Origin of the sequence: Stakelama sediminis, assembly GCF_014199335.1 — a bacterium.
In the GTDB taxonomy this organism is placed as follows: Bacteria; Pseudomonadota; Alphaproteobacteria; order Sphingomonadales; family Sphingomonadaceae; genus Sphingomonas; species Sphingomonas sediminis.
On the sequence record NZ_JACIJI010000008.1, the window covers coordinates 54,965 to 99,158 of the forward strand.

Annotated in this window: 36 protein-coding genes, 1 tRNA gene, 2 pseudogenes and 1 other annotated feature (1 of these 40 only partly in view); of the genes and pseudogenes, 15 read left to right on the forward strand and 24 right to left on the reverse strand. The window is 62.7% G+C overall.

Going from position 1 to position 44,194, the window contains the following annotated elements; translation table 11 throughout:
* Positions 1 to 250, forward strand: partial view of a serine hydrolase gene (locus tag FHR23_RS14930; RefSeq protein ID WP_184005585.1) — the final stretch only. It extends 1,070 nt beyond the left edge of the window; the window shows 250 of its 1,320 coding nt (coding positions 1,071-1,320); the start codon falls outside the window, past its left edge; it ends in the stop codon at positions 248 to 250.
* Between the two features lie 6 nt (positions 251 to 256).
* Here the strand turns inward: FHR23_RS14930 and FHR23_RS14935 are convergent, their stop codons facing one another.
* Positions 257 to 1,663: a hypothetical protein gene (locus tag FHR23_RS14935; RefSeq protein ID WP_184005587.1), complete on the reverse strand. Its 1,407-nt coding sequence runs from the start codon at positions 1,661 to 1,663 to the stop codon at positions 257 to 259.
* Between the two features lie 108 nt (positions 1,664 to 1,771).
* Positions 1,772 to 3,016 carry a hypothetical protein gene (locus tag FHR23_RS14940; protein ID WP_184005589.1) on the reverse strand — a complete coding sequence of 415 codons (1,245 nt, stop codon included), beginning with the start codon at positions 3,014 to 3,016 and terminating at the stop codon, positions 1,772 to 1,774.
* Between the two features lie 440 nt (positions 3,017 to 3,456).
* Between FHR23_RS14940 and rpoB the strand changes: the two genes are divergently transcribed.
* Complete coding sequence (gene rpoB, locus FHR23_RS14945; RefSeq protein ID WP_184005591.1) at positions 3,457 to 7,608, forward strand: DNA-directed RNA polymerase subunit beta; 4,152 nt, start codon at positions 3,457 to 3,459, stop codon at positions 7,606 to 7,608.
* 78 nt (positions 7,609 to 7,686) lie between these two features.
* Positions 7,687 to 11,964, forward strand: coding sequence for a DNA-directed RNA polymerase subunit beta' (gene rpoC, locus FHR23_RS14950; RefSeq protein ID WP_184005593.1), 4,278 nt, complete (start codon positions 7,687 to 7,689; stop codon positions 11,962 to 11,964).
* A gap of 133 nt (positions 11,965 to 12,097) precedes the next feature.
* Here the strand turns inward: rpoC and FHR23_RS14955 are convergent, their stop codons facing one another.
* From FHR23_RS14955 to lepA, 8 genes are all read right to left on the reverse strand, one after another.
* The gene (locus FHR23_RS14955) at positions 12,098 to 12,382 is read right to left on the reverse strand and encodes a hypothetical protein (RefSeq protein ID WP_184005595.1); all 285 of its coding nucleotides are present in this window, start codon (positions 12,380 to 12,382) and stop codon (positions 12,098 to 12,100) included.
* Positions 12,383 to 12,491: 109 nt separating this feature from the next.
* Positions 12,492 to 14,744 carry a beta-glucosidase BglX gene (gene bglX / locus FHR23_RS14960; protein WP_184005597.1) on the reverse strand — a complete coding sequence of 751 codons (2,253 nt, stop codon included), beginning with the start codon at positions 14,742 to 14,744 and terminating at the stop codon, positions 12,492 to 12,494.
* 43 nt (positions 14,745 to 14,787) lie between these two features.
* Complete coding sequence (locus FHR23_RS14965) at positions 14,788 to 15,396, reverse strand: ATP-binding cassette domain-containing protein (protein ID WP_184005599.1); 609 nt, start codon at positions 15,394 to 15,396, stop codon at positions 14,788 to 14,790.
* Positions 15,386 to 16,075, reverse strand: a complete 690-nt coding sequence (gene modB / locus FHR23_RS14970) for a molybdate ABC transporter permease subunit (RefSeq protein WP_184005601.1) — start codon at positions 16,073 to 16,075, stop codon at positions 15,386 to 15,388. The genes FHR23_RS14965 and modB overlap by 11 nt, the downstream gene beginning before the upstream one ends.
* 6 nt (positions 16,076 to 16,081) lie before the next feature.
* A complete protein-coding gene (gene modA / locus FHR23_RS14975; RefSeq protein WP_184005603.1) occupies positions 16,082 to 16,855 on the reverse strand; it encodes a molybdate ABC transporter substrate-binding protein in 774 nt (257 codons plus the stop codon).
* Between the two features lie 108 nt (positions 16,856 to 16,963).
* Positions 16,964 to 17,833, reverse strand: coding sequence for an alpha/beta hydrolase (locus FHR23_RS14980; protein WP_221227563.1), 870 nt, complete (start codon positions 17,831 to 17,833; stop codon positions 16,964 to 16,966).
* A gap of 97 nt (positions 17,834 to 17,930) precedes the next feature.
* Positions 17,931 to 18,254: a phasin family protein gene (locus tag FHR23_RS14985; RefSeq protein WP_246359930.1), complete on the reverse strand. Its 324-nt coding sequence runs from the start codon at positions 18,252 to 18,254 to the stop codon at positions 17,931 to 17,933.
* Positions 18,255 to 18,364: 110 nt separating this feature from the next.
* Positions 18,365 to 20,161 carry a translation elongation factor 4 gene (gene lepA / locus FHR23_RS14990; RefSeq protein WP_184005606.1) on the reverse strand — a complete coding sequence of 599 codons (1,797 nt, stop codon included), beginning with the start codon at positions 20,159 to 20,161 and terminating at the stop codon, positions 18,365 to 18,367.
* 164 nt (positions 20,162 to 20,325) lie between these two features.
* Between lepA and FHR23_RS14995 the strand changes: the two genes are divergently transcribed.
* The 6 genes from FHR23_RS14995 to FHR23_RS15020 all read left to right on the forward strand — a co-directional run bounded on the left by FHR23_RS14995 (position 20,326) and on the right by FHR23_RS15020 (position 24,537).
* Entirely contained in the window at positions 20,326 to 21,627 is a 1,302-nt protein-coding gene (locus FHR23_RS14995; protein WP_184005608.1) for an FAD-dependent oxidoreductase, read from the forward strand.
* Between the two features lie 106 nt (positions 21,628 to 21,733).
* Positions 21,734 to 21,810: transfer RNA gene (locus FHR23_RS15000), tRNA-Pro, on the forward strand.
* 720 nt (positions 21,811 to 22,530) lie between these two features.
* Complete coding sequence (gene infA, locus FHR23_RS15005; RefSeq protein ID WP_184005611.1) at positions 22,531 to 22,791, forward strand: translation initiation factor IF-1; 261 nt, start codon at positions 22,531 to 22,533, stop codon at positions 22,789 to 22,791.
* On the forward strand, positions 22,788 to 23,030 hold the full coding sequence (locus FHR23_RS15010) for a hypothetical protein (protein WP_184005613.1): 243 nt from the start codon (positions 22,788 to 22,790) through the stop codon (positions 23,028 to 23,030). Before infA ends, FHR23_RS15010 begins: the two co-directional genes overlap by 4 nt.
* 9 nt (positions 23,031 to 23,039) lie before the next feature.
* Entirely contained in the window at positions 23,040 to 23,948 is a 909-nt protein-coding gene (locus tag FHR23_RS15015) for a transglutaminase family protein (RefSeq protein ID WP_184005615.1), read from the forward strand.
* On the forward strand, positions 23,923 to 24,537 hold the full coding sequence (locus FHR23_RS15020) for a DUF421 domain-containing protein (protein ID WP_246359931.1): 615 nt from the start codon (positions 23,923 to 23,925) through the stop codon (positions 24,535 to 24,537). The genes FHR23_RS15015 and FHR23_RS15020 overlap by 26 nt, the downstream gene beginning before the upstream one ends.
* Here FHR23_RS15020 and FHR23_RS15025 read toward each other — a convergent pair.
* From FHR23_RS15025 to FHR23_RS15055, 7 genes are all read right to left on the reverse strand, one after another.
* A complete protein-coding gene (locus FHR23_RS15025; protein ID WP_184005617.1) occupies positions 24,436 to 24,816 on the reverse strand; it encodes a hypothetical protein in 381 nt (126 codons plus the stop codon). The genes FHR23_RS15020 and FHR23_RS15025 overlap by 102 nt on opposite strands.
* Positions 24,817 to 24,839: 23 nt before the next feature.
* A complete protein-coding gene (locus tag FHR23_RS15030; protein WP_221227564.1) occupies positions 24,840 to 25,400 on the reverse strand; it encodes a hypothetical protein in 561 nt (186 codons plus the stop codon).
* The gene (locus FHR23_RS15035; protein WP_343043181.1) at positions 25,393 to 25,680 is read right to left on the reverse strand and encodes a cold-shock protein; all 288 of its coding nucleotides are present in this window, start codon (positions 25,678 to 25,680) and stop codon (positions 25,393 to 25,395) included. The genes FHR23_RS15030 and FHR23_RS15035 overlap by 8 nt, the downstream gene beginning before the upstream one ends.
* Before the next feature lie 180 nt (positions 25,681 to 25,860).
* Positions 25,861 to 26,148, reverse strand: a complete 288-nt coding sequence (locus tag FHR23_RS15040) for a hypothetical protein (protein ID WP_184005621.1) — start codon at positions 26,146 to 26,148, stop codon at positions 25,861 to 25,863.
* A 103-nt stretch (positions 26,149 to 26,251) separates the two neighbouring features.
* Positions 26,252 to 27,886, reverse strand: coding sequence for a Na+/H+ antiporter (locus FHR23_RS15045; RefSeq protein WP_184005672.1), 1,635 nt, complete (start codon positions 27,884 to 27,886; stop codon positions 26,252 to 26,254).
* A 114-nt stretch (positions 27,887 to 28,000) separates the two neighbouring features.
* On the reverse strand, positions 28,001 to 28,387 hold the full coding sequence (locus tag FHR23_RS15050) for a hypothetical protein (protein ID WP_184005624.1): 387 nt from the start codon (positions 28,385 to 28,387) through the stop codon (positions 28,001 to 28,003).
* Between the two features lie 139 nt (positions 28,388 to 28,526).
* Complete coding sequence (locus FHR23_RS15055; protein WP_221227565.1) at positions 28,527 to 28,814, reverse strand: hypothetical protein; 288 nt, start codon at positions 28,812 to 28,814, stop codon at positions 28,527 to 28,529.
* A gap of 536 nt (positions 28,815 to 29,350) precedes the next feature.
* Here FHR23_RS15055 and FHR23_RS16475 point away from each other — a divergent pair.
* Positions 29,351 to 29,440, forward strand: a pseudogene (locus FHR23_RS16475) (transposase); the annotation flags it as partial.
* Positions 29,441 to 29,680: 240 nt separating this feature from the next.
* Here FHR23_RS16475 and FHR23_RS15060 read toward each other — a convergent pair.
* Complete coding sequence (locus FHR23_RS15060) at positions 29,681 to 30,025, reverse strand: response regulator (RefSeq protein ID WP_246359932.1); 345 nt, start codon at positions 30,023 to 30,025, stop codon at positions 29,681 to 29,683.
* Between the two features lie 239 nt (positions 30,026 to 30,264).
* Positions 30,265 to 32,688 (reverse strand): PAS domain S-box protein, encoded by a 2,424-nt coding sequence (locus tag FHR23_RS15065; RefSeq protein ID WP_184005628.1) that lies wholly within the window; start codon positions 32,686 to 32,688, stop codon positions 30,265 to 30,267.
* Between the two features lie 250 nt (positions 32,689 to 32,938).
* Between FHR23_RS15065 and FHR23_RS15070 the strand changes: the two genes are divergently transcribed.
* The 5 genes from FHR23_RS15070 (at position 32,939) to FHR23_RS15090 (ending at position 41,225) form a co-directional block, all read left to right on the forward strand.
* Entirely contained in the window at positions 32,939 to 33,130 is a 192-nt protein-coding gene (locus tag FHR23_RS15070; RefSeq protein ID WP_184005630.1) for a hypothetical protein, read from the forward strand.
* Positions 33,131 to 33,475: 345 nt separating this feature from the next.
* A complete protein-coding gene (locus FHR23_RS15075) occupies positions 33,476 to 35,263 on the forward strand; it encodes a non-ribosomal peptide synthetase (protein ID WP_246359938.1) in 1,788 nt (595 codons plus the stop codon).
* A 16-nt stretch (positions 35,264 to 35,279) separates the two neighbouring features.
* Positions 35,280 to 36,533 (forward strand): cytochrome P450, encoded by a 1,254-nt coding sequence (locus FHR23_RS15080; protein ID WP_184005634.1) that lies wholly within the window; start codon positions 35,280 to 35,282, stop codon positions 36,531 to 36,533.
* Positions 36,464 to 40,519: a non-ribosomal peptide synthetase gene (locus FHR23_RS15085; RefSeq protein ID WP_184005635.1), complete on the forward strand. Its 4,056-nt coding sequence runs from the start codon at positions 36,464 to 36,466 to the stop codon at positions 40,517 to 40,519. The genes FHR23_RS15080 and FHR23_RS15085 overlap by 70 nt, the downstream gene beginning before the upstream one ends.
* Before the next feature lie 244 nt (positions 40,520 to 40,763).
* Positions 40,764 to 41,225 (forward strand): 4'-phosphopantetheinyl transferase family protein, encoded by a 462-nt coding sequence (locus tag FHR23_RS15090; protein WP_246359939.1) that lies wholly within the window; start codon positions 40,764 to 40,766, stop codon positions 41,223 to 41,225.
* Here FHR23_RS15090 and FHR23_RS16640 read toward each other — a convergent pair.
* The 5 genes and pseudogenes from FHR23_RS16640 to FHR23_RS15110 form a co-directional block, all read right to left on the reverse strand.
* Positions 41,179 to 41,379, reverse strand: a pseudogene (locus FHR23_RS16640) (integrase); the annotation flags it as partial. The gene FHR23_RS15090 and the pseudogene FHR23_RS16640 sit on opposite strands and share 47 nt — an antisense overlap.
* 10 nt (positions 41,380 to 41,389) lie before the next feature.
* A protein-coding gene (locus tag FHR23_RS15095) for an IS3 family transposase (RefSeq protein ID WP_425506377.1) occupies positions 41,390 to 42,618 on the reverse strand; the annotation gives its coding sequence in 2 pieces (ribosomal slippage) (positions 41,390 to 42,318 and positions 42,318 to 42,618; 1,230 coding nt in all).
* Positions 42,221 to 42,337, reverse strand: a sequence feature (AL1L pseudoknot). (Overlaps the previous gene by 117 nt.)
* Positions 42,619 to 42,640: 22 nt before the next feature.
* Positions 42,641 to 43,186 (reverse strand): ATP-binding protein, encoded by a 546-nt coding sequence (locus tag FHR23_RS15100; protein WP_184005640.1) that lies wholly within the window; start codon positions 43,184 to 43,186, stop codon positions 42,641 to 42,643.
* 28 nt (positions 43,187 to 43,214) lie between these two features.
* Positions 43,215 to 43,706 carry an AAA family ATPase gene (locus tag FHR23_RS15105; protein WP_184005642.1) on the reverse strand — a complete coding sequence of 164 codons (492 nt, stop codon included), beginning with the start codon at positions 43,704 to 43,706 and terminating at the stop codon, positions 43,215 to 43,217.
* A gap of 5 nt (positions 43,707 to 43,711) precedes the next feature.
* Positions 43,712 to 43,960 (reverse strand): hypothetical protein, encoded by a 249-nt coding sequence (locus tag FHR23_RS15110; RefSeq protein ID WP_184005643.1) that lies wholly within the window; start codon positions 43,958 to 43,960, stop codon positions 43,712 to 43,714.
* Positions 43,961 to 44,194: the final 234 nt, after the last annotated feature.

Sequence of the window (44,194 nt, forward strand, 5' to 3'; positions counted from 1 at the left end):
AGACACGGCGCTCACACTGATGGCGGTCAATCCCGGCACCAATGCCGATATCGCCGGGAAATTCGCCTATATCGGCTATAAGGGCGGATCGGAGCCGGGGGTGATCGCGATGAACTATCTTGTCCGGCGCAAGGACGGGCGCTGGTTCGCGGTCACCGGCAACTGGCATCGCGACGATGCGGGCGTGAAGACGGAAAGCTTCGCCAGCCTGATGAACCGGGCGCTCGCGCTGACCGCAAAGATCGACTGACTTTTCTCAATCCTGCACCAGCCGGTGACGGCGCGCCTCAATGGCCGTTAGCTGACGGGCACCGCGGTCGAGGAACAGCGGGGCCAGCTTGGCGCTGCCGTCGCCGCGCGGTTCGCCCAGCATGAATGCCGCGGCGGCACGGCGCGCACCCGCCATCCGGTATCGCACATCGACAATCACCATCGGTACGCAATAGGGCCTGCCCTGCGTGCGGATGATCTGGGTGCGCTGCAATGCCAGAGTGAGTTGCGCATTCACCCGGCGCTGTTCTCCCGGCGCGAGCATGGTGCGCGCGGCAAAGGCGTTGGGCGGTCCGGCGATCAGTTGCGCGAACTCGGCATCCTGCCCCGCATGGGCGCTGCGCAACCAGGTGGATACCGCCACCTCCTCCGCCGCCATTCCGCCCGGATTGGCCAGCACGACATCGAAGCGGGCGCTCAGGCCCTTTTCGTCAACGCTCAGCAATTGCGGTGCCAGCGTGATGTCGAGCGGCAGCCCCTCGCCGCCCGGACGCGGTACCGGGTTCGGCGCAGGTCCGGCGCCCAGCCGCGTCGTCACCAGACCGGACGGCACCGTTCGAGCGGCGGCCGGAACTGGCACAGGTGCAGGCGCTGGCTGCGGATCGGCAGCGGGTTGCGGCGTGGCGACCGGTTGCGACTGGGCTGACTCCGCCGCTTCCGGTTCAGCTTGCCTAGGAGCCGCTGCCTGCTTTTGCTCGCGATAACGGGTCATCGCCTCGGCATAATGCGCTTCCCGCCTTCGCCGCCTCGCCCACCACAGCGCGAACAGGCTCAATACCGCGATGCCGCCTGCCCCCAGCGCCAGCCATGCCCATAGCGGCCAGCCGCTCGATTGGGGAACGGCCTGCGGCTGATGCTGCTGACCGGTAATATCGGGGACCGGCAGCGGCGATGGTTCGGGGGTCGGCGTTGCGGTCGGGGTCGGCGTTGCGGTCGGGGTCGGCGTGGGCGTGGGCGTGGGCGTTGCACGAGGTGACGGGCGCGCGACCGCCGATGGTGCGCGCTCCGTCTCCCGACTGCGCGACGGTGCGGGCGTCGGGCTGGGGCGCGGAACCGGGGCTGTGCGCGGTGCGGTGGCTCGGGGGGTGGGTGCGGGAACCGGCGTGGGCGACGGGGTCGCAGTCGACGCGCCGTTTTGCGACGGCAGCGAATAGGATTGGAGCGACGGCGTAATATAGGTTCGTTCCGGCGTCACACGCGGCACGGACGTTGGCGACGGGCTGGGTGTCGGCAAAGGGGACGGTACGGGAATGACCGGTCCCTGCACATTTTGCGCGGGAGCGGCTGTCGCCAGTGCGAGCGCGGATGAAAACAGGATTGCGCCGCCGAGAGAACTCGACGGACGCAATCGTGTCAGGGACAATGTTGGAAAGGGTAAGCGGACACGAACCATGATGCGCTTGCCATAAACGGCTTGTCCGCAAGATCAATGCGGCCCGTGATGTCCCGGGTCGCATGGCCGGGGCGGTTCAACGCATCGTGTCGACCGCCCCGGCGCACCTCACCCCTTGCTGAAGGCGGGCTTCATGCCCGTATTCGGCCAGCGGAATGCGGGGCGTGCTGGTGCCGGAGCAACAGCACGCTGGCGACGGGCCACCGCAGGGCGTGCTGCGGGCGCTTGCTCGCGTGCAGCGATGTGCTCGCGATCGGAAGTCGTTGCCGCTTCGGCAGCCAGTCGTTCCTGACGGTCGTAAAACCGCGCGCGACGCAAACGATTTTTCCGCGTCAGGAAGGGGTTGTCCGCGGTCGGACCAGCTTCCGCCGCACGCTCATGGCGTCCCGACACATAGCTTGCCGGTTCGAAGGCAGGCATCGCAGCGGCGCGTACCGGTGCCGGTTGGGCAACGGGCGTCGGCGTCGGCGCCACCGGCTCCCGCGCCATAAAGGCGGGCTCGGGCTGAGGCGCAACCGGGCGGGTTACTACCGGCTCTGCGGCGACAGCAGCGCCGGTTTCGACGCGTTCCTTACGGCTGCGGCGCATAAGTGCCGCGGCACCGGCTGCCAGCACCGCCAGTCCGGCAAGGGCGATCCACAGTGCGGTACGGCTGTCGAAGTCGCCGGTCGTCGCCTGCGGTGCGGCACTTGCCTGTTGCTGCGGCGCCACCGGCTGCGAGGCGGGCATCACGATCGGTGCAGGGTCAGCCTGCTGCGTATCGGTCGCCGTTACGCTGTCCGACGCGGAAGTCTTGGCAGTTTCCGCCGTCACCGGCGCAGGTTTCGCGACCACGGGGGCGCTGTGCGTTTTGGCCGGAGCCGAAGCGGTGCTTTCAGTCCTGGTCGCTTCAGTCTTGCGACTGGAAACCGGCGCTGTCTGTTCCTGGGGCGCAGGCTCGACCGTCATGGCGGGAACGGCCGGCGCTGTCGTATCGGGCATCGACGTCGGCTGGCTGGCCATCGGAGACGCCGTCTCCGGTACTGCCGTGCTGGTGGCAGGCGCAGTCTGCGTCATCGGATCGGTGCCGGGGATAACCGGCATTACCGGACTTGTAGCGGTAGGAACTGCCGGGGATGCGGTCGTCGTGCCGCTGTCCGGAACGCTTTGCGTCTGTGTCGGCGCAGGCGTCACGATCGGCTGCGGAGTCTGCACCAGCGGAGGCGGGACGTCGGATTGAGTCCGGGACTGGGTGACAGTCCCCTGACCGGACGGGTCCGTCTGGTTCTGGGCAGCCGCGGGGGCGGCAGAGCCGGCGAGAGCGGCAATAACTGCCGCCCCGGCCAGTAGCGAGCTTTTGATCGGTTTCGTCATAGCCCCAATAAAATGGAAAGAACGACAGTGCAGTTCCGGATAATGCTTCACATCCGGATGAACCGCCTCATTTTGTCGACAGAATTACTTCATTTATATTAGGTTCAGCGTCCGTTTATCGCACGTTCAGAAAACTATGTTCAATTGTTACAATGAGCACTTTCGCGCGAGAGTCATTACTTGACGACAATGGAAACGCTTCGGCGCGCCCTTTACAGATCGGCCCCCTGCCCCTATATCCTGCGCATCCCCGCTGATCGGGAAAGGATGCGTCGTCGCGCAACGCATCACAGGGATAGATCGACGGAGATTTCACGACGCTTTGAAGCTGCGGGCCATTCGACAGAATGCCGGCGGCTTTTTTGGCGTCTGTTCGCGTGCCTGCCCGGCGGTGCCGGGCCGAAATACTGATGACGCAAGCGAAGGGCTGACACTCCCCCATGGCAACCAAGGCAATCGACGGCGGCACGAAAAAGCGCCGCATCCGCAAAATTTTCGGCGACATCCACGAAGTCGTGCAAATGCCGAACCTGATCGAGGTTCAGCGCGAATCCTATGAACAGTTCCTGCGTTCCGATCCGTCGATCGGCTACGTATCGGGTCTGGAAAAGACGCTGCGCTCGGTATTCCCGATCCGCGACTTTGCCGGCACCGCCGAGCTGGACTTCGTGCATTACGAACTGGAACCGCCGAAGTTCGACGTTGAGGAATGCCGCCAGCGGGGCATCACCTATGCCGCGCCGATGCGCGTCACGCTGCGCCTGATCGTGTTCGAGGTCGATCCCGATACCGATGCTCGCAGCGTTCTCGATATCAAGGAGCAGGACGTGTACATGGGCGACATGCCGCTCATGACCGGGAACGGCACCTTCTTCATCAACGGCACCGAACGCGTCATCGTCAGCCAGATGCACCGGTCGCCGGGCGTATTGTTCGACCATGACCGCGGCAAGACCCATGCCAGCGGCAAATATCTCTTCGCCGCACGCGTCATCCCCTATCGCGGCTCCTGGCTCGATTTCGAGTTCGACGCGAAGGACATCGTTAATGTCCGTATCGACCGCAAGCGCAAGCTGCCGGTCACCTCGCTGCTCTATGCGCTGGGCCTGAACTCCGAAGAGATTCTCAACCACTTTTATTCGACCGTGAAGTTCGAACGCGGCGAAGACGGCTGGAAGATCCCGTTCGCGCCGGAAAACTGGCGCGGTCAGAAGCCGGCGTTCGACATTGTCGATGCCGCGTCGGGCGAAGTGATGTTCCCGGCGGGCCAGAAGATTTCGCCACGCGCCGCCAACAAGGCGAAAAAGGACGGGCTGGAAACGCTGCTCATCCCGACGGAAGAAATCTATGGCCGCTATTCGGCCTATGACCTGATCAACGAAAAGACCGGCGAGATCTATATCGAGGCGGGTGACGAGGTTTCGGCCGAAAATCTGGAAAAGCTCGACAAGGCCGGGCTCGATCATATCGACCTGCTCGACATCGACCATGTTTCCACCGGCCCGTGGATTCGCAACACGCTGAAGGCCGACAAGGCCGAAGAGCGTCAGCAGGCGCTCTCCGACATTTATCGCGTCATGCGCCCCGGCGAACCGCCGACGCTGGAAACCGCCGAAGCGCTGTTTGCCGGTCTGTTCTTCGATCCCGAACGCTATGACCTGTCGGCCGTCGGCCGCGTGAAGCTGAACATGCGCCTTGACCTCGATGCCGAGGACACGGTGACGACGCTGCGCACCGAGGACATTCTGGCAGTCGTCAAGACGCTGGTCGACCTGAAGGACGGCAAGGGCGAAGTCGACGATATCGACAATCTCGGTAACCGCCGCGTGCGTTCGGTGGGCGAGCTGCTGGAAAACCAGTATCGCGTCGGGCTGCTGCGCATGGAGCGCGCGGTCAAGGAGCGCATGAGCTCGGTCGACGTTTCGACCGTCATGCCGAACGATCTGATCAATGCGAAGCCCGCGGTCGCCGCGGTGCGCGAGTTCTTTGGCTCGTCGCAGCTTTCGCAGTTCATGGATCAGACCAACCCGCTGTCCGAAGTCACGCACAAGCGCCGCGTTTCGGCACTTGGGCCGGGCGGTCTGACGCGTGAGCGCGCGGGCTTCGAAGTCCGCGACGTTCACCCGACGCACTATGGCCGTATCTGCCCGATTGAGACGCCGGAAGGCCCGAACATCGGTCTGATCAACAGCCTTGCGACGTTCAGCCGCGTCAACAAATACGGCTTTATCGAAACCCCCTATCGCAAGATCATCGATGGCAAGGTGACCAATGATGTCGTCTATCTGTCGGCGATGGAGGAGCAGAAGCACACCATCGCGCAGGCGAACGCCGAGCTGAACGACGACGGCAGCTTCGTCGAGGAAATCGTGTCGGCGCGTCAGGGCGGTGAGTTCCTGATGGCGATGCGCGATACGCTGACGCTGATGGACGTGTCGCCGAAGCAGCTCGTGTCGGTTGCGGCCTCGCTGATTCCGTTTCTGGAAAACGATGACGCCAACCGCGCGCTGATGGGATCGAACATGCAGCGTCAGGCCGTGCCGCTGGTGAAGGCGGAAGCGCCTTTCGTCGGCACCGGCATGGAAGAAACGGTGGCCCGCGACTCCGGCGCCGCCATCGCCGCCAAGCGCGCGGGTATCGTCGATCAGGTCGATGCGACCCGTATCGTCATCCGCGCCACCGGCGATGTCGATCCGACCGAATCGGGCGTCGACATCTACACGCTGATGAAGTTCCAGCGTTCGAACCAGAACACCTGTATCAACCAGCGTCCGCTGGTGAAGGTGGGTGACGTCGTGAACGCCGGCGACATGATCGCCGACGGTCCTTCGACCGAGTTCGGTGAGCTGGCGCTGGGCCGTAACGCGCTGGTCGCGTTCATGCCCTGGAACGGCTACAATTATGAGGACTCGATCCTCATTTCCGAACGCATCGTGAAGGATGACGTCTTCACCTCGATCCATATCGAGGAGTTCGAGGTCATGGCCCGCGACACCAAGCTGGGGCCGGAAGACATTACCCGCGACATTCCCAATGTCGGTGAAGAAGCGCTGCGCAACCTCGACGAGGCGGGCATCGTCTATATCGGTGCAGAGGTGGAGCCGGGCGATATTCTGTGCGGCAAGATCACGCCGAAGGGCGAAAGCCCGATGACGCCGGAGGAAAAGCTGCTGCGCGCGATCTTCGGCGAGAAGGCAAGCGACGTGCGCGACACCTCGCTGCGTCTGCCGCCGGGCGTTGCAGGTACCGTCGTCGAAGTCCGCGTGTTCAACCGCCACGGCATCGACAAGGACGAACGCGCGATGGCGATCGAGCGCGAGGAGATCGAGCGCCTGAAGAAGGACTCGGACGACGAACGCACGATCCTCAACCGCGCCACCTGGTCGCGGCTGAAGGAAATGCTGCTCGGCCAGACCGCGACCGCCGCGCCCAAGGGCGTCAAAAAGGGTTCGGTCATCGACGACGACCTGCTCGAAAGCGTCGATCGCCACGAATGGTGGAAGTTCGCGGTTGCCGACGATGCGGTGCAGTCGAACCTCGAAGCCATCAAGGCACAGTATGACGAGGCGGCCAAGAAGATCACCGACAAGTTCCACGACCGGCGCGAGAAGCTGGAACGTGGCGACGAGCTGCCGCCGGGCGTGCTCAAGATGGTGAAGGTCTTCGTCGCGGTGAAGCGCAAGCTGCAGCCGGGCGACAAAATGGCCGGCCGTCACGGTAACAAGGGTGTGATTTCCCGCATCCTGCCGCAGGAGGATATGCCCTTCCTGGAAGACGGCACGCCGGTCGACATTGTGCTCAACCCGCTGGGCGTTCCCAGCCGTATGAATGTGGGTCAGATTTTCGAAACCCATCTCGGCTGGGCGGCACGCAATCTGGGGATGCAGGTTGCGCGTCAGCTTGAGGACTGGCGTCACGCCAATCCCGATGCGCAGGCAGGCGAAGTGCCCGATGCGGTCAAGGATCGCCTGAAGGAGATCTATGGCGAGCAATATGTCGCCGATATCGACTCGCGCACACCCGATCAGGTCACCGAACTGGTCGAGAATGTCCGCACGGGCATTCCGATGGGCACCCCGGTGTTCGACGGCGCGCGCGAAGCCGATGTCTCCACGATGCTGGAACTGGCGGGCCTCGACACATCGGGTCAGTCGCGGCTCTATGACGGTCGTACCGGCGACGCGTTCGACCGCAAGGTCACGGTGGGCATCATCTACATGCTGAAGCTGCACCATCTGGTCGACGACAAGATCCACGCGCGTTCGATCGGGCCGTACAGCCTCGTCACCCAGCAGCCGCTGGGCGGTAAGGCGCAGTTCGGCGGCCAGCGTTTCGGGGAAATGGAGGTCTGGGCGCTGCAGGCCTATGGCGCCGCCTATACGCTTCAGGAAATGCTGACGGTGAAGTCGGACGACGTGGTCGGCCGCACCAAGGTGTACGAGGCGATCGTCAAGGGCGACGACACGTTCGAGGCGGGTATCCCCGAAAGCTTCAACGTGCTGGTGAAGGAAATGCGCTCGCTGGGCCTGAACATCGAACTCAAGTCCCATGAGGATAATGAGGACGGCGAACTGCCCGAGGCGGCGGAGTAAGGAAACCGGGCGCTATCGGAAACCGGTAGCGCCCTTCCCCGCCCGCCTGAAAGATTTTTCCCCAAAGGGAATTGAGACATGAACGAACTGACCAATTTCAACAATCCGCTCCAGAAGCCGGAAACCTTTGACCAGATCCAGATCGGTATCGCGTCGCCCGACCGTATCCGCTCGTGGAGCTTCGGCGAGATCAAGAAGCCGGAGACGATCAACTATCGTACGTTCAAGCCGGAACGTGACGGCCTGTTCTGCGCGCGCATCTTCGGTCCGATCAAGGACTATGAGTGCCTGTGCGGCAAGTATAAGCGGATGAAATATAAGGGCATCGTCTGCGAAAAGTGCGGTGTCGAAGTCACTGTATCGAAGGTCCGCCGCGAACGCATGGGCCATATCGAACTGGCGGCGCCGGTTGCGCATATCTGGTTCCTGAAGTCGCTGCCGAGCCGCATCGGCCTGTTGCTCGACATGCAGCTCAAGCAGCTTGAGCGCGTGCTCTATTTCGAAGCCTATATCGTCACCGAACCCGGCCTGACGCCGCTGGAGAAGTTCCAGCTCCTCACCGAGGACGAACTGCTCGAAGCGCAGGACGAATATGGTGAAGACGCTTTCTCCGCCGGTATCGGCGCGGAAGCGGTCAAGATGATGCTGATGGACCTCGACCTTGAGGGCGAGCGTGACGATCTGCTCAAGGAACTGGCCGAAACCAAGTCCGAACTGAAGCCGAAGAAGATCATCAAACGGCTGAAGGTCGTCGAAAGCTTCATCGAATCGGGCAACCGCCCCGAATGGATGATCCTGGAAGTGATCCCGGTCATTCCGCCGGAACTGCGTCCGCTGGTGCCGCTGGACGGCGGCCGCTTCGCGACGTCGGACCTGAACGACCTGTATCGCCGCGTCATCAACCGTAACAACCGCCTGAAGCGGCTGATGGAACTGCGCGCGCCCGACATCATCGTGCGCAACGAAAAGCGCATGTTGCAGGAATCGGTCGATGCGCTGTTCGACAATGGCCGTCGCGGCCGCACCATCACCGGCGCCAACAAGCGTCCGCTGAAGTCGCTCAGCGACATGCTGAAGGGCAAGCAGGGCCGCTTCCGTCAGAACCTGCTCGGTAAGCGCGTCGACTATTCGGGTCGTTCGGTCATCGTGACCGGCCCGGAACTGAAACTGCACCAGTGTGGCCTGCCGAAGAAGATGGCGCTCGAACTGTTCAAGCCGTTCATCTACGCCCGCCTCGATGCCAAGGGTCTTTCCATGACCCTGAAGCAGGCGAAGAAGTGGGTCGAGAAGGAGCGCAAGGAAGTCTGGGACATCCTCGACGAGGTGATCCGCGAGCATCCGGTGATGCTGAACCGCGCTCCGACGCTGCACCGTCTGGGCATTCAGGCGTTCGAACCGGTGCTGATCGAGGGCAAAGCGATCCAGCTGCACCCGCTGGTCTGCTCCGCCTTCAACGCCGACTTTGACGGTGACCAGATGGCCGTGCACGTCCCGCTTTCGCTGGAAGCACAGCTGGAAGCGCGCGTGCTGATGATGTCGACCAACAACATCCTGTCGCCCGCCAACGGCAAGCCGATCATCGTGCCGTCGCAGGACATGGTGCTGGGTCTCTATTATCTGTCGATGCTCAAGGAAAAAGAGCCCGGCGAGAACATGATCCTGGGCGACATGGCAGAGGTGCATCACGCGCTCGATACCGGTGCCGTCACGCTGCATACGAAGATCACCACCCGCGTCCCGCAGACGGACGAGGACGGCAATGTCTATATGAAGCGCGTCGAAACCACGCCGGGTCGCCTGCTGATCGGTGAAAAGCTGCCGAAGAGCCACAAGGTGCCGTTCGAAACGATCAACCGCCTGCTGACCAAGAAGGAGATCGGCGACGTCATCGACACCGTCTATCGCCACACCGGCCAGAAAGAGACGGTGCTGTTCGCCGACGGCATCATGACGCTGGGTTTCCGCCATGCGTTCAAGGCGGGCATCTCGTTCGGCATGAACGACATGGTCATCCCCGATTCCAAGGAAAAGATGGTCGACGAGACCCGTGCGCTGGTCGCTGACTATGAGCAGCAATATCAGGACGGCCTCATCACCCAGCAGGAAAAGTACAACAAGGTCATCGACGCCTGGAGCCGTTGCGGCGATCAGGTCGCGAACGCCATGATGGACGAAATCCGCGCGGTGAAGACGGACCCCGAAACGGGCCGCGAGAAGGACATCAACTCGATCTACATGATGTCCCACTCCGGTGCGCGTGGTTCGCCGGCGCAGATGAAGCAGCTTGCCGGGATGCGCGGCCTGATGGCCAAGCCGTCGGGTGAGATCATCGAAACGCCGATCATCTCGAACTTCAAGGAAGGCCTGACCGTTCTTGAATATTTCAACTCCACCCACGGCGCCCGTAAGGGTCTGGCCGACACCGCGCTCAAGACGGCGAACTCGGGCTATCTGACCCGCCGTCTGGTCGATGTGTCGCAGGACTGCGTCGTGATGGAGACCGATTGCGGCACCGAACGCGCGCTGGAAATGAAGGCGATCGTTCAGGGTGGCAGCACCATTGCGTCGCTGGGCGAGCGCATTCTGGGCCGTACCACGGCAGAGGATGTGGTCGACCCCAAGACCAGCGAGATCGTCATTCCCGAAGGCACGCTGCTCGACGAGGCGATGGTCGCCCAGATCGAGGAGATCGGTGTTCAGGCGATGAAGATCCGTTCGCCGCTGGTCTGCGAAGCCAAGATCGGCGTGTGTGCGAAATGCTATGGCCGTGACCTTGCCCGCGGTACGCCGGTGAATATCGGTGAAGCCGTCGGCGTCATCGCGGCACAGTCGATCGGTGAACCGGGTACGCAGCTTACCATGCGGACCTTCCACATCGGTGGTGCGGCACAGCTCAACGAACAGTCGAACCTTGAAGCCCCAGCGGACGGCAAGGTCGAGTTCCGCGATCTGCGCATGATCGAGGACAAGCGCGGTCGCCGCGTGGTGCTCAGCCGTTCCGGCGAGCTGGCGATCCTCGACGGCGAAGGCCGCGAGCTTGCCGTGCACAAGATCCCCTATGGTGCCTATCTGATGTTCGACGACGGTCACATCGTGACCAAGGGCGACAAGATGGCGGAATGGGATCCGTACACCATGCCGGTGATTACCGACCATGCGGGTACGGTGAAGTTCCAGGATCTGGTCGACGGCAAGACGCTGACCGAACAGGTCGACGAAGCGACCGGCATCAGCCAGCGCGTCGTCACCGAATATCGCGCGCCCTCTCGCTCGAAGGAGGATCTGCGTCCGCGCATGACCCTGCTCGACGGCGATTCGGGTGAGGCCGGCCGCTATATGCTGCAGCCGGGCGCGACGCTGTCGGTCGAGGACGGTCAGGCGGTTCAGGCCGGTGACGTGCTGGCGCGTGTCGCCCGCGAAGCCGCCAAGACGCGCGACATCACCGGCGGTCTGCCGCGCGTTGCCGAGCTGTTCGAAGCGCGCAAGCCGAAGGAAAATGCGATCATCGCAAAGGTCTCCGGTCGGGTCGTGTTCGGCCGCGACTACAAGGCCAAGCGCAAGATCGGCATTCAGCCGGAGGACGGCGAACTGGTCGAATATCTGGTGCCGAAGTCGAAGGTGATCGACGTTCAGGAAGGCGACTACGTGAAGCGTGGCGACAACCTGATCGGCGGTTCGCCCGATCCGCACGACATTCTGGAAGTCCTCGGCGTCGAGGCGCTGGCCGAATATCTGGTCAGCGAAATTCAGGAAGTCTATCGACTGCAGGGCGTGAAGATCAACGACAAGCACATCGAGGTGATCGTTCGCCAGATGCTGCAGAAGGTTGAGATCACCGAGGCCGGCGACACCACGTTGCTGCCGGGCGAGCAGGTCGATCGCGACGAGATGGACGAAGTGAATGCCAAGCTGACCAAGGGTCAGGCGCCTGCACAGGGTAAGCCGGTCCTGCTCGGCATCACCAAGGCGTCGCTGCAAACGCGCAGCTTCATCTCGGCGGCGTCGTTCCAGGAGACCACGCGCGTCCTGACCGAGGCTTCGGTCCAGGGCAAGCAGGACACGCTGATCGGTCTGAAGGAAAACGTCATCGTCGGCCGCCTGATCCCGGCGGGTACGGGTGCGGGCATGAACCGTCTGCGCATTGCCGCTTCGTCGCGTGACGCTGCGCTGCGTGCCCAGCAGCGCAAGCTGCAGGAAGCGATGATCGCCCCCGTCTCGGCGCAGGCCGAGCATGAGGCCGAGCTGGCGCAGGACCCCGTCGATGCGATGGTGACTGCCGATGCGCTGGAAAAGGTCGAAACCTCCGGCGACGGTTCGGACGAAGCAGCGGGCGATTATCTGAACAAGGAGGATTGATCCTCCCGTCGTTCAGCTAGCCAACGCTGACACAAAAAAGAGCCGCCGTCCGAAATATCGGGCGGCGGCTTTTTTGTGCCCGATGAAATCCCTCGCCATTGCGAGGGCCAAAGGCCCGAAGCAATCCTTTGGCTCAGCCTTTTCGTACCCGCATCTCCACTATCAAGCCTACGGCGCTAATCGCGATCAATATCGCTATCGCCACAGCAAGCGCAGTGTTCTGATTGCTGAACAAAGCGTGGAAGGAAGAGGCAAGTATCAAGGCCGGTGCGCCATAAATCGTCGCAACCCACCAGCCGCCGTTGCCGTCATATTGCCACTGCATCAAAGCGCTGATCGTCAGAAGACCGGTGGCACTCCACAAATAAAATAGCGCCCACAAGACGATGCGACGGAACAATAAGGATCGAAGCTGCATCGTGGCATTCTGTATTGGTCGACAGGTAAGGGCAACTTTTCGTTTCCACGCCACGAATGCCTGATCGCATGGAAACCACCTATTCAAGCCCCACACTGCACTCCGCAGCTCAGATCACCGTCGCGCCGCCATTGCCTTTGGTCATGTCCTCGCTTGTCGTCAGCGTGAAGCTGGCGGTCTGCGTCGCGGTCGAATCTTCGCCGACATAGACGTCGAACACCCCTGCTTCGGTGCCCCAGCTCAGGTCGCGTCTGGCAAAGGCCAGGTCGGCGGGGGTAAGCGAAAGCGCAACATCGCGGCTCTCCCCCGGTTTCAGCTCGACACGCCGGAACCCCTTCAACTCACGCACCGGACGGCTGACATCGGCCAGCCGGTCGCGGACATACAGCTGGACCACCGTCGCACCGGCGCGCCTGCCGCTGTTGGTGACGCGGGTGGTGACGGTCAGCGTCCCGCCCGGTGCCAGCGTCGTGCCCGACAGGCGCGGCTTGCCGAAATCGAAACTGGTATAGCTCAGCCCGTGGCCGAACCAGTAAAGCGGCGCCTTGATCAGGTCGACATAGCGGCTGGTATAGGGTGTATCGATCTGCCCCGGCCGGGCGGCGGGAAGATGATTGTAGAAGATCGGCACCTGCCCCAGCGCACGCGGCATGGTGACGGGCAGCTTGCCGGAGAAATTGGCGTCTCCGAACAACAGGTCGGCGAGCGCATTGCCTGCCTGCTCGCCACAGATCATCGCATCGACCAGCGCATTGGCATGACCGTCTAGCCAGGTTAGGTCCATCGCGCGCCCGGTAATGACCACCGCCACAGTGGGCTTGCCGGTTGCAATCACCGCCTCGGCCAGTGCGCGTTGCCTGCCCGGCAGGTCGATAAAGGCGCGGCTGTCGCCTTCGCCGATCATGTCGTCGGTTTCACCCAGCACGAGAATCGCAATATCGGCATCGCTCGCTGCACTGACTGCGGCGGGGATGCCGCTGACATCGTCGCCACGGACGGACACACCCTCGACATGGGTGACGCTACCCCTGCCCTGCATCGCCGCGCTGATCCCCGCGAGCATCGACACGACATTGTCCTTGCGCCCCAGTGCAGGCATCGGGCCGAGCAGGTCGGCGGTCTTGTCCGCCATCGGGCCGATCACCGCGATCTTACCCTGTTTGGCAAGCGGCAGAGTGCCGTCATTTTTCAGCAGCACCATCGCCTGCCGTGCTGCTTCACGGGCGAGCGCCAGATGCGACGGGCGGAACGGCATCGCCTTCGCACGCGCGGCGTTGCCGTAGCGAAAGGCATCATCGAACAGGCCCAGCTTCGCCTTGGCCGTCAGCACGCGGCGCACGGCGGTATCGACCTCCGCCATCTTCACCCGGCCGCTTTTCACCAGTCCGGGCAATTCCTTCCAATAGGTGCCGCTGTGCAGATCGATATCGACACCGGCATGCAGCGCCAGTTGCGCTGCATGCGCCGGGTCGGCGGCAACGCCATGCGCGACGAGTTCGAGCACCGCATCGTAATCGGACACAACCAGCCCGTCGAAACCCCATTGGTCGCGCAGGATACCTGTCAGCAGCGTGCGGCTGGACGTCGCGGGCACGCCGTCAATGGGCGTGAAGGCAGCCATGAACGATCCGATCCCGGCATCGACCACCGCCTTGAACGGCGACAGATAGATATCGCGGAACAGCCGCGGCGGAATATCGGTCGGGTTATAGTCGCGCCCGGCGGTCACGGCACCATAGCCCGCGAAATGCTTTGCGGTGGCAAGCATCGTGTCGGGTGTGGACAGGTCGTCGCCCTGAAACCCCTTTACCTGCGCGACCGCCATGACGCTGCCCAGATGCGGGTCTTCGCCTGCGCCCTCACACATCCGGCCCCAGCGCGGATCGCGAGCGATGTCGAGCATCGGGCTGAACGTCCAGTTCACTCCGCTGGTCGTCGCCTCGATCGCGGCGGCACGATGGACGGATGTGACCAGTTCCGGATTCCATGTCGCCGCCAGCGCCAGCGGCACCGGAAATTCGGTGTTGAAGCCGTGCGCGACGTCACCCATGAACCAAAGCGGGATTTTCAGGCGCGACTGCATCGCCAGTTGCTGCATCTGCCGGGTATAGGCATAGACATCGCGGTCGGGGAGCACACCGCTGGTGCCGCCCAGCCCCTGTTTGATCATCGCATCCAGATCGCCCGCATCGCTGCCGAGAATGGAGAGCTGCGCTGCCTTTTCCTCGATGGTCATTTGCGCGATCAGCGTCTCGATCCGCGTATCGGGCAGTTTCACTTCGGCCTTCGCCATGGCGGGCAGGGCCGACGCCCCAGCCAGCAACCCCAACCCCTGCGCAAAACGGCGACGCGAAACCTGCATAGTCTCCCTCTCACTTGTAACCGGTTACATTTGGAGAATGCTTCTATACTTCAATGGTCCGCGTTGCCAGCCTTTCCGCCTCTGCGGCATCGTGCGTCACCATCAGAATGGGCAATCCGATGGCATCGCGCAGGCGCTCGATCACCGCCATGATCTCCTCCCGACGGGCGCGATCGAGTGACGACAGCGGTTCGTCGAGCAGCAGAAAGGCCGGGTCCGACAGCAACGCTCGCCCGATCGCCACCCGCCGCGCTTCCCCGCCCGACAGGGTACGCGGCCAGCGGTCGAGCAGAGGACCGATGCCCAGCACTTCCATCAGTTGCGGGTCCGGATCGGCATCGCGGTCGGGCGCGCCATAAAGCAAGTTGGCGCGCACCCGCTTGTGCGGAAACAGGCGAGGCTCCTGAAACACATAACCGACACGACGTGCTTCGGGGGGCAGGTTTATGCCCTCGCCGTGGTCGAACAGCACCCGCCCGCCGACACGGATATGGCCGCGCCGGGGTTTCAGCAGCCCTGCGATCATGTTGAGCGTGCTCGTCTTGCCCGCGCCCGACGGTCCGAACAGCACGGTCAGCCCGTCCTCCGCCTGAAACCGGCAGGCAATGTCGTGCGCGCCAACCCGCGCCTCCACATCGACGTCAAAGAACATGCTGCCCCCTGCCCGCCCTGCGCGCCAGCATCTCCGACGCCACCAGCGCGGCGAGCGCGATCACCACCGACATGACCGCCAGCCGGAATACAGTGGCGTCGGTGCCCGGAATCTGAAGCTGCGAATAAATAGCGAGCGGCAGCGTCTGGGTCTGGTCCGGCACGTTGGAGACAAAGGTGATGGTGGCACCGAACTCGCCCAGCGCGCGGGCGAAACCCAGCACGGTGCCCGCGACCACGCCCGGCACGCTGAGCGGCAGGGTGACGGTGCGGAACACCCGCCAGCGCCCGGCACCCAGCGTGCGTGCGGCACTTTCCAGTTGCCTGTCCACCGCCTCGATCGACAGCCGCATCGCGCGTACCATCAGCGGCAGCGCCATCACGCCCGCCGCAATCGCCGCGCCTGTCCAGCGGAATAATACCGTGCCGCCGGTCAGCGCCTCGATGATGCGTCCCAGCGGCCCGGTCGGTGCAAAGGCGAGCAGCAGCAGCCAGCCCGTCACCACCGGCGGCAGCACCAGCGGCAGGTGAACCAGCCCGTCAAGCAGGATCTTGCCGGGGAACCGCCCGCGCGCGAGCAGATAGGCCAGCGCAAAGGCAATCGGCAGCATCACCAGCACCGCCACCCCGCCGATGCGGAGCGATAGCGCGACAATCCCCCATTCAGCGCCGGTCAGCATCGCGGCTCAGGAGGTCATGAAGCCGTATCGGCGGAAAATTGCCTTGCCCTTCGGCGACAGGAGAAAATTGCGAAATGCTGCCGCCTCCGGATTCGTCGATGTTTTCAGTTGCGCCACCGGATAGCGGATCGGCTTGTGGCTGGCATCCGGAAATATTCCCGCCACCCGCACCGTTTTCGATGCCTTTGCGTCGGTGGCATAGACGATGCCGAACGGGGCGGCCCCACGCTCGACCAGCGCCAGCGTCGAGCGGACATTGTCGGCACGGACCACCTTGGGCACAACCGATGCCCATAGCCCCAGCCGTTCCAGCGCCTGTTGCCCGTACATGCCCGCCGGCACGCCCGGATTGGCCATGGCCAGCCGTCCGTTGCCGATGATCTCGGCAAGGTTGACGCCCGGCTTCAGCGTCACCCGGACATTGCTCGATACCGGAGTAATCAGCACCAGATGGTTGCCCAGAAATGTCGCGCGCGTACCCGGCATCAGCCTGCCGTCGCGCTGCAACACGTCCATCCAGCGCTCATTGGCCGACACGAACAGGTCGGCGGGGGCGCCTGCCTCTATCTGTCGCGCCAGCGCCGAACTGCCTGCAAAGGAAATGACCGGGCGGGGATGCCCCGCACGCGCCCAGGCATCGGCGGCCGCATTCATCGATTCCTGCAGGCTGGCCGCCGCCAGCACCAGCGGACCGCGTGTGCTCGCACTGGCAAAACCGGGGACTAGTGCGCTGCATAGCAGCGTCAGCAACAGTGTCAGGCGGAGAAATTGGCGTCGCATGGCATCCCAACTATATACAGTCGTATATAATACCGCCCGCTATAAAGAGGTTCCACAACGACGCCAGTAAATTCCCGAACGCTATTTGATCGTCGCGCTATTGCGCGGCTATTTCGGTACGAACACCGGTGCGGGACGACCAAGCAGTCCGCGATCCGACATCCAGTCGAGCACCCGGTCGGGCCAGTGCTGCAGGCTGACCAGCGGGGTATCTTCACCCATGTTGAAGGCATGTCCGCCTGCGGCATAGAAATGCATTTCCACAGACGCCCCCGCCTTGCGATATGCGTTGAGCATGTCCACCGTCGGCGCCGAACAACACGGATCGTCATTGGCCGCTGTCAGCAGCAGCGGCGGCGCATCCTTCGCAATATGCTCCTCGGCATGCTGCGGCCCGGGAAATTCCAGAATGACGAAATCGGGTTTGTCGGAAATTTTGTCGATGGCGTCCGGTGTGCCCTGCGCCGGCACCGGTTTGCTATAGGCGGTCATCCGCGCCAGTTCGCCGCCTGCCGAAAAGCCCCAGATGCCGATACGGTGGGGGTCGATATGATATTTGGCGGCATTGGCGCGCACCATACGCATGGCGCGTTCCACATCGGCGCGTGAATCCTGCAACGTGTATGGGGAGCCTTTTTCGCGATACAGGCGATAGCGCACGACGAACGCCGCCACCCCGCGATCCGCGAACCAGTGTCCGACATCGTCGCCTTCGGTGGTGGTGACGAGCAGTTTGTGTCCGCCGCCGGGCACGATCACCACACCGGTTCCCGTGGCATTATGCGGGTCGGGCAGGAAGATTTTATAGCCCGGATTGTTGATGTGCTTGGTCCAGTAATCTTTGGACACTTCCGGAATGTTGACGCGGCTTTCGAAACCCGGCGCCCCATGCGGCCATAACGGAACCCGCTCCTGCGCCGGCGCGGGCGATATTCCCATTACGGCGGCAAGCGCCCCGACCACTATAGACCAGCGCATATCCTCTCCCCTCTTGATTATGATAGCGATATCATATCCAAAAAGAGGAGACGCTCAAGCATATTGCCGCCGCTGTTTCATCGGCGGAATGGCGTGCTTATTTCTTGCCCGTCATCTGTCCCAGTGCATTGCGCCCGAAATTGGCGATCATCTCGCTGATTTCACGCGCCTGCGCGACCGAACGGCTGCCCTGTTCGCGCAGATATTCCGACTGGACGCGCATGACTTCGCTGATGTCGCTCGCCTGTGCTGCGGCCCGCATCGCCTTGAACGCTTCCTGCGTATTCGTTTCGGCCTGATCGAGCATCTTGACGCCGAGCTGAGAACCCGATTCCATCATTGTCGACCAGGCATCCTTCATCCGGTCGGCCGCATTCCTGGCAGCATCCTGCATCGTATCGTTCGCTGACTTCTGTGCCATTGCATCCTCCTTCATTCCGCAGGGGCAATCCTCATAAACTCGTTTAAACCGACGCCTGACACAAGCATCGGTTCCGGCCCGCCACGATCATTTTCCGGACGACCGGGCGATCAGGCGTCGTCCCCCATGCGCAGGGCCGCGATGAACGCCTCCTGCGGGATCTGCACGCTGCCATATTCGCGCATCCGCTTCTTGCCTTCCTTCTGTTTTTCCAGAAGCTTGCGTTTGCGGGTAATGTCGCCGCCATAGCATTTGGCGGTCACGTCCTTGCGCAGCGCCGCAATCGTCTCACGCGCAATCACCTTGCCGCCGATCGCCGCCTGAATCGGGATTTTGAACAGGTGACGCGGGATCAGATCCTTCAGCCGCTCGCACATATGCCGCCCCCGGCTTTCCGCTACCGAACGGTGGACGATCATGCTCAGCGCATCGACCGGCTCGCCGTTCACAAGGATGCTCATCTTCACCAGATCGCCCGCACGATAGCCGATCTGTTCATAGTCGAAGCTGGCATAACCCCGGCTGATCGATTTCAGCCGGTCGTAGAAATCGAACACCACTTCGTTGAGCGGCAGTTCATAGGTCACTTGCGCGCGCCCGCCGACATAGGTCAGGTTCTTCTGAATACCGCGCCGGTCCTGACACAGTTTCAGGATCGAGCCGAGATATTCGTCGGGGACATAGATCACCGCCTGAATCCACGGCTCGCTGATTTCCTCGATCGTGTTGGGATCGGGCATATCGGCGGGGTTGTGCAGTTCCAGCTGCCCGTTGCCGTGCGTCAGTTCGATTTCATACACCACGCTCGGCGCGGTGGTGATGAGGTCGAGGTCATATTCGCGGCTCAGCCGTTCCTGAATGATCTCCAGATGGAGCAGCCCCAGAAAACCGCAGCGGAAGCCGAAGCCGAGCGCCGCCGACGTCTCCATCTCGAACGAGAAACTGGCGTCGTTTAGCCGCAGCTTGTGAATCGACTCGCGCAGCTTGTCGAAATCATTGGCATCGACCGGGAACAGGCCGCAAAACACCACCGGCTGCACTTCCTGAAACCCCGGCAACGGCGCGTCGGCGGGCTTTTTCGCATCGGTGATCGTATCGCCGACCGCGGTCTGTGCGACTTCCTTGATCTGCGCGGTGATGAAGCCGATTTCGCCCACGCCCAGTTCGGTCAGTTGCTCGATCTTGGGCCGGAAACAGCCGACGCGATCGACCAGATGCGTCGTCCCCGCCTGCATGAATTTGATCTGCTGCCCTTTTTTGAGCGTGCCCGCCATCACGCGGACGAGGATGACGACGCCCAGATAAGGGTCGTACCAGCTATCGACCAGCATCGCCTTCAACGGCGCATCCGCATCCCCGCCGGGGGCCGGAATCCGCTCGATGATCGCGTCCAGCACCTCGTCGATGCCGATGCCCGATTTCGCGCTCGCCAGCACCGCATTGGAAGCGTCGAGGCCGATCACCTCCTCAATCTCTTCCTTCACCCGCTCCGGTTCGGCCGCCGGCAGGTCGATCTTGTTGATGACCGGCACGATTTCATGGTCGTGCTCGATCGACTGATAGACATTGGCCAGCGTCTGCGCTTCGACGCCCTGCGCGGCGTCGACGACAAGCAACGCGCCCTCGCACGCCGCCAGACTGCGCGACACTTCATAGGCGAAATCGACATGGCCCGGCGTGTCCATCAGGTTCAGGACATGCCCCTTCCATTCCAGGCGAACCGTCTGCGCCTTGATGGTGATGCCGCGTTCGCGCTCGATATCCATATTGTCGAGCACCTGCGCGCTCATCTCGCGCTCGGTCAGCCCGCCGGTACGCTGGATCAGGCGGTCGGCCAGCGTGGATTTACCGTGGTCGATATGCGCGATGATCGAAAAATTGCGAATCTTGGAAAGGTCGGTTGCCATACCCGCGCGCGCTTAGCATTGCCGCGCGCCACTGCGAAGAGGGTAGTGCTTCATCGCCGCTGCTTTCACGACGGATATCGGCAGTAATATCCTCCTTTCCCTTCTCAGCCACTATGTTTGCTCCCGCATCGCAGCTTGCTAGGGTAAGAATAAAGGAGAGGCCCATGCGCCATATCGCGATCATCGGTTCCGGCCCGGCAGGCTATTACACGGCGGAAGCGGCGCAAAAGCAGTGGGGGGAGGATGTCCGCGTCGACATTATCGACCGCCTGCCCGTCCCCTTCGGCCTGATCCGCTCCGGCGTCGCGCCCGATCATCAGTCGATCAAGAATGTCGCGCGCCGCTATGAGGCCGTCGCGCTCACCGACAATGTCCGCTTCGTCGGCAATATCACCGTGGGTCAGGATATTGCGGTCGACGAGCTGCTCAGCCTCTACGACGCAGTGATACTGGCAACCGGCGCGCCCGCCGATCGGGTGCTCGATATTCCGGGTGCCGACCTGCCCGGCGTGGTCGGCTCCGCCGCCTTTGTCGGCTGGTATAACGGCCATCCCGATTTCGAGGGGCTGGCCCCGCCCCTGCACGGCCCCGGCGCGGTGGTGATCGGCAACGGCAATGTCGCGCTCGACGTGGCGCGTGTGCTCGCCAAGGCGGAAACGGAGTTCGACGGGTCCGATATCGTCAACCACGCGCTTGAAGCGCTGCACGACGCGCATATCGACACCATCACGCTGCTGGGGCGTCGCGGGCCGCACCAGATCGCGATGACGCCCAAGGAACTGGGTGAACTGGGACAGCTTTCGCGCGCCACGGCCGTCGTCGATCCCGCCGATCTGCCGCCGGTCGAACAGGACGACGCGCTGGAGCCGGGACAACGCAAATCGGTGACGCATCTGCGCTCCTTTGCACAAGCGGCGGCGGACAAGGCCATCCGCATCGTCTTCGACTTTTTCGCCCGGCCGGTCGCTATCGAAGGCGATGGCCGTGTCGAGCGTGTGATCGTCGAACGCACGCATCTGAACGCCGACGGCCGCGCGGAAGGCACCGGGGAGACCTACACCATCCCCGCCGGGCTGGTGGTCAGTTGCATCGGCTATCGCACTCCGCCGATCGAAGGCGTTCCCTATGACACCCGTGCGGGCCGGTTCGCCAATGACGAGGGCAGGATCGCGCCCGGCCTCTATGCCGTCGGATGGGCTGCGCGCGGACCGTCGGGCACCATCGGCACCAATCGCCCGCACGGCTTTGCGGTGATCGGGAAAGTGGCGGAGGATATCGGTGAAGGCGCGGACAAACCCGGCCGTCCCGCCCTCGACCGCCTGCTTGCCGAACGCGGCGCGGACCCGGTCACCTTTCGCGACTGGCAGCGCATCGACACCGCCGAAATCGAGCGCGCGCGCGCCGGTTCGCCGCGCGAAAAATTCACCTCGGTTGAAGCCTTGCTGGACGCGCGAAAAGAATCCTGACGACGATGCGCAAGAACGCTTGCACCGGTCGCCCGCGCCCGGTATAGGCGCGCCTCCAAGCTCAAGCCGGTTCGCTTCCCGAAGCATTTTGTGAACCGGACTCCGTCGGGGAGTAGCTCAGCCTGGTAGAGCACTGTGTTCGGGACGCAGGGGCCGGAGGTTCGAATCCTCTCTCCCCGACCACTTTCTCTGCGGATGTAGCTATCAGAAAAGCAACGGTTTTATGCGGCCTTCGGCCGTGTGTGCCACACGGTTGTGCGATAGTCCAGCGCCACCCGAATCGATATGTCGTCTGAGCAAATAAATAGCGTCCGCTATGCGCCCCAATTTCGGTCCTTGCACCTCAACTGCTGATCACCTGAAAGCAGACATCGACCTCGGAAGGCGAAACGGCATTTTAGCTTGGCGCCCCAATATCGGTTGTTCATCGCCAGCTTGACCATTCATAAATGCGGTCATCCAGGGCGCTGCCCTCCGAAGGCAGGTGGCAGGTCTTCGCAGCGCTGAAGAGCGAGTTGGAAAGCTTCAAAGCCGACGATGCCTGTCGACCGCATCGCGCAGCACTGCTTCATGCATAGATATCGCCGACAATGGCCGAACGCTCTCCAGCTTTTACGGGTCCAATAGCGTGATTGTGCAGCGATCATCACGGGTTGGCGCAGCAAGCAGCAATCAGTCTCGCCAGCTTCGCGCTGCGACGAACGGGTGAAAAGCGGTACGGAAAACATTTACCTCCGGCGGGGTTCCGCCGCGAACCGTTAGACCCCATATCGATGTTATCGCTGGCATGACGATCCCGTAGGCGCCAGCGGCTGAGAGACCGTCGCGCTCCCGCTTACCAAGCCGGAGTCACGCTGATGGGCGTCATTCATATCCCAATGCACCCGAGGATGGCCTGAGCCTTTGGCGAAGGAAGATATTCTCACCCTCGACGCAGTCGTTGAGGAAATCCTGCCCGACGGTCGCTTCCGCGTGGCACTGGAAAACGGGCATCGAATCATTGTTTATACGGCCGGCAAGATGCGCCGGTTCCGTATTCGGACTGTCGTGGGCGATCAGGTTCGCGTCGAAATGTCGCCCTATGATCTTCAAAAGGGCCGCTTGGTCTATCGGGAGCGCGGTGCACCGCCGCGTTCGAGCGCACGCCGAGGGCGGTACCGATGACCGCCGCCGAAGATCGCTCAGCGCCCTCCGTATCCTCGCGTGTATCGCCACAAGGCGTCGCGCGCCAGAGCAGCATCACCCTGCTCGCGTGGAATGAACTTGGTGCAGACGCCGCCACAGCTTTCTTGAACAGCTACGATGAAAAGCTGGGCGGCAGACCGCTGGATCTCGCCGCAGCAAGCGTCGCGGGATACGAAGCGGTCGAGCGAGCCATCACCGCCCGCGTCGCGCGGGATTAGGAGCCAGACATGCTGCTCACCATCTGTCATCGCACGGTTTACCGCTATGCGCGGCCGGTTACGTTGCAGCCCCACCGCATGATGCTCTGTCCGAGGGGGCAGCATGACCTGCGGCTGCTGACGACCCTGATTAGTTGCACGCCGCCAGCGCATATCGAATGGACTCAGGACGTTTTCGGTAACCTGATTGCGACCGCCAGCTTTTCGGAAGATGTCGAAACATTGATTATCGAAAGTCGAATGGTCGTCGAGCAGTCGGCCACGGCATGGCCCATTTTCCGCATTGCGCCCTCAGCACATTCCTTCCCCTTCAGCTATTCGAACGAAGATGTGGTCGATCTGGGCGCGCTGCGTGAACCGCAACATGATGCTGAAGCAGGCATTTTGCGGAGGTGGCTGGCGGAATTTCGACCGAGCGCTCCCGCCGACACGCTGTCGTTGCTCAAGGCGATAAATGTGCAGGTCTACTCTCGACATGGATATATTAGCCGCGAGGAGGAGGGCACGCAAACACCCGCCGAAACCATCCGATCGGCTAGCGGCTCGTGCCGCGATCTGGCGACGCTGTTTATCGAGGCAGTGCGCGATCTCGGCTTCGGCGCGCGCGCTGTTTCCGGCTATCTGCACGCAGTCCAGGACGGCTCTGGCAATGACACCATCCAGCATGGCTCAACCCATGCCTGGGCAGAAGTCTATCTACCTTGCGCCGGTTGGATACCCTTCGATCCGACTCATGGGCGAATGGGTGGCGCTGGCCTGATCCCTGTCGCCGTGGCACGCAACATCACTCAGATACCGCCGGTTCAGGGCCAATATACAGGCGCTCCCGACGATTTCGTCGACATGCAGGTCGATGTCGCTGTTGCGGCCGGAACGGTATTGGCGAGTGCCTATGACCGGCCGTACCCCGCTAACTGACATGGGGCTGGAACGCGTGAGCGACCGCTTCGATTTCGTTCGCCTACCTGATGGGCATGGTCCATCATGGGGGATGTTCGCTCTCGATCCACTGTCCGATGCCGCACTGCGCGGTCTTTCATTGACCCTTGTCGGGCTGGCATGGGTCATAATCGTCGTCCGGCTTATCGGGCTGCGGACGTTTTCAAAAATGACCGCATTCGATTTCGTCGTCACGCTGGCCACCGGATCATGCCTCGCCAGCGCTGCCACGGCTTCCTCATGGTCCGCTTTTGTTCAGGCGATGATAGCGATCGCCGCGCTGCTGGTGGCACAAATGGGTCTCGCGTTCGGGCGGAAGTCTTCCAAGAGTGTGCATAATGGCTTGGAAAACGAACCGCTGCTGCTGATGCGCGACGGGGAGTTCATCGAAAAGGCCCTGAAGATCAGCCGTGTTTCGCGAAGCGACGTCGTCGCGAAACTGCGCGAAGCAAATGCCCTGCAACTGTCACGCGTTCGGGCGGTTGTCCTCGAAACCACCGGCGATATCTCGGTGCTGCATGGGGAACAGGTCGATGCCGTGCTGCTTGAGGGCGTCCGACAAATTTGACGCCGGCGCCGCACCCGTCACTCGGTCGCGATCGCGGCCTTTGCCATATCCCGCTTCGCTTTCGCCGAAATTCCGGATAACGCGTTCCACGGCGCGCAGGCCCTCCTCGCTTTCGATGGCAAGGTCAATCGGCCTCGCGCCCAGAGTGTCGTGATACTCGTTGAGAAACGCCACCGCCATGGTTCGGTCAGGCAGCGTAAGCCACGCGGTGCGGGCGATACGGCTCTGACGTTCCTGTTGATCGGCGGGCGGACGCGTCCGGTTCGCGCGAAATGCCATATTCTTCGTCATCGATCTGTTCCTTATATCCGACAAGGTCGGGGGCGATTTCCTGAGAGTTCACCAAACAAGTCGGTGGCAACCAGCCGATAGAATGCGCAAGTTTCGGCTAGTTCGGCCACCGAGATGTCAAGAAATTCGCCAATCACGAACTCTCGCAATCTGCCGCTGCCGGCTTCAGCTTCGGGCCAGCCGGCGGTGAAGAACCGCGTAGAGCGGCTATCGCCGCGGGTGATGTAGCCACCACAGTAGAACAGGCAGTTGCGGGAACGGCCCAGCGCCCGGAGTCGCTTGTCGTGCGAAAGCGGCGCACCACGCCAGTGCTGGAATGCGCTCCATTTGTTGGCGGTGTTCTTCTGATCGGGGCGTGCCCTTAGCCGATGTAAAGTCATGGTTTCGTCCAGCAGCACGTTCAAAAAACGATCCAGCTCGCGCAGACCGTTTCCGATCACGCGAGCACGGCAACGGCCGTTGATGTGACGGACCGGAGATGGGCCAGCGCCGGACGGGAACCACAAACCGGACCCCAGAAAATCAGCGCCTCGCAAAAGTGTATGGAGGGCGCGCGCGACCCCTTCATCCATCCAGCAAGACCAGGTCGTGCGCGCATGTTTGGCCGCGGGAGTCGGTGCGAAGGACATAGCGCACCCGTTCGTTCCGGCTCAGGCGGGTCAGGCCGGATGCGTTGATCGCGGAGACATGCACGAACGCGTCGCCGCCGCCACGATCCGGCGTGATAAGCCCGAAGCCTGCCGCGCCGTTGAAAAAACAAACCGTTCCCGAGAGTTCGGACGATCGGCACACAAGGTCCTGTGTCACCAAAGCGGTGGACGGTCGCTTGCGGAATGGGTTGGATAAAGACACGACGCGACCCACCAACGTAAGCGGGAGCGCGATTGTCTCTCAGCCGTCGGCGCCTACGGACGACGTGCCGACGATGTTCCTACCATAGGGTAAGTTGAGCGCTTTGGGAAATCCTTCGTCAGGACTGGCCTCAATCGGCCGACACTCGCTCCGGTTTCGCTCGACGGGCTCGCCAGCTGTTTACACGAGCGGCGGCCCGGTCATGACGATACGAACCGAACGAGGATGGGCGGTGTAGGTGATCTCGGACACGTGTCCGCGCGTAAACGTCTTTCCATCAATCGTAATCGACGCCAAGCCCCCTGACATCGCCAGCGCCGTCAGCACCAAGAAATCCGCATCCTCGATCGTGTCGATCTCGAGCGTGTAGTTCATCTGGAAGGTACCGCGAACCTGCGTCATGCGGCCAAGCAGCGGTCCTGTTGAGCGATCTCCGTCGGAAACCGATACCGCTATAGTTCGGGCCATTTGCAACCTGTTTCTCCATCCGGCATCGCGACACGCATCTTTCAAGCCTTCCCCCTGCGTGCGAGGGCGCACATCATTATCGGCGGGTGCGCGATCCCACCGATCAAGCGCGATAGTGCAACTCAAGCAGATCGAGTTCGCGCAGTAATTTGCTCATCAGGTCGCTGCTTATTTCGCGCGATTTCATCAGACGGGTTAGCTCTGTTCTCTGCGCTTTTACCGCTGCGAGCCTGACTTCTCTGCCGACCTGTTCAAGGCTACGCTCTTCCGATGCAGCCGCGCCAGAATGCGACCTGGCGGCGATGATTTCCCGGTAGATGTCGGCGATCCTGCCGGTCGCCCGATCACGCTCGCCATGATCGCGTTCTTCCATGGAATAACGGTCCCGTATCTCGTTGATAGTCGCCAACGCTACGGTGGCCAATGCGATGCGCGCGCGGTCCTCGGCAATTATTTCGGCCGGCTTTCCCGGAATTTCCAGGCCTCGCAACAGCATCGGCAACGCGACCGAAGCGATGCACAGCGACAACAGGATCACCCCGGCGGCGATGAAGATCGCAAGGTCGCGTGCCGGAAACGAGGTGCCATCGCCAAGCAGGATCGGCAATGTCAGGATGCCTGCAAGCGTTATGGCTCCCCGGACACCTGCGACCGCGAACGCGGCGACCAGCTTGAGATCGGCGCTACGCACACCGTCATCTATCCCGCCACGCAGCGGTGTCAGCTTCAGCGATGTCCACACCCATGCAAAGCGGAGGATCATCAGGGCTCCGGTGACGGCGAAGACGTAAATCGCAAGCCACCACAAGCCGGGGTGGCCCGCCGATGCCACCGTTCGTTCCGCATTCGCGACGATATTCGGCAACTGTTCGCCGAGTAGCACGAATATGATGCCGTGCCCGACGAACTGGAGCGCGTCCCAAACCGAATTCTGACGCATTCGGGTGGCAGGAAGGCTTTGTCGGCTCGCCTGAGAGAAGGTCATGGTTAGGCCGGCAGCGACCGCTGCAATAATGCCCGACGCTTCCACCTTCTCGGCAAGGATGTAGGCGCCGAACGGAATCAACAGACTGACCACGATCTGCGGTCCGCTTTCTTCGCCGAACTGGTCTGTAAACCATTCTTTGGCCCGCATGGTAATGAGGGTCATGAGGATGCCGATAGCGAGCCCGGCGCCGCCCATCCAGACGAATTGCAACGCGGCTTCGTGGAGAACAAATGCCCCTGTCATTGCCGTGGCCACGGCAAATCGCAAACACACCAGACCGGAAGCGTCGTTGAGCAAGGATTCCCGTTCCAATATCCGCATCATGCGCGGTGGTATTGGTGACCGTGCGGTGATCGACGAAACGGCAATCGGATCGGTTGGCGAGAGGACGGCGCCCAGCGCAAATGCCACGGGCAGCGGCATCACGGGAATCATCCAGTGGATGAGATAGCCGATGCCGAAAACCGTGAAGATCACCAGCGCGAGCGCGAGTTCAAGGACGAGCTTCGAATCACGAAACAGCGAATCCTTGGGCAAGCGCCAACCGTCGAGAAACAATAGCGGGGGTAGCAGAAGGTAAAATAGCAGTTCCGGATCGAGGGTCACCCGAATGGCACCGAACAACCCGATGATGACGCCGGTTGCGATCTGCGCGATCGGCGCAGGTATTGCGATCGGCAAGGCCCGGGTGATCGCCGAACTGACTACGACGGCAAACAGCAATATCAGAACGAGCGAAACTGTTTCCAAAGCCAATATGCCGTTGTTGCTTGGTAAAGGCGCAAACCGCTAAACGCGCGCCAAAGCCGATCCGGGGCCAGTCCCCGGATCAGCTAACGCGGATAAGGCTCGGCATGTTTTAATCTATTTGCGACGCATGGCTTCCCGCTCAGTCGCCTGACGCACCAGTCGCGAGCGGTGCTCGTAGGTATTGTGGTTCAAGCCTACACGCCCCGCCGCGTAATCCATCCTTAGTTCTCGTGCCATGCGCGAAACATCTGAAGCCCCAGCATCAAATTTCGGTTGCTGCCGGCTGGGGGCGCCATTGATGGTTGTATCGGTGCCGATGGAGCCGCCCTCATTATCCCAGCGATCTTCAGAAAAAATTGGCTTCACCGGATGGGCAAGCGGTGCCGCCGCTGCGGGTGAGCCATGGGGCTTTGCCAAGCCGGGAGGGGCGTTGTCGGCGACGTCATTAGCGCTCGATATCATTGGATTTTCCAAACCAGGCAAGTCATGACGATCGAACAACCGCAGGGGCGCCCGGAAATCCTGCGCGGCGTTATCAATGGGAGACCTCCAGGCCGGATCATTGGCAGCCGCCTATCGCAGGCTTCAATCGATTAGCCTGAGGCTGCAACAAATGGTCGATGCTGCAAGTCCAGCGATTCTAAAAACCGAGCGACACTCCGCCGTCGTCCTCGTCTGCAGGGAAACGATCGGGGTTTTCGCTTAAAAGCCTGTCGAGATCGGGCAATCCCGGGTTTAGCGCGCGCACCTGATCAGTCTCGACAGCCCGAAACTTTCGGTTTTCCCGCCGCTCTGCATCAAGCGCTTCTTTCGCCCACGCCTGCGCAGCAGCGTCAGCGATCGCTCTGACATTATCCAAGGACGCCGCGGTTGCGATCGCCCGTTGGCGCGCTTCCTGTGTTCGGCATAGGGTCAAAGATGGCTGCATATCGAAACTCCCGTGTGACTTTGATCGTCGCTTTCTCTCGTCCACGCCGTCCGGCGCGTAAAAGAAGGAAACTAGTTCTTCTTCGCCGGGCTCGACGGTCCAATACCCTTCACCGAGGGATTGGACGCGTTCGGCTTGGGCGGCCGGGCCTTTTTGGGTTTTCGGGTTTCGCGATTTCCGCGGCGCTTATCGTTCGACATGAAGGTTCCTTAGGCTGTTTTCGATCGATAGCTCGAACCCTGACGACGAACTTGCGCACGCCAGCGCGGCCCCAAGCCGCCTCGAGCGGGACGCAAACCGATCGCGGACAACCTCGGACGTTTTTTCAATAGGATGTGATTTGGACATCGACCGCTCCGCATCATAGCGGGAGCACGGGTCTCTCAGTCACGCTCTTGCCCGGGACGAATAGCGCGATAAGCCCAATATGGTGCGGCAATCGATGATAACCAGCCCTGGCATTGCAAATTCTGTGACGTGCTCCCCTGAAATGCGACCGATTTTGAGCAGAGTCCGACACGAAGGAGCCGGACGGAATGAAGCACAGCAAGTTTAATGAAGAGCAGATCATCGGGATTTTGAAGGAGCAGGAAGCGGGGATGGCGACGGCGGACGTGTGCCGCCGCAGACCCGCACACGGGGCCGTCGCGCTAGTCCCGCTTGACGTGTGATTTCGTTAGTTCGCTCTTCGGCGACGCGCGATAGCTTTACGAGAGCCCTTACCCCCCTTGCAGAGCGCCGGTGGCGATTACGAATGGGAAAAAGCCTTGCCGCGTTGGCGGCCTCGACATCCTGATTTAGATCACTCCACGCTGTGCCCGCTTTTTTAACAGGGTGAAGTCAGCCCAGCGCTACGAGCGCTTTGGCTACAGCCCGTTCATCGTAGGGCTTGGCGAAAAATTGGGCGCCATCCGGCATGTCCTCGGCGCGTGGCAAATGGTCACCGGATACGATAATGAACTTGAGTGGGGGCCATCGTGGGCATAGGCGGCCAGGGCGAGCCCATCCATATTGCCGACCATCTGAATGTCGGTAAACACAATTCCGATGCCGACTTCCTGTTTTAGAATTGCGATTGCCTCGTCGGCGTCGGTAGCTTCGTGGACTTGAAAGCCGTGCTCCTCCGCTAGCATGGCGGCAGCCAACCTCACAAATGGCTCATCCTCTACGACGAGGACTCGGCGACGGGGAGACATGTCATGGATTTCCATTGATGAGAGCCCAGCGCCCCTGGTTGCGGCGTTCAGGGACGAGAACAGAGGATTTCCTCGCCCGCGCAGTCGCAGTGATCCGCCATGGATCACCCTTCAGGAAACCGGGACGAAGGGCGGGATAAATCCCCGTTCTCCGCGGCCTTGCCGGCCAGCAGACAGCTACCTCAAGGTTAGCTTAATGCTTTCAGGCGCGAAAATGTCGCCGCGCCGAAAATAAGTCGCGGTCTACTTTGACTTCACCTGGAGTTTGGGCCGGCTGCGGCCTTGCTCAGGACGAAGGAGAGTTCTTCGATCGAATACGGCTTGGCCAGCAGTTCGAAGCCGTCATGCCCCTCCTGCGCGATGACGCTGCTGTAGCCGGAAGCGAGAACGACCGGCACCGCGGGAAATTCTCGTCTGATCTGCCTAGCGAGGTCGATACCGGTCATGCCCGCCATCATGACGTCGGAAAAGACGACGTCGAACCGGTCGGCACGCGTCTCCAGAAGGTTCAGCGCCTTGGCAGCATTGTCGACCGGCACCGCTTCGTATCCGAGTTCGGCGAGCGCCTGAACGGCGAAGTCGCCGACCTCGGCATTGTCCTCGACGACGAGCACGCACTTGCCGTCCCCGCTGGCAGGACCAGTTTCATGTTCATCGGCCCCATGTGGCGCCCGAACACATTCGCTATCGTCGATGCGCGGCAGGTAAATGGTGAAGCATGAGCCGTGCCCCACTTCGCTGCGGACGTCGACTTCGCCGCCCGATTGCTTAACGAAGCCGAAAACCTGCGACAGGCCGAGCCCCGTTCCCTGGCCAATATCCTTGGTCGTAAAGAAGGGTTCGAAAATCTGATCGAGCTGTTCGAGCGCGATGCCCGTCCCGCTGTCTGCCACGCTGATCGCGACATAGTCGCCATCGATCAGAGCATGCGCGCGGATCGCAGGCACATGATCCACGCGGCGAACGGTGATCGACAACGCGCCTTCGCCGGCCATCGCATCACGTGCGTTTACGGCCAGATTGACGATCGCGGTATCGAACTGGCTGGGGTCCGCGCGCACGCGGCAAGGCGCTTCGTCGAGATCGACGTCGATCTTTATGCGCGAGCCGGCTAACGTGCTCACCATCTCGCGCAATCCGGTCATGTTGCGTCCGACATCGAACGCTTCGGGCTTCAGCGCCTGCCGCCGCGCAAAGGCGAGCAACTGACTAGTGAGCCGTGTCGCCCGATCGACCGTGGTCGAAATTGCCTCGATATAGCGCGTCCGACGGTCGTCGCTGATCTCTCCGCGACGCAGCATGTCGACCGAGCCGCGGATCACCGTCAGCAGATTGTTGAAGTCGTGCGCGACACCGCCGGTGAGCTGTCCGATTGCTTCGAGCTTCTGGCTTTGGCGCAGCGCCTCCTCGGTCTCGAGCAGTACCGCTGCCTGTTCCTTGCGATGCGTGACATCGCGCCCGCTGGCGTAGACGCGACCGTCGCGTGCGGCTGCGGTCCAGGCGAACCAGCGGTATTCGCCATCGTGATCGCGCAACCTGAATTCGAATGGGTCGATCAGCGGCGCCTCGATGACGCCGGCAAACACGGCGAGCGCCTCTTCCAGATCGTCGGGGTGGGTCAGTTCGGCGAAGGGATGATCGACAAGGTCGATCGCCTGCCAGCCGAGCACGGCGGTCCAGGCCGGATTGACCTCGCGCAGGACGCCTTGGAAATCCGCCACCGCGAGGAGGTCGGGCGACGCATTCCACGCATCCTGCCGCTCGGCGACGGCGGTTTCGAGCGCAGCGGCACGCGCCTTGTCAGCGGTAATCTCGCGCGCCGAAGCGTAATACTTGTTGCCCTCGGGCACGACCACCCAGGACAGCCAGCGATAGCCGCCATCCACGCCGTGGCGATAGCGGTTCTCGAAGCGCAGCACCGGCTCGCCACGTTTCACCGTCGCAAAAGCGTTGAGCGCACGCGCGACGTCGTCGGGGTGCATCAGCTCGAAGATCGGGGTGGTCGAGACCGTTTCTTCGGACAGGCCCAGCACCTGCTGCCAGGCCGGATTGGAGCGTTCGAAGATGCCGTCATCGTTGAGCACGCCCATGATGTCGGGAGTGACGTCCCACGTACGGCTCAGCTCGCGAAACCGGGCGTCGCGTTCCAGCTCGACGTTGATTCGCTCGCGCTCGGCCAGCGCGAGCCGCAATTCGAGCTGCGCCATCACTTGCCCGGCGAGCCGCCTAAGCGCGGTCTGCTGGTCGTCATCCAACGTCCGAGGTAACACATCGAGCACGCACAACGTGCCGATCGCGTGGCCTTCGGTCGTCTTCAACAACGCGCCAGCATAGAAGCGCAGCCCCGGTTCTCCAGTGACCAGCGGGTTGCACGCGAAGCGCGCATCCTTGTTCGCGTCCGGAACGAGCAGGAAATCGTCTTCGAGCAAGGCATGGACGCAGAAACTGGTTTCGAGCGGGGTACCGTCGATGCCGAGGCCGACCTCGGCCTTGAACCATTGTCGCTCCTTGTCGATCAGATTGACGACGGCGATCGGCGTCTCGCAAATCTGTGCGGCGAGCGCGGCGATATCGTCGAAACTCTTTTCGCGCGGTGTGTCGAGGATGCGATAGCGCGCCAGCGCCGCAAGCCGATCGGCAGTATCGCCGGGCACGGCGTCGGGCAAATTGTCAGCCATATGAAATCGATGCGGTCTCGCCGGGCGCGGTATCGCGCCGCCCATATCTACGGGTTCGGGGGGCGGTTGGCAAACGGGATTTGGACCGCGCCGTTCAGTAAGGGTCCGCCGCGCTTCGACGGATAAGGGAGCATTTACCGTGCAAGGTCTGACATGGAGCCGTGCTACGGAGCGGTATCACCTGATCGAACCGTAGGCGCGCTGGTGGCTGGGAGACGGCATGCTCCCGCTTACATACGGACGATCCGGCATGGCCACCTATTCCGCATTCGCCAGAGATCACCTCCTGACGGGGCTCATCATTCTTGCCGGGCTCATTCTCGTCGCATCCGCGATCTTCTGGGCACTCAATCGGCGTAAAAAGCAGCGACGTGAAGCGGCGTGGCGGCTGAAACGAGCCGAGCAGGATCGAATCTGGCACGAACGCGGCTCGACAAAATAGCAACGCCGACTTTCCCATCCCTTTCCTTCAGAACAGGAATTTTTCCTTGATCCCTCAATATATAGTCGCGGCCGAATTGGCCGTCGCGCTTGTGCCGCTGATCGGTTGGATTATCGGCTATCTACTGTATTCTTCGGATTCCATCTCTGACTGGTAACAAACAGGAAAGCGCGTCAGAGCGATATAATATCGTTGCATAGACAGCTGAGACGGAATCCCAACCGTTATTCTTTCGTTAGAAACAATATGGCGATTTCTAACCAAATATAAACTGATATGCGCGGATAATGCGGGGTGTGGAAAACTTCGAAGGCTAAAGTCATGGACGCCCCCTTTGACCGGCACATGCCATCGTCTGTCGCGGAGGCAATTGCTGCGCATGCAGCAGCGGGTCCTGGACGACCTGCACTAGTTGCTGATTGTGGCACGCTTGCTTACGATGAACTGAATCGGAGCGCCGATCAACTGGCGAATTGGCTGGGTGGCCAGGGGGTTCGCTCGGGTGCGCTCCTCGGGTTGTGTCTGGAGCGGTCCTTCGATCAGATCATAGCGGCATTGGCCGCATGGAAAGCGGGTGCCTCGTACCTGCCGCTCGATCCTGCGTGGCCCGACGCTCGGCTGCGTATGATCGCGCGGGAGGCGGAATGCGCACTTATCCTCGGGCGAGCCGACACTGTCGGCCGGCTGAGTGGTGCCGATGTCAACGTTAAGCTGCTCGATTGGGATGCAGTGGAAAAAGCCTCCGGTGTACCGGCGATTCCGATGGACCCCGATCCCCTCGCCTATGTCATCTATACCTCGGGCACGACCGGGAAACCCAAGGGCGTCGAGATTACGCAAGCCAACCTGTCGCACCTTGTCGCCTGGCATAATAATGCGTTCGGCGTGACCGCCAGGGATCGCGGCAGCCATCTTGCCGGGCTCGGCTTCGACGCCGCAGTGTGGGAAGTGTGGCCGTATCTGGCCGCCGGTGCCTCCGTAGTGCTCGCGCCGGAAGAGGTACGCACCTCGGACTCGCTGCTGCGCGCATGGCTGCTGGTGCAGGGCGTGACGGTCGCCTTCGTTCCGACCCAGCTTGCGCAGGATTTGATTCGCGACGATTGGGCACGGGGAAGCGGCTTCCGCTATCTGCTGACGGGTGCCGACCGGCTGGTCGACCGGCCAGCGCCGAACCTCTCTTTTCAACTTATCAACAATTACGGCCCGACCGAATGCACCGTGGTTTCGACCTCGGCGATGACGCCACCGGGGGGCGACGGATCGGGCCTGCCCCCGATCGGACGACCGATCGGCCAGACCGTGATCCGCATCCTCGACAAGGACGGAAAGCCGGTCGAAATCGGCGCGCAGGGCGAGATCTTCATCGGCGGGCCGCAGGTCGCGCGCGGCTATCGCGGTCAGCCCGACCTCACCGCCGAGCGGTTCGTCACCATCGAGGGCGAGCGCTTCTATCGCACCGGCGACATCGGCGCCTGCCGCGACGATGGGCAGTTCACCTTTCACGGCCGGGTCGATGATCAGGCGAAGGTGCGCGGCCACCGCGTCGAGCCTGAAGAAACCGCGAGCATCATCCGCGAGCATCCGGCGGTGCGTTCCGCTGCGGTTGTCGCGGCGCCTGCGGCGGACGGCGGCGACATGCTCGTCGGCTATATCGTCGCGGACGAGGAGGTTTCGGCCGAGGCGCTTCGCAAATATCTCGGCGAGACGTTGCCCGAATATATGATCCCCAGCGCGTTCGTGCGGATGGACTCGCTGCCGCTCACCGCCAACGGCAAGCTCGACAGGAAGGCGCTGCCCGAGCCGGGTGATGACAATGCGTTCGACAGCGCCGATTTCGCGGCGTCGGAAACGCCGGCGGAAGCGAAGCTCACCGAAATCCTTGAGGGCGTGCTCGGTCGCGGCGGCGTGGGCATCGACGACAATTTCTTCCTGCTCGGCGGTCATTCGTTGCTCGGGACGCAGGTCGTCTTGCGCGCGAGTGATGCCTTCGGAGTTGAGCTTCAGCTTCGCGACCTGTTCCAGGCGCCGACCATCCGCCAACTCGCCCTGCGGATCGAGGAAATGCTGATCGCGATGATCGAATCGATGAGCGACGACGAGGCCGAGGCACGTGCCAGCGGCACCGGGGGCTGACACAAAGGGGGTTTCCATGAACAGTCCCGCACATCCGAAGGTCGCGCCCTTCGACCCCGGATTGAGCCTGTTTCAGCTGCTCGACCCGGCGGTCCACGCCGATCCCTATCCCTTCTACAAACGCCTGCGCGAGGAAGCGCCGGTGATGTGGGACCCGTTCATGCACACCTGGGTCGTCAGCCGTTATGACGACGTGATGGTCGTGCTGAAGGAATTTTCCGCCGACCGCACGCCCGATCCCAAGAAGATGGAGGCACTGGGTCTGCCTTCGCTTGGCCCCGTCGCCGATCTGATGGCGCGGCAGATGTTGTTCCTTGATGCGCCCGCCCATACGCGACTTCGCAAGCTCTGCATGAGTGCCTTCACGCCGCGCCGGGTCGACGCAATGGAAGGCAAGATCCATGAGATCGCCCATTCGCTGATCGATGCCCAGATGGCGCGGGGCGAGATGGACCTGATAGCCGATTTCGCAGAGCCGTTCCCCGCGATCGTTACCGCCGGGCTGCTCGGCGTTCCGCTCGAGGATCACCGGCAGCTAAAGGCATGGTCTGCAACCTTCGCGGAGATGCTCGGCAACTTTCAGCACAACCCGGACCGCATCCACGGCGTGCTGCAATGCGTCGCCGACATGACCGGCTATTTCCGCGATGCGGTGCGCGAGCAGGAGCGAAACCCGCGCGACGGCCTGATCCGCTCACTGATGGACGCCGAAGTCGATGGTCAGCGCCTGTCGGAAGAAGAGGTCATCGCCAATACCATCGTCACGATGGTCGGCGGACAGGAAACGACGACGAACCTGATCGGCAGCGGCATCCTGACGCTCACGCGGCAGCCCGACAAGCTGGCTCAATTCCGTGACAATCCCGACATCATTCAGAGCGCGATCGAGGAAATGCTGCGCTTTGAAACGCCCAGCCAGCACACGGCAAGAATTGCACGCCATGATCTGGAAATGGGCGGGCAGACGATCCGCAAGGGTGAGGCGGTGATGGCGATCATGGCCGCCGCCAATCGCGATCCCGACCGTTTCGCCGATCCCGATACGCTCGATCTGACGCGCACCGACAACCGCCATCTCGCCTTCGGCTGGGCGGCGCATTTCTGCTTCGGGGCGGCACTGGCGCGGATGGAGGGGCGGATCGCCTATACAGCGCTGCTCAATCGGCTTGAGGACCTTCGCGTCACCTCGGACAATCTCGAATGGCGCACCAATTCTGGATTGCGCGGGCTGAAGGCGCTTCCCATCGCTTTTCGGGAGCGGGCGGCGTGAATGCGCAAGTCAATCTGAGCGATTCGAAACGCGCGCTGCTCGAAAAGATGATGCGCGGCGGCGGGGCGAACGCTGCCAAGCCACAGCAGATCGAACCGCGCGACCCGGAGGCGGTCATCCCCCTATCGGCCGACCAGCGTCAGGTGTGGCTCCACGCGATCATGGCGCCGGACATGCCGCTTTATAATGAATCGATCACCATCCACCGTTTCGGCAGCTTCGATCGCGCGGCGATGGCGCGGGCGGTCAACGAGATACTGCGTCGGCACGAGGCATGGCGGACCGGCTTTTTCGAGGAAGACGGCGTTCTGGTACAGCGCGTGCGCGAGCATCGCGACATCGACCTGCCGTTCGACGATGTCAGCCACCTGCCCGAGGCCGAGCGCGACGCAGCCGCGCTGGAGATCGGCAGCGACGACGCCAAGCGCGCCATCGACCTGATCGAAGCGCCGCTTTTCCGCGCGCGGATCGTCAAGCTGGCTGAGGATAACCACCGGCTCTATTTCACCCTTCACCACATCATTTTCGACGGTGTTTCGATCTATCGCGTGATCGTGCCGGAACTCGCCGCGCTCTACGAAGCCTTCGCCGCGGGCAAGCCTTCGCCACTGCCCGAACCGACGCTGCAATATGGCGATTATGCGCTCTGGCAGCAGACGCATCTCCAGTCGCCACCGGTCCAGCGTCAGATCGACTATTGGCGCAAGACGCTGGCCGATGCGCCGCCGAAGCTCGAACTGACCGGCGACCGGGTGAAGCCCGCGCGTCCGACCCATGCCGGATCGATGGAAACCTTCTTCATCCCGCTCGACCTCATCGAACGGGTCGACGCGACCAGCCGCCGCACCGGGATGACTCCCTATATGCTGCTGCTGGCCGCCTATCATGTGCTGCTGCACCGCTATTCGGGCGAAGAGGACATCATCGTCGGCGGCGTCACCGACCTGCGGCGGCGCCCCGAACTGGAGCGCGTCGTCGGCTATTTCCTCAACACCATCGCGCTGCGCGCACGCCCTCGCGGCGATATGAAATTCCGCGACTTCCTGAACGAAGTGCGCGACAGCGTGCTGGGGGCGCTGGGCGCTAGCGAAGCGCCGTTCGACGAGGTCGTCCGCGCACTCGACGTCAAGCGCGAGCCGGGCACCCACCCGCTGTTCAACTGCCTGTTTTCGATCGAGCCGCCCGTCGACCCTTTCCCTGACGGCTGGGACCTGACCCAGATGGACGTGGTCGTCGGCGGCGCGAAATTCGACCTCTATCTCGAACTCGACGAGCGGCCCGACGGGATGCTCGGGCGTTTCCTCTATTCGACCGAATTGTTCGACGCCGCCACCATCCGCCGAATGATCGGCCACTGGCTGAGCATCGTCGCACGCGCGGCGGACGATCCCGACTGCTTGATCCGCGATATGCCGTTGCTGGGCGAGGCCGAGGAGGACCGGCTGGCGAGCGAGTGGAACGACACCGCCGCGCCTGCGCCCGATCATCTGCTGCCCCAGGCGATCCGCGAACAGGCCAAGGCGCGGCCCGACAGCCCTGCGATCCGCTTCGGCGGCGAAAGTCTCAGCTATGCCGCGCTCGACGCGCGCGCCGACGCCATCGCCGCCGCGCTGCGCGGTGCGGGCCTCGGCACGGGCGACCTCATAGGCCTCTGCCTCAACCGCTCGCCGGACATGGTCGCGGCGTTGATCGCGGTGCACCGCATCGGCGCCGCATATCTCCCGCTCGATCCCGATTTTCCCGCAGCGCGGCTCGATTACATCGTCGGAGACGCCGGTGCCGCCGCGCTGCTGACCGAACGCGCGCTTGATGACGTGTTTCCCGGTTGCACGCTCCCGCGCCTGCTGGTCGACGACATCGGCGAAGCTCAAGGGCCAGCCCCGAGAGTCGACACCGCATCGGGCGACCTCGCCTATGTCCTCTACACCTCGGGTTCGACCGGCAACCCCAAGGGCGTCGAGATCAGTCACGGCGCGCTCATCAACCTGCTCGACAGCTTCCGTCGCGAACCCGGCTTCACGGCCGAGGATTCGCTGCTCGCGGTAACGACGCTATCCTTCGACATTGCCGGGCTCGAACTCTTCCTGCCGCTCATATCGGGCGGTGAGCTGATCCTCGCCCCGCGCGATACCACCAAGGATCCACGTGAGCTGATCGCGCTGATGGCCGAAGCATCGCCCAGCGTCATGCAGGCTACCCCCGCAACCTGGCGCGCGCTGGTCGAAGCGGGATGGCAGGGCCATCCAGCGCTGCGCATCTTGTGCGGCGGCGAAGCCTTTCCGCGCGACCTCGCCGAGCGGCTGCTGGCGCGCTCGGGCGAAGTCTGGAACGTCTACGGCCCCACCGAAACCACGATCTGGTCGACCATCGCGCGTATCCAGTGCGGCGATGGCCCGGTCCCGATCGGCCGTCCCATCGCAAACACGGCAATCCACATCCTCGATCCCGACCACAACCGCATGCCCATCGGCCAGATCGGCGAATTGTGGATCGGTGGTGCCGGGCTGGCCGAGTGCTATCACGGCCGCCCGGACCTGACCGACGAGCGGTTCGTCACCATCCGTGGCGAGCGCCTCTATCGCACCGGCGACCTCGCCAAATGGCGACCCGACGGCACGCTGCTCTGCCTCGGCCGGGTCGACAATGACGAGAAGATTCGCGGCTATCGCGTCGCGGTCGAGGAGATCGAGGGCGCGCTCGCCAAACACCCAGCCATTGCCGCAGCCGCCGTGCGAAGCTGGCCAGACGCGTCGGGTGAACGCGCGCTTGCCGCCTATTTCGTGCCGCATGGCGATACGCCCGGCCGCGCCGAATTGCGTGGGCATCTCGCCAAAACCCTTCCAGAATATATGATCCCGTCGCATTTCGAGCTGCTGGCCGAATTGCCGATGACGCCCAACCGCAAGATCGACCGCAAGGCGCTGCCTAAACCCGGCGGCACCGCAGCAGCAGAGCTGATCCCGCCGCAGGGTGAGGACGAGGAACGGCTCGCCGCGATTTGGTGCGATCTGCTCGGCATCGAGCGGGTGGGTCGCGACGACAATTTCTTCGAACTGGGCGGCCATTCGCTGCTTGTCGCCAAGCTGCTCGTCGCCATCGAGCACGAATGGGGCCGCCGCATCGGCATGGCGGAAATCTTCCGCGCGCCGACGCTCAGCGCGCTCGCCGAACGCGTCGCGCGCAACGAGCAAAGCGATCTCCACGCCTTCGTCCCGCTTCAGCCCGAGGGCGACGGCATCCCGATGATCTGGCTCGACGGCGGTCTGCGCTTTCAGGCACTGGCGCAGGCGCTCGGCACCGAGCGGCCCTTTTTCGGCCTGCCCCTAGGCCCGATCCTCGACCAAATCGTCCATGACGATATCCGGTTCGAGGAGATCGCCGCGGCGGTCGTCGCCGTCATCCGCCGCCACCGTCCGCACGGGCCATATCTGATCGGCGGCTGGTGCACCAACGGCATCCTCGCTTACGAAGTCGCGCGCCAGCTGCGCGCGATGGGCGAGGAGGTGCCGCTGCTCACGCTCGGCCATGCGATCAACCCGGTCTCGTTCCTGCGCATCACCCGCACCAGGATGCGCATGGCCAAGGCGCGCTACCATCTCGGCATGTGGAACCGATTGCCCGTGTCAGAACGGCTGTCCTACGCGCTCGACCGCGCAAAGGGCGTCCTCGAGGATGTCGGCGTTGCCGAAGCCGAGCATGAAAATGCCGAGTTCCGTCGTTTCACGCTGGCGCTAGAAAGCGCCGCTTATGGCTATGCTCCGCCGCGCTACGAAGGTGCGCTCGCGCTGTTCCAGCCTGCGGACCGGCTGAGCGTGCTCGACACCGAGCCGGGATGGCGCGAGGTCGCGGACGGGCCGTTCGAAATCCACGACATTCCCGGCAGCCATGACGACATGGCCGACGCCCCTAATGTCGAGATCTGGGCGGCGCGGCTGCGCGAGGTGATTCAGCGCGCACTCGGGGCGGAACGCGCCCGGGCGGCCTGACATGGGAGCGCTCGCCGCGAGCGATATCGGCAGCTTCCAAACGGGGCTGCTCGACCTGCGCGCGTCACCTGCCACGCTTGACGTATGGGCAGCAACGCTGAGCGACGAAGAACGCGCGCGCGCAGCGCGATTCCAGCGCCCCAACGACCGCGACCGCTTTGTCGCCCGGCGCGCCGGACTCCGCGCGGTGCTGGCGAAGCATATCGGCGGCGACCCGGCGGCGCTCGATATCCACGCCGATGCCATGGGTAAGCTCTATCTATCCGACGCACCGGACCTGCATTTCAACCTGTCGAGTTCGGGTGGCTTCGCACTGGTCGTTACCGCGGACACCCCGGTCGGATGCGACATCGAACGCCGCGATCCTGCGCTTGCCTGCCCGAAGGTCGCCGAACGCCTGTTCACCGATGCCGAGAAAGCCGAGCTCCACGCGCTGCCCGCCGATCTGTGGGTCTCCGGTTTCTTCAACTGCTGGACGCGCAAAGAAGCCTATGTGAAGGCGCTAGGCCAGGGGCTGTCGCTGCCGCTCGACTCGTTCGGCGTCTCGGTCGACCCTCGCGCGCCAGCCTGTTTCACCAGCGCCGCGCCGGGATGGGCGCTTTGCTCGTTCGAACCAGCGCCGGGCTATCAAGCGGCGGTGGTCGCCGGGATCAGCGCTTCGCGCGATCCCGAAATGATCCCGCGCTCATCAGGTCGCCGATTCTGATTTTGACCAGATCACAGCCTCGCAATTTGCTGTCGATGGCGAGATCGAACAGGGCCCGGTCGCACAAACGTTTATGTTCGTCGAGATAGAAACGGATCGCCCAGATATCGCGAGGCTTCAGCGGGTGAACCGCCCCGGGATTGCCGGAGGCCATTCGGCTTAAATTATGCTGCCATGGGAGTGGCGTCCAGCATGGCGTAGTAGCGCTCCTCGGCTTCGGCGGGTGGGATATTGCCGATCGGCGCGAGGAGGCGCCGGTTGTTGAACCAGTCCACCCATTCGAGCGTGGCATATTCAACGGCTTCAAAGGATCGCCACGGTCCCCGCCGGTGGATGACCTCGGCCTTGTAAAGACCGTTGATTGTCTCAGCCAAGGCGTTGTCGTAGCTGTCTCCAACACTCCCTACCGACGGCTCGATCCCGGCCTCGGCAAGTCGCTCGGTATACTTGATCGACACGTATTGGCTGCCGCGGTCGCTGTGGTGGATCAGGCCACCACGATGGACAGGGCGCCGATCATGGATCGCCTGCTCCAGGGCATCCAGCACGAAGCTGGCATGCGCCGTCCTGCTCACCCGCCAGCCCACGATATAGCGGGCGTAGACGTCGATCACGAAGGCCACGTAGACGAACCCCGCCCAGGTCGCGACGTAGGTGAAGTCCGACACCCACAGCATGTTCGGCGCCGGAGCATGGAACTGGCGGTTGACCTGATCGAGCGGACACGGTGCCGCCTTGTCGCTGATCGTCGTCTTCACAGGCTTGCCACGGATCACGCCCTGCAAGCCCAGATCGCGCATCAGTCGTTCCACCGTGCAGCGGGCAATATCGAAGCCCTCACGCTGCATCTGCCGCCAAACCTTGCGCACGCCATAGACCTTGAAGTTGGCGTCGAACACGCGCCGAACCTCGGGCTTCATCGCCTCGTCACGCTGAGCACGTGACGACAGGCGCGACGGATCGCGACGTTGTGCCACACGCTCATGATAGGTGGATGGGGCGATCGGCAAAACCCGGCAGATCGGCTCGACCCCATACTCACTCCGATGCTCATCAATGAAGCTGGTCATCGCTTGAACGGGCGGTCGAGCTCAGCCTGGGCAAAATACGCGGAAGCCTTGCGCAGGATCTCATTGGCCTGCCGCAGCTCGCGGTTCTCGCGCTCCAGCGCCTTCAGGCGTTCCGCCAACTCGGTGGGCACACCGGCACGCTTGCCGCTGTTGACCTCGGCCTTCTTCACCCATTCCAGCAGCGTGTGTCCTGAGCAGTCGATCATGGCTGCTATCGATGTTATCGCTGCCCAGCGGGATGGATGTTCGCTCTCGTGATCCAGCACCATGCGAACTGCCCGCTCACGAACCTGTGGTGCAAACTTGTTCGTCGTCTTGCTCATCGTAGACCCTTCCTCTCAGGAGTTAGGGCCTCCGGCAATCCCGGGGCGGTTCAGTCTCGAACAAATCAATGTCGAGCGCATCAGGACCGTCGATCGGCAACTCGCCATCGCGCAGCGCTCGAACCAGCGACTCCGCCGGCTGAATGCTTGCCGCGTTGAGGCCGGCCAAGCGCGACGCCCGCGCGGCGACCCGCAACACCGTCGCCGTTTCCGGCGCCCGGTCGATGAGGTGAACGAGATCGGCGCTCGTCTCGACGCTTTCGTCGAGCGCGATGCGATCGAGCATCCGGAGCGCCGCGCTGCGCGGTGGCAGGCCGAGCTTCAGGACGAAGCTCATCCGCCGCAGAATGGCGTCGTCGACATTGCTGATCGCGTTGGTCGTCCAGATCACCGGTACCGGGTTGGTCTCGAGCATCCGGTTGACGAACACCTTGCTGCCCTCGTGCCTGGCGAACCAGTCGCCATCGCCGGGCCGCGCGCCGCCGATAAGGTCTTCCCTCTCGTCGAACAGCAATGCCGCACCGCCACGCGGGCCGAGTACACGCTGCTCCAGACCCAGCGCGCTCACCCGTTCCCAGCGAGTGGGCTCCTCGCCGTCAATCGTCGGCTTCGCCGATCGCGTGCAGGTCGATGCCGGCTGCGGCTGCGATGGTGCGGGCGAATTCGGTCTTGCCGGTGCCGGGCGGACCGTGGACGAGGATGTTGATTCCCGCCGCCCGCTCGCGAGCTGCCCCGGCTAATAGCCGCACCAGAAAATCGGCATCATCGATATGCGCGAAGTCGTCGAGCGCCAGCGACGCCGGTTGCCGTACGCCGACCAGCGTGTCGATCATGGCGATCCCAGCGGCAGGCGCGCGATCGAGCAGCCGTTCGAGCGCCCAACGCACGTCGACCGTGACCTCGCCCTGACGATTGGCCACAAACCCGACCAGACCGAGCCGCAGCACGGTGCTGCACCGGACACGACGTTCTGCGTCATGCGGGTCGGCACCGGCCAGTTCGCCGAGCAAGCCGGGCAGATCGTGGCCATGGAGGCCCGCCACAGCGGCAAGCGCCGCGACACGCGGCAGACGATCGCACGCGATCATGATCGTCAGCAGCGCGGCATCGAATGCATCGAGCGCCAGAAGCGCAGCAAATTCCTCGGCGAGCAGCAGGGCGGGCGTGACTCATCACTGGCCGGCGTCTGCTCGACGCCGGTCAATAATTGATCCCAGGCAAGTTCGGCGAGATCTTGTGGCCCCATATCGAACAGCCAGCCGGCATGCGGCTGCGCCCATTCGACAGCCGCTTTTGCAAGCGGCGCGGACGCGGGAATGCCGCGACCGATGCGGCGCAACATGCGCCGCGCGATACTAAGTTCGTTCATTGTCGTCCCACTGGGCCGAGCGCACGCCAGTCAGCGCACGGCATCGGCATCAATTCGATGATGTCAGATCGATCGAACTGCGACAGCGGCGGTCTTCGCCCTGCCGCCGCGTCGTGGGACGCTTAGGAAAAGGGCTGGAAACCGACGGGCTGAGCGCCCCGATAGGCGGTTAGGTCCAGCAATTCATGTCTCCGTTTGTCGCCGCTA

Excerpts from the sequence above, each read along its gene's own strand:
- FHR23_RS15025 (WP_184005617.1), bottom strand. The coding sequence starts at position 24,816 with ATGGCATTTCGCGCGAACCGGACGCGTCCGCCCGCCGATCAACAGGAA.
- FHR23_RS15060 (WP_246359932.1), bottom strand. The coding sequence starts at position 30,025 with ATGGAAATCCATGACATGTCTCCCCGTCGCCGAGTCCTCGTCGTAGAG.
- lepA (WP_184005606.1), bottom strand. The coding sequence starts at position 20,161 with ATGGCAACCGACCTTTCCAAGATTCGCAATTTTTCGATCATCGCGCAT.
- FHR23_RS14965 (WP_184005599.1), bottom strand. The coding sequence starts at position 15,396 with ATGTTCTTTGACGTCGATGTGGAGGCGCGGGTTGGCGCGCACGACATT.
- FHR23_RS14985 (WP_246359930.1), bottom strand. The coding sequence starts at position 18,254 with ATGGCACAGAAGTCAGCGAACGATACGATGCAGGATGCTGCCAGGAAT.
- FHR23_RS14940 (WP_184005589.1), bottom strand. The coding sequence starts at position 3,016 with ATGACGAAACCGATCAAAAGCTCGCTACTGGCCGGGGCGGCAGTTATT.
- FHR23_RS15015 (WP_184005615.1), top strand. The coding sequence starts at position 23,040 with ATGCTGCTCACCATCTGTCATCGCACGGTTTACCGCTATGCGCGGCCG.
- FHR23_RS15020 (WP_246359931.1), top strand. The coding sequence starts at position 23,923 with ATGACCGGCCGTACCCCGCTAACTGACATGGGGCTGGAACGCGTGAGC.
- FHR23_RS14995 (WP_184005608.1), top strand. The coding sequence starts at position 20,326 with ATGCGCCATATCGCGATCATCGGTTCCGGCCCGGCAGGCTATTACACG.
- FHR23_RS15110 (WP_184005643.1), bottom strand. The coding sequence starts at position 43,960 with ATGTTGCGCCGCATCGGTCGCGGCATTCCCGCGTCCGCGCCGCTTGCA.
- FHR23_RS15040 (WP_184005621.1), bottom strand. The coding sequence starts at position 26,148 with ATGGCCCGAACTATAGCGGTATCGGTTTCCGACGGAGATCGCTCAACA.
- rpoC (WP_184005593.1), top strand. The coding sequence starts at position 7,687 with ATGAACGAACTGACCAATTTCAACAATCCGCTCCAGAAGCCGGAAACC.
- FHR23_RS14935 (WP_184005587.1), bottom strand. The coding sequence starts at position 1,663 with ATGGTTCGTGTCCGCTTACCCTTTCCAACATTGTCCCTGACACGATTG.
- FHR23_RS15055 (WP_221227565.1), bottom strand. The coding sequence starts at position 28,814 with ATGCAGCCATCTTTGACCCTATGCCGAACACAGGAAGCGCGCCAACGG.
- modA (WP_184005603.1), bottom strand. The coding sequence starts at position 16,855 with ATGCGACGCCAATTTCTCCGCCTGACACTGTTGCTGACGCTGCTATGC.
- FHR23_RS15090 (WP_246359939.1), top strand. The coding sequence starts at position 40,764 with ATGGGTAAGCTCTATCTATCCGACGCACCGGACCTGCATTTCAACCTG.
- FHR23_RS15065 (WP_184005628.1), bottom strand. The coding sequence starts at position 32,688 with ATGGCTGACAATTTGCCCGACGCCGTGCCCGGCGATACTGCCGATCGG.
- FHR23_RS14955 (WP_184005595.1), bottom strand. The coding sequence starts at position 12,382 with ATGCAGCTTCGATCCTTATTGTTCCGTCGCATCGTCTTGTGGGCGCTA.
- FHR23_RS15085 (WP_184005635.1), top strand. The coding sequence starts at position 36,464 with ATGGCGCACCAATTCTGGATTGCGCGGGCTGAAGGCGCTTCCCATCGC.
- FHR23_RS15030 (WP_221227564.1), bottom strand. The coding sequence starts at position 25,400 with ATGGATGAAGGGGTCGCGCGCGCCCTCCATACACTTTTGCGAGGCGCT.
- rpoB (WP_184005591.1), top strand. The coding sequence starts at position 3,457 with ATGGCAACCAAGGCAATCGACGGCGGCACGAAAAAGCGCCGCATCCGC.
- FHR23_RS15010 (WP_184005613.1), top strand. The coding sequence starts at position 22,788 with ATGACCGCCGCCGAAGATCGCTCAGCGCCCTCCGTATCCTCGCGTGTA.
- FHR23_RS15080 (WP_184005634.1), top strand. The coding sequence starts at position 35,280 with ATGAACAGTCCCGCACATCCGAAGGTCGCGCCCTTCGACCCCGGATTG.
- bglX (WP_184005597.1), bottom strand. The coding sequence starts at position 14,744 with ATGCAGGTTTCGCGTCGCCGTTTTGCGCAGGGGTTGGGGTTGCTGGCT.
- FHR23_RS15070 (WP_184005630.1), top strand. The coding sequence starts at position 32,939 with ATGGCCACCTATTCCGCATTCGCCAGAGATCACCTCCTGACGGGGCTC.
- FHR23_RS15105 (WP_184005642.1), bottom strand. The coding sequence starts at position 43,706 with ATGATCGCGTGCGATCGTCTGCCGCGTGTCGCGGCGCTTGCCGCTGTG.
- modB (WP_184005601.1), bottom strand. The coding sequence starts at position 16,075 with ATGCTGACCGGCGCTGAATGGGGGATTGTCGCGCTATCGCTCCGCATC.
- FHR23_RS15075 (WP_246359938.1), top strand. The coding sequence starts at position 33,476 with ATGCCATCGTCTGTCGCGGAGGCAATTGCTGCGCATGCAGCAGCGGGT.
- FHR23_RS14980 (WP_221227563.1), bottom strand. The coding sequence starts at position 17,833 with ATGCGCTGGTCTATAGTGGTCGGGGCGCTTGCCGCCGTAATGGGAATA.